The organism is Fluviicoccus sp. (assembly GCF_030646115.1).
Classification (GTDB): Bacteria; Pseudomonadota; Gammaproteobacteria; order Pseudomonadales; family Moraxellaceae; genus Fluviicoccus.
In genome coordinates this window covers 115,344-173,014 of the sequence record NZ_JAUSMX010000014.1, presented here as the reverse complement: position 1 = coordinate 173,014, position 57,671 = coordinate 115,344, and the positions used below count along the sequence as shown (strand labels likewise).

Here is a 57,671-nt window from a genome sequence, read left to right as displayed (position 1 = left end):
GTCAAGATCGACCCGCAATATCACAATGATGGCGTGATCTACGTTGCCGATGCCTCGCGCGCGGTCGGGGTCGCCACCACCCTGCTCTCCCCGGAAATGAAACCGGCCTTTATTGCCGAACGCCGTGCTGAATATGAAGAAGTGCGGGTGCGTCACGCCAACCGCCAGCCAAAGGCGGCCAAGCTGAGCTATGAGCAAGCTATTGCCGAGAAGTTCAAAAAGGACTGGGATGCCTATACTCCGCCGAAGCCGAAGCAACTGGGAGTGACGGTGCTAACCGATTACCCGCTGGAGGAAGTCCGCCAGTACATCGACTGGACACCGTTCTTCATCACCTGGAGTCTGGCGGGCAAGTTCCCGGCCATCCTCAAGGACAAGGTGGTCGGCGAAGAGGCCACTCGGCTGTATGCCGATGCCCAGGCGATGCTGGACAAGCTGATTGGCGGGAAACTGTTGCAGGCCAACGCCGTGATCGGCTTCTGGCCCGCTGCGCAGGTCAATGATGATGACGTGGTGGTCTATACTGACGAATCGCGCCAGACGGTGCTGACCACGCTGCACCATTTGCGCCAGCAGAGCGACAAGGTCAGCGGCAAGCCGAACTACTCACTGGCCGACTTTGTGGCGCCGCAATTGTCCACCGCCAAGGATTACATTGGTGGTTTTGCAGTGACAGCGGGTCTGGGTGCGGAGACGGTGGTCAAGCAGTATCGCGATGCCGGAGATGACTACAACGCGATTCTGGTGCAGGCGCTGGCCGATCGTCTGGCCGAGGCCTTTGCCGAACGCTTGCATGAGCGGGTGCGCAAGGAGTTCTGGGGCTATCAGCCGGATGAGGCGTTGGCCAACGAAGAGCTGATCAAGGAAAAGTATGTCGGCATCCGCCCTGCTCCGGGTTATCCGGCCTGCCCGGAACATACCGAGAAAGGCACGTTGTTCCAGTTGCTGGACGCGGAGAAGAATACCGGTATCGCGCTGACGGAGCATTTTGCGATGTGGCCGGCGGCATCGGTGAGTGGCTTCTATTATTCGCTGCCGGAAAGCACCTACTTCAATGTCGGCAAGATTGACCGGGATCAGGTGGCTTCATATGCCCAACGCAAGGGGTGGGATTTGGTGAAGGCGGAGAAATGGCTGAGTCCGAATCTGGGGTATGATCCCAAGTAGGGCATTGGCCCTCCTTCCCGGTTTGTCCGAGAGGGAGGGCTGTTCAGACTGCTACAAACACACGCTATTCCAATACCCCACCGCCGCCTCAATCCTCTTCATCGACTTCAGCAACCCCTTCACCTCCCCCGCATCCGCCTTCGGACAAGCCGCAAACACCGCCCCCATCTTCTGACTGTAGTTATCTCCATTAATCGCCAGCGTTTCCTTCGTCGCCTCGTTATAGACCAGATATTCCTTGTCCGTGATCTCAATGCTGCCAATCGCGTTGATCACCGACTGCTTCAAATTCGCCACCTCCATGCTCTCGCGCACGCTCTTGCCGGACTTCAACTGCTGCAACAGTGTCTCCGCCGCCGCGCGCTGTTGCAGGTCATCCAGCACCACCGGCGACACAAAGCTCGACAGGGAGTGCGACGTACCCGCTACCGGGTTATAGGACAAACGCAACGGCCCGGAAATCAATCGCTTCAGATACAGGCCGCCATAACTGTCATAGACATCCATCGCCTCCTTGCCTTGCTGACGCAGAATCACCGCATCCCCCGGCCCCACATAAAAAGCATCCGTTTCACCCTCCGGAATCACCAGCGCCGCATGCCGCACAAATTCCCAGTCATTCCCTTTCTGGAACAGCGCAACGCGACCGGACAAACGCCCGCCACCGGCCAGCAATACGTCACCCGGCGCAAACTTCGGCCGCCCGTAAACCCCGAACTCAAAGCCGGGAGTCTCCTCACCCTTGCGGATACAGACAAAAGGCAGATAACAGCGGGTATTGGCAATAAACGGCGTATCTGCCGGAATACCGCGTACATTGACACGTTCGGCCGACCACCCCGGGGCCGACAGCCCCAGGGATAAGACCAATGCCAGCAAAGGGTATTGCAGGGAAATGACAGATTTCATGAAAGCGCTCCGTTGCCTGAAAAAAATGGATGAGTACACAGCACAGGGGAAAAACCTCAGGGAAGATTACGTCCGATCCGCAAGCGCGTCGAGAGACGAATACAGTGCATTTCAGGCCCGGCCGGGCTATCCTCGGTCCAATCCCTGATTCCAATAACCGAACACAACGAGTCCCATCATGATCATCACCCCCCTCTACGCCGGCCTGCTGGCGCTCTGGTTCCTGGCCCTCAGCGCCCGTGTGGTGCAAAAGCGCCACACCATCAGTCTGGGGGACGGCGGTGATCCGGAAATGCTGCGCCGCATAAGGGGACACGGAAACTTTGCGGAATATGTACCGCTGATCTTGCTGATGATCGGTTTTCTGGAAGTGGGTCATTTCCCGGCCTGGCTGCTGCATGTGCTGGGCGCGACCTTGCTGGTCTCCCGCCTGCTGCACGGCTATGCGCTCTCCTTCAGCCCGAAGTTTGGTTTTGGACGCTTCTGGGGAACCGTGCTTACTTTTGGCTTGCTGGCGGTTTGCGGACTGCTGTGCATCTATCAGGCAGCAACCGGCTCACCGGCCTGAAAGCCGTTGGGGCGTCAAACACCGCCCCGTCACAACTTCGGCTCAGACACTGCCGCTACTCCCCCAATACCACACAATTCCGCCCGGACGATTTGGCTTTGTACAGCGCCCGGTCGGCATGCTCAACCGCTTCATTCCAGTCCTGATGCTCCATTGAACGCTCGACCACACCAATGCTGACCGTCAGCCGAATAGGTCCCTGCGGAGCCTCAATCGTCATCTCTTCCAGAGCAGCGCGCAGCCGCTCGGCCACGGCTTTGGCCTGCTCGCCGCCGGTATGCGGCAGCAACGCCACAAACTCTTCTCCCCCATAGCGGCACCAGATGTCCTCCGGGCGCAACGCCTGTTCGGCTGTCCGAGATACAGCTGCCAATGCCAGGTCACCCACCGCATGGCCATAGTCATCGTTAAAGCGTTTGAAATGATCAATGTCCGCCATGAGGAAAGATAACGGGTAGGTATGCCGCGCGGACCGCGACCACTCGCGCTCACAGAACTCATTCATGGCGCGGCGATTGAAGGCCTTGGTCAGGGAGTCGCGGCGCGCCTGGCTGTCCAGTTCCTCCTGCAACTTCTGCGCTGTCAGCAAGACGCACAAACTGGTGGTGATCATGGCATAGGCGGTGACCACCAGATAAAACTGCACATTGGCCGGGGAGGATGAAAGGATGGATTCAATACCTTCTGTCAGGATATGGCTTGTTTTCCAGATGTTGGAGGCAGAAAGAGCCAACAACAGCAAGGCAAGAATGCGGAAGGTGGCGACCCGGCTGCCTTGAGCGTTGCCCAGGCAAACCAGCGCGGTATAAAGGTCAAACAAAACCACGGCGGCTGTAAAGACAACAATGCGGCTGCCGTAATCCGGATCAACCCAGAAAAACCAGGCAATAACCGCCGTCGCCAGACCGGAAATAACCAAACCCGTGCGCCACGGCGGCTTTACTTCCGCCGCCCGGATAATGCCGCAGTCAATCAGCATCATTCCGGGTATAAGGAAGGCATGCGCCATCACCACGGATATCCAGGCAGGAATCAAGCCCCTCAGACCGGCCAGCAGACCGCCAAACGCACAGGCCAAGGTGCCAATGGCCCAGTCTCTGGCCGGCGGGTACTTACGCTGCACCAGCCACACATAGAGCAGCACCAAAGCTCTGCACAGCAGAACCAGGCCGATGACCAGAATCAGTGTCCGGGGGTCCACAAAGCTCAGCATCTGGCTTGGCCGCCGATTTAGAGGATGAATCCGTTAAGTATCTATTGGCATCCGCAGGGGGTCAAATAAGTTTCAGACCTTACTCCCCGCCAGTATGCAACCCGGACAGCAAAACGCCGGATTACTCCGGCGCTTGAAGCTCAGCGGCACTTGACGTAACACCGCTCAGGTATGTTGTCTTTGATCAGCTCGTGATAATACGGCAGCAACGACCAATGAATGTAGGGCTTGATGTGGTGCGCGGTGTGATATCCCAGATTGCAGGTACGGATGTTATACAAGCGCCCCACCCGGTTGCGTGAAGCTTCAAAATGGTTCTTGGTGTAAAGACCGCTGTGGTGTTCGTAGGTCAGGTCATAGACATAGAGCAGCATGCAGAATGACGGCGCCAAAAATACCGCCAGGTAATTCTGCCAGTTCACCCAGGCCAGCGCGAACTGCAATGCCAGATAGGGAATGAACATCAGTACAAATGCCCGCAAGGCCTTGGGGCGCTTGCGAATTCCCACCATGATGCTGTCATAGGACGCCCGGAACAACAGGTTCAGCGTGTACTCAATGCGCCCCATTTTTGAGCCGTCGCGGCGCGCCCACCGCGACTCGTCTTCATCGGCATCGGGCGGCTGGTTCATATAATTGGGATGATGCCCGAAATTATGGTGCAAAACCCAGGCATAGGACGTAATCATGGTTTGCGTACCGAGCACCGTCTCGAACACCCGGTTCAGGAACGGCGACAGGAAAGCATTGTGGTGTTGCTGGTGATGGTTATAAATGGCGCAACTGCCCAGAAACGGCAACAGCAAGATGCCTGCCACGACAGCACCCCACAGCGGCAGCAGCCACCAGGCCAGCAACTGCACGGCAAACACCGCATAAATGAATGACACCGGCCCGCGATCCGCACGGAATTTCAGCAAGGTTCCCTCTACCGTCTTGTTCTTCTGATAAATTTCTTCAAGCGTCACAGCGTTCTACCCGGTTTTTCCGCAGATATTGTTGTTTGGAGTCTGGCCATCACAAGCGATCGGTTTTCACCAGTGACAATTGTCATAGTATGCACGAAATGGAGATCACTTCACAAACAGACGACAGCCAACGCCCGATGAACGGCGTGTCAATAAAACCGGGTGGGTGGTGTTAGCGTGGGAGTAGCGGAATACAAGGGGAGACAGGGGGATGAAGTCCCCCTGATACAGCGGCGTGGCTTACTCTTCCGTATCGGCCAGCGTGACGATGGCCTGCGCCCAGGCCACGTATTTCAGCTTGGCCAGATCCCGAATGGTCTTGACGTTGAACGCGGCCTTCAGTTTCTCGGCATCCGCTTCGCTGACGCCTTGCAGCGCGGAAACCGGCGCATCGGCAATTTCTTTCAGGGTCTTGCTTTCGTATTCCTTGTCCAGGGCATTGTTGATGTTCATGCATTCTTCTCCGGCTGAAGCGTGGGCAATGTCGGCAACGACAGGCTGCCGACGGTTTTTTATAGCAAAGCCGGTTGAGACCGGCAATCATCAACTTCCGTAATAATGTTGCGCTTGTGTGGCCGCCCTACCTGCCTCCCATTTTAACCTCTTGCTCAATCACCCGGTCCCACAAATGCCACTCCTCCTTGAACCAGGCATAAAAGACGGGCGCCGCCACCACGCCAGCCAGCCCGAACAAGCGCTCCATCACCAGCATCCAGAGCAGGATTTCCCAAGCGCGGGCATTGATGCTGGTGCCGACAATCCGGGCATTGATGAAGTATTCCAGCTTGTGGATGAGGATCAGGAACACCAGCGACGCCACGGCCACCTCAAATGACACACTCAGGCTGATAACCGTAATCGCGGTATTGGAAATCAGGTTGCCGATCACCGGCAGCAAGCCAGCCAGAAAAGTGACCGCAATCAGGGTCTTGGTCAATGGCAGCGAGAGATCAAATAGTGGCAGCACCACCACCAGATACGTCGCAGTTAACGCTGTATTCAACGCGGAAATGCGGATTTGGGCCGAGGCCACCCGCCAGAAGGACTCCCGCAGGCCCTGCACCTGTTGCAGCAGACGGCGGCTGACCGGACCCAGCGGGGCATTACGGGTCGCATCGGACACCGCCACCATCGCCCCCAGCAATACCCCGAACAGCACATAGCCCACCCCCTTCAACGCCCCCAGCCCGAAAGTGCCGATTTCGGCGGCATGCGTACGCAGCCATTCCGATATTTTGTTGAGCAGTTCACTCTGCTGGGGAATGGCCTGGCTCATCCGCTCCGGCAACCAGCTTCGCGCCGAGGTCAGGATTTCACTCATCCGCAGCAACAGGTCATGCACATCGGTGGTGGCTTTAAGCAGGACGTGGATCACTGCCCCGGCAATCATCAACACGATGACCACCAGGGTCGCCACCAGGGCGGTGGCCACCCACTTCGAACGGGCGGAACGGATTTTCTCGTCAACAATGGTGCCGGAGGTTTTCAGGACCAGCGCATAGGCCAAGAGGCCGGAATACAGCGGCACCAGCAATCCCATTTTTACCGACAGCAGAAAAATGCCGCCGACAAAGGCAAAGGCCAGGAAACGGGCATTGCGGCTCTGGGAAAAGATATTGGTCACCATCGGGATTCCCTGTCACAGACGTCAATTTGTAACGCATTGTGACAGAGAATCTCGTCGACGGTACAGGCGGTAATTCACCGTAACCGCTAGGAATCGTTGCTTCTTTGTGAAGGCGGAATGTCTCAGGCCGCCAAGGACAACTTGTCGCCCAGGTAGCCCTTCAGCATCCGCAGCCCCTTATCCCTCAAGGCGCGGCTGTCCACCTGGTTGGGATGGAAATCCGGGCGGTAGTAAGCCAGATAGCGTGGCAGCATGCCGCGAAAGAAACCTTTGGGGCCGGCCAGCTTGCCAATGCCTTGGGCGATGGAGCGGAGGTTGCCCAACTCACCCTGATGGCGAAGCAACTGCACCGTATGCAAGCCGGTGAAGAAGCTGAACATGACCGTGGTCATGGCCATTTCACTGGTGCGGGTCCAGTAGCTGCCCACTTGCTGCTGATAGACATCAAAGGCGACGGCTTTGTGTTCGCTTTCTTCCACCGCATGCCACAGCCACAGCGGACGCAAGCGTTCATCAACCGCATCCAGAAACTCCGGATGCTCCAGGATGGTTTCAGCGAACATGGCGGTGAAGTGTTCCAGCGCACAGGTTTTGGCCAGCATGCGCTCCTTGGAGAACATCTTCTCCTCTTGGGCAATGCCGTCATGGACAAAGGCGGTGATCTGGTCGATGGGCAGTCCCTTACGTGCCATCAGGGCATTGAAGGTCTCGTGTTCCTTGCCATGATGGGCTTCCTGACCGATGAACGCCCGGACTTCCTTTTGCAGGTCAGGATCGCTGATCCGGTCCTGATAATGGCGCACGGCGCGCATGAACATGCGCTCCCCTTCCGGGAAGGTGCAGGACAAGCCGGTGAGCAACATGGTCAGAAACGGGTTGTTATCAAACCAGTACAAGGGAATGGCGTCATCGAACTCAAAGTCCATGCGTCGTACGGGAATGTTCGGGGTGCCGGCCGGGGTCACGGTCTTGGAAGTGGACATGGCGAATTCCTCTGGTTATGTGTCGCTGCAATGCATGCAGTATCACCAATGACCCACCCGTCGTTATAGGCTCCAAGGTGCCAATAAACCTGTCATTTAAGGCCATTACCCGCATGCACCGGCGCCCGGCGCTCAAACCAGGGGGCAGCCGACTCCAACTGCCCGGAAAGTCGGAACAACGTGGCCTCATCCCCGAACCGGCCGGTAAACATCATCCCCACCGGCAAATTGCCGGCGGACCAGTGCAGCGGCAGGGAAACAGAGGGATGGCCGCTCATGTTCATGACCGGGGTCGATGTCACCCATTGGAAATTCTGCGCGGCCAGACGCGACAATACCGGGAACAGATGCACCAGCGGTCCGGCCGGGAACCGTTTGGCCAAAGGTGCCAGCAGTTTTTCAGCGCCCTTCAGCCGGAACTCGCCAAAGCCCGGCGGGGTTGCGGACAGCGTCGGCGTCAGGAACACATCATAATCCTGCATGAAACGGTCAAACCTCCGCATCTGGGTATAAATAATGCGATTGGCGTTATCCAGATCCCCGGCGGTGAACGACTGTCCCAGACGCACCAACGACCAGGTCTCCGTTTCAAAATCATCCAGTTTCAAACGCCGTCCCAGCACGCGCTCCGCCTCGCCTACCTCCCCGGCAGTGGCAGCAGCAATGCGCAGCAAATAGCCTTCCGCGAGCGCCTGACGGTCCAGATCCGGCGTCGCTTCCACCAGTTCATGACCCAGCCCCTGCAACAGGCGAACGGTGTTCTGCAGGCCCCGGATACACTCCTCATCCATGTTGCCGTCCCGCAGCAAGGGTTCAAGGCTGAACGCAATACGCAGGCGGCCGGGTGCTACGGAGACTTCATCCAGAAAACGGCCGGTAAAGGGCGGAGCGGCATACAGGGCGCCGACATCAGGGCCGTGCGTGGCATCAAGCATGGCGGCAGTATCACGCACGGAACGGGAGAGAATGCCTTCCTGAACCTGACCGAACCACGGTTCGGTGACCGCCGGACCATGCGGATTTCGTCCCCGGGTGGGCTTGAAGCCAACCAGTCCGCAACACGAGGCCGGAATACGCAGGCTGCCGCCGCCATCTCCACCGCCGGCGATGGGCACAATGCCTGCCGCGACGGCAGCCGCAGAGCCGCCACTGGAGCCGCCGGGTGTGCGCTCCAGATTCCAGGGATTGCGGGTAATGCCGAACAGTTCAGGCTCGGTCACGCCCATCAGGCCGAATTCAGGAGTATTGGTCTTGCCGAAGATTACCGCACCGGAAGCCTTGTAGCGGCGGACCATCTCGCTGTCGTAATCCGGGACATAATGACGATAGGCCCGACTGCCGGATGTCAGGGGCACACCGGCATAGGCCCCCAGCAAATCCTTGATCAGGAAAGGAACACCGGTAAACGGACCATCCGGGAGAACTAGACTCAGAGTGGCCCGCGCTTGCCGGTCCATGTCCAGCACCACGGCATTGATGAACGGATTGATGCGGTTACGGCGCTCAATCGCCTCCTCCAGCAACTCCGCAGCGGAAACCTCCTTGCGCCGGACCAAGTCCGCCAGCCCCAGGGCATCATAGCGATCGTATTCCGCAAAACCGGTCATGGCGGCGTCTCCAAGCACAGTAAAATCAGTAACGGGGTTTCTGCACGATGCGTTCCCACCACCCCAGCAGCACTTTATCCACGCTGGAGGCTGCCACCAGCCCGACCCGTTGCAGCAGGGGCACTTTGTGTACAAAGCGGACGGCATAAATATCGGCTTCGCGGCTGGCCGTCAACAGGTATTCATCACTGGTCATCAGCGTATCCACCAATCCCAGGCTGAGGGCGCGGGAGCCATACCAATGCTCGCCGGTAGCCACTTTGGCAATGTCCAGCGCGGGGCGGTAATCCTTGACGAACTCCTTGAACAGCGCATGGGTGTCATCAAGCTCTTCCACAAATTTTTCGCGTCCGGCATCGGTATTTTCTCCAAACACCGTCAACGTCCGTTTGTATTCCCCGGCAGTCAGTACTTCAAAATCAATGTCCCACTTGTCCAGCAAGCGGTGAAAGTTGGGAATCTGCGCCACGACGCCGATGGAGCCGACAATGGCAAACGGCGCGGCAATAATGCGGTTGCCGAGGCAAGCCATCATGTAACCGCCGCTCGCGGCCACCTTGTCCACGCAAATCGTCAGCGGAATGTTCTTCTGGCGGATACGCGCCAGTTGGGAAGAAGCCAGACCATAGCCATGCACCATGCCGCCGGGGCTTTCCAGGTTCACCACCACCTCGTCGGTGGTCTCGGCCAGAGTCAGCACGGCCGTTATTTCCTGACGCAGGTTTTCCGTGGCCGATGCCCGCATATCGCCATGAAAATTGAGCACAAAAATACGGCGGCGGGCCGGTGCAGCATCCGCCTTGGGCTTGGATTCAGCCTTCTCGCGTTCTTTTTCCGCCTTGAAAAAGGCCTTGAGCTTGTTTTTGTCAAACACGGCCATGCGCAATACATTGGCATAGTGCTCGTAGCGTTCATTAATCCGCATGATTTCGATATCACCGTCGTCATCGCTGTTGCGACGGCGCTCGCTCAGGTTGGCGATAGTGATGATGATGAACATGACCGCCACGACCACGGTAAAGGCCTTGGCGAGGAACAATCCATATTGCAGCAGCAAGTCAACAACCATTAAAGACTCCAAGTTTAAAGGACTCAGCCTGCGGGCCTAGCCGTAGCGCGCTGTCAATTCCTGCACGGCCGCCATGATCACATCATGGGCAATGCTGCCCGGCGGGGGAATCATGGGCAGGTTGCGGTAGTGGAAAAACTGCGCATCCATAATTTCTTCTTCCTGGATCACGATATCGCCGGCATCCCATTCCGCCCGGAACGCCAGCATCAGGTTGCCGGGGAATGGCCAAGACTGACTGCCGAAATAACGCAGGTCGCGCACAGTGACCCCGGACTCCTCCGCCACTTCCCGGTCAACCGCCTCCTCCAGGGTTTCCCCCACTTCCACGAAACCGGCCAGTAAACTGTACATGGGAATCGCATATCGCTGCGCGCGCGCCAGCAGAATGTGATCGTCGCGGGTTATGGCGACAATGACGCAGGGCTGGATACGCGGGTACTGGGCATAGTGGCAGGCAGTGCAGACCTTGGCGCGCTCGCCCTTGGGGTGCGGCTGTGTCGGGGCACCGCAATGGCTGCAGAAACGGTGGTTACGGTCCCACTCCAATATCTGGAGCGCGGTGGCGGCCAGCCGGAAATTCTCCGTCGTGCCGGTCAGCAACAGGTCACGCAGCCCCTGCAAACCATAATCTTCCGTCAGCAACTCCGGGGCGGCAATACGGGCGACATGAACCCGCCGGTGGGCGGTCTGCTCCACGACATGGAAATCGGGCAAGGGGAACGGCAGTAAACCCGGACTCCGGTGCAGCAATGCGCCGGAGGGGGTATGAATGATCAGCTTGTTTTCATGAAACAGGAGCCAGAGCGCCTGCTCCGGCTCCACAGTGTTGACGAACATCAGGCAGCCTGTCGGTTCAGAACGGGAAAGCCCAGTTCTGCCACACTCTCCTCGCCAATGTCAAAAACATTGTCACTGACCGGCTTGTTCACTTCCAGGCTTTCCAGATAATAATCCACACAGGCAATGGCATCCGCAAAGGTCTCAATGACAGACATCGGCGGCATCGACTTGGAGTTGACCAGACGATCCACAAACGCAGCGCAAGAACGAAGCACACCCGAGCCTCGGTCCGCCATCAGGAAGGACAAGCCGCCGCTGGTGGATTGCAGGGTGGCGGGAACATTCGCCAGATGCAGGGAGTCCCCTTGCGACTCCAGATACGACAGGATGGCGCGCTTCACCAGCGACATACCGGCGCGGCTTTCCGCCACCAGCATGGCGCGGGCTTCGTCCAACTGGTGGATGGAGATACGCGAATTGTTGACCACCGTCTGGTTGCCCGGCGACATTTCCTTGTCCAGCGCCGCCACAGAGTTGTCCGCCTGCAGCAGCACATCCACCAGAGTGTTCAAGTCCTGCTCACCGGGGAACTCATGCCAGCCGCGCACGATATCCGCCTGACGGCGCATGGCGCCGGCAACGTCGTTCAGTGACAGCATGACCAGCGTTTGGGAGGCCTTGGTGATTTCATCGGCCACTGTCTGATAACTTTCCTCTTCCTGCTGGGCGCCGCGGGCAATGATATCCAGCACATCCTTGACGTGGGCGATTTCATCTTTCAAGACGGTGGCCACCGTCTTGATGACCGAGCCACCGGGCCCGAACATGGAGTCATGCTGCGCCTGAAGCTGGCTCTGGGAAATGCAGTTGTCGGCCAGGTCGAAGGCCTGCTGGACTTCCAGCACCTTGCCGCCCGACTCACCCAGACCGACAATGGCCAGTGCATTGGCCAATACCGTCATGTCAACCGGCTGTGAGGCACCGCCCGGCAGGCTGAGCAGACGCAGCTGCTGCTCCATCTGGGCCAGTAACCGCTTGCGGCCCTGGGTCAGTTCAACACCGCCGGAGAACGCTTCCAGCACCGCCTCGCCCACCCACCACAGCAGGGACTGGGCCCGGCCGGCGCAGAGTTGTGCAGCGCGCTCCAGAGCGCGGGACATCAAATGGTAATGCAGGGGTTCGGCCTGATCACGCAACAGGTTCAGCAAGCCGATCTGGTACATGTGGCGGATGCGGTGCGCCAGCGCCATTTCCCGGGCCGGTTCCAGATCCAGCGGCAAAACGGCCGGGGTTTCGGGCAGGAACGGCACATCCAGAAAGTAGCCTTCCCCTAACTCGGGAACAGACAGCACGCGACGGCAGTCATTGATGGAGGGCAGCAACAATTGCGGGACGCTGATCGCCTTGATCTGCACGTACTCCAGATAACGGATCATGACCATCATGCCGTTGCCGAGTGCGGAGAAATAGCGTTCGGGCGTATTTTCCTGAAGTTCGTTGATCTGCCGCAGCAAGGCGAACAGCAGTTCGGCCAGTTCGGCGGCGCCCTGGAGATTGATCAGCCGGAGCGCCCCCCAGACCTGTTGCATGGCGTCGACACACTCGCCCAACGGCCCGTTGTTGGTATTGTCCTCGACAAAGGCGCTCAGCGAACCTTCGATCTGGGCCAGGGAAACGTCTATTTCGGACTTGATAAGATTCAGCGCGCTTACATCGATCTTCGGAAGCATGGATTCCTTCCTGTATTATTCGGGTTGGGGAAATGGCTATCGCCTGTCATTATCGATCCTAAAATAATGGTTTTACCGCCGTCACGCCAGCCCTTCTTGACGCCAAATGCAGGTTCCGCCACAGGATTTGTCAAGAATATCGAGGCGCGCGGCGTGTGCGGCGGCTTCTTCCTCTGTGGCGCGGACAATCGGCAGCGGTTTGCGGCCCGCCGGAAGGGGCCGGACGGTTTCCTGGCCGTCGCCCTCATCCCCTTCCTCCTGGAGGCCCAGACCCACCTGCCCCCCGGTCATGGCCAAGTAAACATCGGCCAGAATTTCGGCATCCAGCAGCGCGCCGTGGTAACTGCGCTGGCGGTGATCGACGAAGTAACGCTTCGCCAACGCATCGAGCGTGTTTTTCTGCCCGATATGCTTTTGCCGGGCCATGAGCAAGGTGTCCAGCACAGCGCAAATGGCGCGGAAAGAACCGAATTCCGGATCAAGCCGCTTCATTTCGTGATCCATGAAGCTGAGGTCAAACGCCGCGTTATGGATGACCAGTTCAGCGCCGCGCACAAATTCGACAAAATCGGCGGCAACCTCCTGAAAACGCGGTTTGCCGATCAGGAACTCATCGGTGATGCCATGGACGGCGATCGCCTCGGGGTCAATCAGCCGGTCCGGTTGCAGATAGTGGTGGAAGGTGCGACCGGTCAACCGCCGGTTCTCCAGCTCCAGGCAACCGATTTCAATGATGCGATGGCCTTCCAGCGGATTCATGCCGGTGGTTTCAGTATCCAGTACGATTTGTCTCATGCGCGTGTTTCCTGCATTTCATCAATGGCCAGATTTGCCAGGCGGTCCGCCTCTTCGTTGCCTTCGTGCCCGGCATGCCCCTTGACCCATTGCCAGTCCACCCGGTGACGCGCCGCTTCCTTTTCCAGCGCCACCCACAAGTCGGCATTTTTCACCGGTTCCTTGGCCGCTGTTTTCCAGCCGCGCGCCTTCCAGCCCGGCAACCACTCGGTCATGCCCTTCTTGACATATTGCGAGTCGGTCCAGACCGTCACCTCGCACGGCTCGCTGAGCGCGCGCAGCGCCTCGATCGTGGCCATCAGCTCCATGCGGTTATTGGTGGTCAGGGTCTCAGCGCCATACAGCCGCTTTTCGTGAGCACCGAAACGCAGCAATGCGCCCCATCCGCCAGGACCGGGATTGCCGCGACAGGCGCCGTCACTGTAAATTTCTATCTTCTTCATGCAGGCTCAGTCTTCGCGTTGTTGATGTGAGTCCTGGCTGCTGCGGGTTTCGGTCAGCAGCGCCGGACGCAGCAATTGCAGCAATGGCTGACGCAGTCTCAACGGCGTCAGGCACGACACCCGTTTCCGCGCCAGCAAGGCATAGGACGCCCCGCCCTGGCTCCAGTAACGCATGCCCAGCGGCTCCAGCCAGGAAAGCCGCCGCCGCACCAGCGCGGTATCCACCGGCGGCAGGAAAAAGGCGGACTCTACGCCGACCACATCAAAGTCAAGCAGGGTCAGCCAGTCGGACATCCGGTGCGGGCTGAGCACCTGCCGCAACCACGGCGTCGACGCCCACGGCATGCGAAAGAAGCGCCACAGGCCCCACAGGCTCCAGGGATTGAACCCCAGGATCACCAGATGCCCCTCCGGCAGCAGCACCCTGGATGCCTCGCGCAGCACGGCGTGCGGGTTGGCGGAGACATCAAGCAAGTGATGCAGCACCACGACATCCACACTGGAGTCGGCCAGCGGCAAACTGTCGGGACGGGCCAGTAACGGCGATAACCCCTCCACCGGCTGCAACGCCGTATCAGCGACAATACGATGACGAATACGGCTGCCCAGCAGCAGGTTGGCGCTCACCAACTGCCCCAACTGCAGCGCATGATAGCCGAAGAGATCGGGCAGGATATGCCCGAGCAGTCGGTTTTCCGCCACCAGCAACTCTCGCCCCAGTTCGGAATCAAACCAGGCGGAGAGCGAACCGGCCACGTCCAGCCGCGAGGCCGGCTGCCAAAGATGAGGCAATTCCATGGGAACAATACCCGCTTGAATGGACTATGATGATTATGGACGCTGCCGGAATAACTGTCATGGAGTAAAGCTGTCATGCCCCAACCGCATGTGTTGAAACCGGTTCCAATGTTCGCCGACAACTATCTTTGGTTGCGGATATCCCCTGCCGGGGCGGTGCTGGCGGTAGACCCCGGTGATTACGCCCTGCTTTCACAGGTTTTGCAAGAACACGACTGGCGCTTGGCGACGGTACTTGTCACGCATCATCACGCCGACCACTGTGCCGGCCTGCCCGAACTGCGCCAAATGCACCCCGGGGTTCCTGTCTATGGCCCGGAAAGCGTGGAAGGCGTCACTCACACGCTATATGGTGGCGAAACGCTGGATACCGGCGACACCGGGATCTGGCAAGTCCTGACGCTGCCGGGCCACACCCGGCACCATCTGGCTTATTACCACGAGTCTGATAAAATACTGTTTTGCGGCGACACCCTCTTCAGCGGCGGGTGCGGTCGCATTTTCGATGGCGACGCTCAGTCGCTGTTCCACTCTCTGGAATTAATCGCGGCTTTGCCGGACGACACGCAAATCTGCTGCAGTCACGAATATACCCTCTCCAACCTGCAATTCGCCCAGCATATTGAACCGGCGAATATCGCCCTGCAAAATTACCGGCTTTCATGCCTGTTAAAACGAAACCGGGACGAACCGACCTTGCCGGTATTACTTTCCGTTGAAAAAGCCATCAATCCCTTTCTCCGCACGGCATTGCCTTCCGTTCAGGAGCGGCTGGCGGAGTTACTGCCCGACAGTGCAAAAAACCCTGCTGCTTCAGAGGTTTTTGCCGCCTTGCGCCGTTACAAGGACGACTGGAAACCCCCAGTCCGCTAAAATACGAGCGTTTTGCCGCACTTCGTTACAGTTCAACCGGAATAATGCCGGTTTCCGGCTTGCCAGTATTCCACCCGGCTCCCTAGAATCGGCCGACTTTTGGTATCATCGGAGTACTGTGGCATGCAATTCCGGCTTCACCTCAGCAAATTCGCCCGACTGGTGCTGGCGTTTGCCTTCGCAAGCCTGATTCTGTCCGCCTGTTCCTCGCAGCCCCGCAAATCCGCCGACTCCCGTTTTTCCACACCGGATTCTCCATCGGTGGCTGTTGCCAACCGCCCGGGTGACGGCCTCAGTAACGCTCCGGCCGGCTATTACGACACCGACGGCAGTGACTTTACCCAAGACGATATTGACGAAATGCTCGGCGTGACCGAGATGGAAGCCGTGGCCCTCAGCCCTGAAGATTTGGCCAAATTCGGCAATCTCTGGGAGCGCATGCGCGCAGGTTTCCGGCTGGACCTGTCCCAGGAGAATCCCCGTATTGCCCAGCAGCGAAACTGGTTTGCCAAGCGGCAAGACTATATTGACCGGATGTCGGCCCGCGCCAGCCATTATCTGTACCACACCATCACCGAAGCCGAAAAACGCGGCATCCCGACTGAACTGGCGTTGTTGCCGGTGGTGGAAAGCTCCTACGACCCCTTTGCCTACTCCCCAGCCCAGGCGGCAGGCATGTGGCAGTTCATTCCCGGCACCGGCAAGATTTACGGCCTGAAGCAGAACTACTGGTACGACGGCCGACGTGATGTGATGCAGTCCACCCGCGCCGCCTATGAATTCCTGAGCATGCTTTACAAAAAGTTCGGCACCTGGGAACTGGCGCTGGCGGCCTACAACTCCGGCCCCGGCACCGTCGATCGCGCCATCAACAAGAATGCCGCCGCCGGCCTGCCCACCGATTACTGGTCGCTGGACCTGCCCGCCGAAACCGAAGCCTACGTCCCGCGCTTCCTGGCTGTCGCCCAGATTATCAAGAACCCCGGCGCTTTCAACATCGCCCTCAAGCCGATTGTCAACCAGCCCCACTTCCGGACCGTCAAGGCCCGCAGCCAGGTAGAGCTGGAAGCCGTGGCGCGTATTGCCGGGCTGACACTGAAGCAGTTGTACCAACTGAACCCGGGCTTCCTGCGCTGGGCCACCGACCCTCAGGAGTCCTACCACATCCTGGTGCCGGTCAATACCGCTGCTGATTTTGACAACCGTCTGGCCTCCCTGCCTCCCGCCGAACGTCTGGTCGTGCAACGCTACAAGACCAAGAAAGGCGATTCCCTGGCCAAAATCGCCGATCGCTTTGACACCTCGTCAAAAAGCCTGCGTAACCTGAACAAGCGCATTGCCATCAAGAAGAAGAAACTGGTGGCGGGGCAATGGCTGGTGGTTGGGCAAACCAAAGTCAGGGGCCACTACTACGACGGCTCCAAATCACCGGCCGCAACCCGCGTGGCGCAGTTGATGCAGGAAGCCGATTACGAAGCCGAAACCGTTCTGGAACAGGAAGCTGCGGCAACGGTTGATGAACCCGAAGCCCTAACAACCCGGATTGCCGCCAAGGACAAGGATGAAGCGGCCGAGAGCAAGTCCGACCGGGTGGAAAAAACCAAAGCGGACAAGGCGGATAAAGCCGACAAGTCTGAAAAGTCCGGGAAGAAGGTTGCCGCCAAGGGCAATGACCGCGACCATGACCGCAACGTTGAAATCCACAAAGTACGCCCCGGCGAAACCCTGTTTGCCATTTCCCGCAAATATGACGTCAGCCCCAAGGAACTGGCCCGCTGGAACGACATGAAGCTGAGCGACAATCTTCGTCCCGGCAAGCGCCTGACCATCCGCCTGGAAGATGAGGAAGAGGACAGCAAGCCGAAAGCCCGCAGCAAGAAGGATGACAACCGTGATGAGCGGGTTGCCGACAGCAGCAAGGGTAAAAAGGACAAGAAGTCATCGCGCCTCGCCAAGCGTGACAAGGGTGGCAAGAACGATGTGAAACAGGTGCGTTACGAAGTTCGTCGCGGCGATACCCTGTACTCCATCAGCAAACGCTACAAGGTTTCCGTCAGCCAGCTGCAAAGCTGGAATAAAGGATCACGCAACCTGAAACCGGGTCAGGATCTGGTGCTGTATCTGGCCAAGGGCTGATTTGCCTGAAGCACACAAAACCGCCGCATTCGCGGCGGTTTTTTTTGCTAAGCTCCTCCCGTAAAATCCCGGCCACAATTCCCTGTTTTCATTATCAAAAAGGCTGTCTGCGGTTTTCAGGAGAGATCATTCCCATGAACAAGCTGTTGTGCACCACCCTGTTGTCCCTGACGGTGTCGATGAGCCATGCGGCTGTTGTCGTCAGCAACTCGATTGCCCTGCACGGCAAACCCGCCATGCCCGATAACTTCAGGTCTTTCAGCTACGCCCGGCCGGATGCACCCAAAGGCGGGGAACTGCGGTTAAGGGCGCTGGGGACCTTCGACAGCACCAATGCCTTCATCAATAAGGGCAACGCTGTTGAAGGCACTGACTATATCTACGACTCCCTGACCGTGGCGGCGCTTGACGAACCGTTTTCCCGCTATGGCCTGCTGGCGGAAAAGATTGAGCGTGATCCTGAAGACCCGAGCTGGATTACCTATCACCTGAATCCCGCCGCCCGTTTCAGCGACGGGTCACCGGTGACGGCGGAAGATGTGGCTTTTACTTTCGACCTGATCCGCAAGGAAGGCGCTCCCAACTTGCGCAACTATTACAGCGAGATCAGCAAGGTGGAGGCGCTGGATAAGCAACGGGTCAAGTTCACGTTCAAAAACAAGAACAACCGTGAGCTGTCGCTGATTGTGGGTGAGCAATCGATTCTGCCGAAAAACTACTGGAGCAAGCACACCTTCAACAGCACCAATCTGGATATTCCGGTGGGGAGCGGCCCCTACCTGTTGACGCGGCTGGACCCGGGCAAGTCGGCGACATACACCCGCAATCCCAAATACTGGGCAGCCAACCTGCCGGTCAATCGCGGCAAGTTCAATGTCGATACCATCAGGTTTGTGTATTACCAGGACATCACCGTTTCCTTCGAAGGCTTCAAAGCCGGCCAATATGATTTTCTGGTCGAGTCCAAAGCCAAGACCTGGGCCACCGAATACAAGTTCCCGGCCGTACAGCAGGGTTTGGTGAAGAAGTTTGAACAACCGAACCTCAATCCGGCCGGAATGCAGGGCTTTGTCTATAACCTCCGCAGGCCGTTATTCCAGGATCGCCGGGTGCGGCAGGCGCTGGCCTATGCGTTCGATTTTGAATGGAGCAACCGCAATCTGTTCTTCAATGCCTACAGCCGTTCCCAGAGCTATTTTGACAACTCCGAACTGGCGGCCAAGGGACTGCCCTCGCCCGCCGAACTGGCCTTGCTGAATCCTTTCAAGGCGCAATTGCCGCCGGAGGTCTTCACCACCCCCTATCAGGCTCCGAAATCCGACGGCAGCGGCAACGTCCGCGCCAACCTGATGGCGGCGCAGAAACTGTTGCAAAGCGCCGGCTGGAACATTCGGGACGGCAAGCTGGTCAACGCCAAGAATGAGCCCTTCAAATTCGAGATCCTGCTGGTGCAGCCTGAGTTCGTGCGCATCGTCGAACCCTTTGTCAAAAACCTGTCGCGACTGGGGATCGAAGTCAGCATCCGTCCGGTGGATTCTTCGCAATATATCAATCGTGAGCGCGAGTTCGATTTCGACATGGTGGTGGAAGGCTTCGCCCAGTCGCTGTCGCCCGGCAACGAACAGCGCGGCTATTGGGGTTCCCAGTCCGCCGGTATTCCGGGAAGCCATAACCTGAGCGGCATCAAGAGTGCGGCGGTGGACGCGCTGGTTGACCGCATCGTCGGCGCCCGCACCCGTGAAGAACTGGTGACGGCGACCCGGGCGCTTGACCGGGTTTTATTGTGGAATCATCTGGTCATCCCGCAATATCACAACCGCAGCTACCGCATTGCTTACTGGGACTACCTGGAACAACCGGCTGTCAAACCGAAGTACTCCCCCGGTCTGGATTTTTGGTGGGCGAATGCCGCCAAACAAGCGCGTATCCGCGCCGCCCAAGGCAAGCAGTAACGGAGAAGCCTGATGCTGTCGTACATCCTGCGGCGTTTGCTGCTGGTCATCCCCACCCTGCTGGGCATCCTGCTGATCAACTTCGTGATTGTGCAGGCGGCGCCGGGCGGCCCGGTGGAACAGGCGATTGCCAAGGCCAAGGGGTTGGATACCCGGGGCAATCCGGTCAGCGGCAGCGCGTCGGGCGACATGACCTCCGGCGGCAACAGCCAGGGCAAGGACAGCCCCTATCGCGGCGCGCAGGGCCTGGACCCGGAACTGATCAAGGATCTGGAAAAGCAGTACGGCTTCGACAAACCGCCTGCTGAACGCTTCTGGCTGATGCTGACCAGCTACCTGCGCTTTGACTTCGGACAGAGCTTCTTCCGCGACAAAAGTGTAACCGGCCTGATTCTTGAGAAAATGCCGGTATCGATCTCCCTGGGGTTATGGAGCACCTTGCTGGTTTACCTGATCTCCATCCCGCTGGGCATCCGCAAGGCCATCAGCCACGGCAGCCGCTTCGATATCACCACCAGCAGCCTGATCATTGTCGGGTATGCCATTCCTGGCTTCCTGTTCGCCATCCTGCTGATTGTGTTGTTTGCCGGCGGCAGTTACTGGCAGGTCTTCCCCATGCAGGGGCTGGTCTCCGACAATTTTGACTCACTGAGCCCGCTCGGCAAGGCGCTGGATTACGCTCACCATCTGGTGCTGCCCACCATTTGCCTGACCATCGGCAGTTTCGCCACCCTGACCATGCTGACCAAGAACTCCTTCCTGGACGAAATTCACAAACAGTATGTCGTCACGGCCCGCGCCAAGGGTCTTAACGACAACCAGGTGCTCTACGGCCATGTGTTCCGCAACGCGATGCTGATCATCATTGCCGGTTTCCCGTCGGCGCTGCTGTCCATCTTTTTCACCGGCTCGTTCCTGATTGAAATCATCTTCAACCTGGACGGTCTGGGCTTGCTGAGTTTCCAGTCCGCCATCAACCGCGATTACCCCGTCATCTTCGGCACGCTGTTCATCTTCACCCTGCTGGGACTTATCCTGCGCATCATCAGCGACCTGGTCTACACCTGGATCGACCCGCGCATTGACTTCGAGGGCCGGGGCTGATCATGACCTTGACTCCCGTCAACCAGCGCCGCTGGCAGAACTTCAAGGCCAACCGTCGCGGTTATGCCTCACTGTGGATATTCATCCTCCTGTTTGGGCTCAGCCTCTTTGCCGAACTGATCGCCAACGACAAACCGTTGCTGGTGTCCTTCAATAACAGCCTCTACATCCCGGTGGCGAAGGACTATCCCGAAACCGTCTTCGGCGGCACACTGGCCAGTAACGCGGATTACCGCGATCCCTTCGTGGCCGGTCTCATCGAAGAGAAAGGCTGGATTCTGTGGGCGCCGGTCCGCTACAGCTACCGCACCATCAACTACAACCTCAGCGTGCCTGCCCCCGCCCCTCCCTCGGCTGAAAACCTGCTCGGCACCGACGACCAGGGGCGCGACGTGCTGGCGCGCATCATCTATGGTTTCCGCATCTCGGTGCTGTTTGCGCTGACACTGACGCTGGGCAGTTCAGTCATCGGCATTGCCGCCGGGGCGCTGCAAGGCTACTACGGCGGCTGGGTCGATCTGGCCGGCCAGCGCATCATCGAGATCTGGTCCGGCCTGCCGATGCTGTTCATGCTGATCATCCTCGCCAGTCTGGTGCAACCCAGCTTCTGGTGGCTGCTTGGGCTGATGCTGCTGTTCTCCTGGCATGAACTGACCGGTCTGGTGCGCGCCGAGTTCCTGCGCGGCCGCAACCTGGAATACGTTCGGGCGGCGCGGGCGCTGGGGCTCAGCGACAGCAAGATCATGTTCCGGCACATCCTTCCCAACGCCATGGTTTCCACGCTGTCCTACCTGCCGTTCATCTTTACCGGCGCCATCAGCCTGCTGACCTCGCTGGACTTCCTCGGCTTCGGCCTGCCGGTCGGCTCACCGTCGCTGGGTGAACTGGTCGCCCAGGGCAAGAACAACCTGAGCGCTTCCTGGCTGGGACTGTCCGCTTTCCTGACGCTGGGCACGCTGCTGACCCTGCTCGTTTTCATTGGAGAGGCCACCCGCGATGCCTTCGACCCCCGCAAGCAATAAGTCCGGCCCGCTGCTGGCCATCGATCGGCTGAGCGTCCGCTTTTCCGGCAACGGCCGCGAAACCGAACCAGTGCGTCAGGTGAGCTTTGCTGTCGAACGCGGCGAGATGCTGGCGATTGTCGGTGAAAGCGGCTCAGGCAAATCGCTGACCGCGTTGTCCATCCTCAAGCTGATGCCGGGCAATGCCGGGTTCAGCGGCTCCATCCGGCTGGAAGATGAAGAACTGCTGACGGCATCGGCCAAGCGGTTGCAGGAAATACGCGGCGACCGCATCAGCATGATTTTCCAGGAGCCGATGACCTCGCTGAACCCCCTGCATATCATCGGCCGCCAGATTGATGAAATCATGATGCAGCATCATCCGGACACGGCCGCCAAGATTCGCGGGCGCACCGTGGAACTGCTGCGGGAAGTCGGCATCCCCGACCCGGGAAAACGCGTCAACAGTTATCCCCACGAGCTTTCCGGCGGCCAGCGGCAACGGGTGATGATCGCCATGGCGCTGGCCAACCGCCCGGCGTTGCTGATAGCCGACGAACCCACGACGGCATTGGATGTGACGCTTCAGGAACAAATCCTGGAACTGCTGAAATCCCTGCAACAGAAGCACGGCTTGTCGGTGCTGCTGATATCGCACGATCTTGGCTTGGTTAGGCGATTTGCCGACCGGGTCGGCGTGATGCAGCAGGGACAGTTGGTCGAGATCAATACGACCCTCAGCCTGTTTGCCAATCCGCAACATGACTATACCCGCACATTGCTGGCCGCTGAGCCCGAAGGGCATCCCGCCCCGGTTCCCGAAGGCGCAACTCAAATTCTGGCGATTGATAACCTGCGGATCTGGTTCCCCATCCGCAAGGGTTTTCTGCGACGCGTATCCGGTCATATCAAGGCGGTCAGCAACCTGTCGCTGTCACTGCGGCAGGGAGAAACCCTGGGCGTGGTCGGCGAAAGCGGTTCCGGCAAATCGACGCTGGCTTTCGCTGTCACCCGTTTGACGGACATCACCGACGGCCGCATCGTATTCATGGGGCAGGAAGTGCAGGCCTTATCACAGAATGCTTTCCGGTCCATGCGCAAGGACTTGCAGATCGTGTTCCAGGACCCCTACGGCAGCCTCAGTCCCCGGCTCAGTGTCAGCCAGATCGTCGCGGAAGGTCTGGAACTGCTGGGCCTTTCCCCGGAGGTGCAGGAGCAGCGCGTGATTGAAGCCTTGCAAGCCGTGGAACTGGACGCTGAAACCCGCCACCGCTATCCGCATGAGTTTTCCGGCGGACAACGCCAGCGCATTGCCATTGCCCGCGCCCTGGTGCTGAAACCGAAACTGCTGATTCTGGATGAGCCCACTTCCGCGCTGGACCGTACCGTGCAGAAGCAGATTGTACTGCTGCTGCGGCGCTTGCAGGCAGAACTGGGATTCTCCTGCCTGTTCATCAGCCATGACCTGAAAGTTGTACGTGCGGTCAGCCACCGGGTGCTGGTGATGCGTCATGGCGAACTGGTGGAAACCGGGTTGGCGGACGATATTTTCCACCGCCCTTACTCGGACTACACCCGTCAGTTGATGAAAGCTGCTTTCGCCGGAGATCTGCCGGCTGCCGGATAAAGTCCCGGATGGACGTGGTGCAACTACTTTCGTTTGTGGCACACTCCGGGTCGGCTTTCGGAGCCGCCGGACTATATCCGGCGACTGGACAGGTTATTTGTCCCCGATCGCCAACCAATCGTGAACAACAGGAGCATCCAACATGGGTTTCATGTCCGGCAAACGGGTTTTGATCGTCGGTGTCGCCAGCAAGCTTTCCATTGCCTACGGCATCGCCGCCGCCATGCACCGCGAAGGCGCAGAGCTGGCCTTCACTTACCAGAATGACAAGCTCAAGTCGCGGGTCGAGGACTTCGCGGCCGGTTTCGGCTCCAGCCTGGTTTTTCCGTGTGATGTCGGCAATGATGCTGAAATCGACGCCGTCTTCAGCGCACTCGGCAGTCATTGGGAAGGGCTGGACGGGCTGGTCCATTCCGTGGCCTTTGCCCCCGGCGACCAACTGGAAGGGGACTTTGTCGATGTCACCACCCGCGAAGGCTTCCGTATTGCCCACGATGTCAGCAGCTACAGCCTGCTGGCGCTGGCCAAGGCCGGCAAGCCCATGCTGGTGAAGAACCAGGGTTGCGTCATCACCCTGACCTACCAAGGCTCGGAGCGCGTCCTGCCCAATTATAACGTCATGGGTCTGGCCAAGGCCTCGCTGGAAGCGAATGTCCGCTATCTGGCCTCCAGCCTCGGCCCCTTGGGTGTCCGCGTCAACGGCATCTCCGCCGGTCCTATCCGTACGCTGGCGGCCAGCGGCATCAAGAACTTCCGCAAGATGCTGGCCTACAACGAAGCAGCCACCCCGCTGCGCCGCAATGTCACCATTGAAGAAGTCGGCAATGCCGCCGCCTTCCTGTGCTCGAATCTGGCATCCGGTATCAGTGCGGAAATTCTCTATGTGGACGGCGGCTTCAACACCACCGCCATGCCGCCGCTGGAAAGCTGAGGCTGTTGCACTACAATAAAAAAACCCGCCGATTGATTGGCGGGTTTTTTATTACAGCGTAAGACTTTACTGTTCAGCAGACTTCATCAGCTCGATCTTCGCCTCGCCGCGCAGGTACTGCACATAGTCCATCAATTCCTGCTGCCCGTTCACACCTGCCTGGTTCTGCATGATCTGCTTGCGAAGTTCGGCCGTCAGCGGTGCTGTGTTTTCCTGGACCCGGCTCAACGCCACTACGGCATAATCCTTGCCCATCTGGCGCAGACCCGCCGACCAGGCGCCCGCCTTGGGAGCCTGCAGGCGGAAGGCCAGTTTCAGGATATCCTGGCCGGGGGCCGTCGCCTGACGGTTGATACCCGGGAAGTCCATCCACTGCAACTGCAAGGCAGCCGCCACATCCGCAGGTGACTTGCCCGCCGCCAGTTCCTTGACTGCCAATTCAGCCTGGGTCTTGGCCATGGCAGACGCCTTGTCATACTGCAACGCCAAACGGATACGGGGTGCGACTTCCGCCAGCGGCAGCAAGTGCGCGGCTTCATGGTTCTTGACCCGCAACCACACCATGCGGCGGTCATCCAGGCGAATGCCCGCCGAGTTCTTGCCATCTTTCAGCAAGTCATCACTAAAAGCCGACTGCTGGAATTTACGATCCGCCGCTACGCCTTCGCCACCCTTGCGACTGAACGGAGCCGTAACTTCCACCGGCAGTTGATAAGCGGCTGCCAGATCCTTCAAGTCAGAGGACTCGTAGGCCAGAGCATCCAGTTTGTCCACTGCTTCGGCAAACAGGTCTTCGGACTTGCCCTGACGGGCCTCGGTTTCCAGCTCCGCACGGATATCGGCCATGGCCGGAACCGGCGCTTTCTGGATAGCCGTCAACTTGATCAGGTGATAACCGAACTGGCTCTTGACGGGGGCTGAAACCTCCCCCACTTTCAGGGCATACAGCGCCTTCTCGAACTCAGGCACGAACATGCCGCGACTGGAAAGACCCAGATCGCCATTGTTGGCCGCTGAACCGGTATCCTGGGAAAATTCTTTTGCCAGAGCACCGAAATCCTCACCTGCCTTAACACGCTTTTCAAGGGCCAGGATTTTGGCCAGAGCATCGGCATCCTTGACCTTGTCATCCACCTTCAGCAGGATATGGCTGGACTGGCGTTGTTCACTGCTTTCCAAAGACTTCAGTCGCTCGGCATAACGCTGTTCAATATCCGCTTCGGAGACGGTCGCCGCCGCCTGAAAGTGTTCCGGAGTCAACGCCACATACTCAGCCGTTACCTTGTCTTCAGAAGTATAAAGATCGGGGTGCTTGCGGTATTCCTGATCAATATCGGCATCGGTAACCTGCACCGTACCCAGAAAACGGGAGGCGGTCATGGTGGCGACATGGATGTCGCGCTGCTGGGTATTCAGCAGGTTCAGGCGTTCCACTTCCTTACCCGATGCAATGCCTGTCAGCACAATGCCGGTCATCAACTGGCGCTGGGCAATACGCTCTTTCGCCCGCTGGGGGAAAGTTGCTGGATCTTCGCCGACGCCGCGCAGCACTTGCTCATATCGGCTCTGGGAGAAAACACCGTTTTCCTGAAAGGATGTCTCTTCGGCAATGATCTTGCCGATATCCGCATCTGAAACAATGAATCCGGCCTTGCGCGCACGTTGTTTGAGCAACACATCTTCCGTCAGCTTTTTCAGCAATTCTTCACGCAACACCTTGTTATCAATCCTGGAGGCATCGGCGCCCGGGCCCAGACTAGCCAGAATATCCTGCTTCTGTTTCTCCACCGCATTGTCCAGGGTGGCCAGGGGGATATCCTCACCGTTGACCGTAGCTGCCGGGCTGGCGCCGCCGCCGCCAAAATAGGACTCTATGCCCGCCAGGGCAAACGGGAGCATCAGCAGGGCCAGCATGAATTTGCCCAGCCGGCCCTTGATCATTTCGCGAAAGGCTTCCATCTAACTCCACCTTGGTAGTGTAAACAACAAAAACGCGCCCAAGTGGGCGCGCTTTTCAGGCTGGACAACCGGGCCGTCAGGCAATGGCGTCTTTCAAACCCTTGCCGGCCTTGAAATCGGGAACCTTGCGGGCAGCGATTTCAATTTTTTCATTGGTCTTGGGATTGCGGCCGGTGCGGGCAGCGCGCTCCTTGACACCGAAAGTGCCAAAACCCACCAAAGTCACCGAATCACCGGCCTTGAGGGCATCGGTAATGGCGGCAGTGACGGAGTCCAGTGCCCGGCCGGCATCTGCCTTGGTCAGATTGGCAGAGGTGGCGATGGCGTCAATCAATTCGGACTTGTTCATTTCTTCCCCTTGTTTTTGCTTTGATGGCGTGGCAGAGATTCGGGCGGCAACAGAAGCGCCGCAACAGGTTGCCATTTATAGCAACCGGCTTGCATCAGGGTCAAGTTAAAGACCGTAGCCATTCGTCAATCCGTGAAGAAAATTCCGCTTTGCTAACCCCTTAACACTTTCCCCGCGTTGTTGTTAGGATTGTGACAGACCTGAGGAGGGATTGCCATGCTGTATGAAACCCTGGAAAAGCGTTTGCTGCCACGGGAACTGAAAGATGCGTTCAACCGCGCCCGCAAACCGCTGGGCAGCCTGGGCTACGACCGCTGGGGCTACCACTCCCCCACCAGCCACATGGCCGCCGCCCTGGCGCGACCGTTCTACGAGAAATATTTCCGGGTGGAGGCCTTCGGCCGGGAAAACATCCCGGCTCAGGGCCGGGTGCTGATTGTCCCCAACCATTCGGGTTATCTGCCGATGGACGGTGCGCTGCTTGGCTACAGCATGCTGACCAATCCCTTCGGTCCGCGTGTGCCGCGCGCCATGATCGAGCGTTTCTTCCCCGACCTGCCGTATCTCGGCAACTTTGTGAATGCCATCGGCGCGGTGGTGGGAGAGCCGGTCAACTGCCTGGATATGCTGAAGCAGGAAGAGGCCGTCATCATTTTCCCGGAAGGTGTGCGCGGCACCGGCAAGGGCTTCGGCAAGCGTTACCAGTTGCAGCGGTTCGGCTGCGGCTTCATGCAGATTGCCATTGACACCAATACGCCGATCATCCCGGTCGGAGTGGTCGGCTGTGAAGAGGCCCTGCCGATGCTCGGCAACCTCAAGGGGCTGGCGCAACGGCTGGGACTGCCCTATGTGGCCGTAGCGCCGCCCTTGCCGCTGCCTGTCAAAATCACCCTGCACTTTGGCGAGCCTCTGTATTTCAGCGGCCCTATCCAGTGCGAAGACGACCTGGAACATAAAGTCGAGGTGGTTCGCCACAAGATCCGTCAATTGATACAACAAGGCCTCGACCAACGGGGACAGGGAAAGACACCATGACCGACAGCAGTCTCAAGACCGTTCTCATTACCGGCGCCGCCGGTGCACTCGCCCAGCAGGTCATTTCCCGGCTGCACGGCCGGTACAATCTAATCGTCTGCGACTCGCGGCGCGAGGTCAGCATGCCGGAGGACATCCCCAGCCATCGTGTTGACTTCAACAAACGCCAGTTTGAAGATCTTTTCCGCGAGTACGCCTTTGACAGCATCATTCATCTGGGGCGCATCGGCAGCCATGAGAACAACCGGGAAGGCCGCTACGCCGCCAATGTCCTCGGCAGCCAGCGCCTGCTGGACCTGGCACGCAAGTACAACGTTGGCCAGACATTGGTGATGTCGACGTTTTTTGTCTACGGAGCCCACCCGCTCAACCCCGCCTACCTGACCGAAAGTTCGCCGTTGAAAGCGGCGGGCATCACCATGGATCTGGTGGACTCAGTGGAACTGGAGAACCTGGCGACGATCTACTTGTGGAAGTATCCCGAACTCAACATCACCCTGTTGCGCCCCTGCAATATTGTCGGCCCCGGCGTCAACAACACGCTCAGCCAGCTACTGATGCAGGACCGGGTGCCGGTGTTGATGGGGTTTTCCCCGATGATGCAATTCATTCATCTGGAGGACATGGCTGACGCCATTGTCGCCGCTTTTGAAGGCAATCATCCCGGTATCTACAACGTGGCGCCGGATGACTGCGTGCCCTACAAGACGGCGGTGGAGCTTTGCGGCTGCAAGACCCTGCCGGTGCCCTCCCTGCCCGCTGCCGCCCCGCGCGTGTTGTCGCGCCTTCTGGGGAAACCTTTGTTCCCCCCGCACCTGATCAACTACTTCAAATATGCGGCCACCATTGACGGCAGCCTGTTCGCCTCCACCTTCAACTTCAAACCCCGCTACACCCTGCGCGATATATTCAGCCATTACCGCAACCTGAAGCAGTAGAAACGACAAAGCCCCGGCAAACACTGGCTTGCAGGGGCTTTGGTCAACCAACAGGGCTTACTTGCCCTGCTGGTTCTTTTTCATTTGTTCGGTCAATTCCACCAGCACCTGGGTCAGGGTATCCAGACGCTGGTTGACGGAGTCCAACTCACGATGTGTGGGGATACCCAGGCGATTGAGCGCCGCCGACAGTTTGTCATCGAAAGCTTTTTCCACCTTTTCACGGGTATCGCTGGCTTTTTCCAGCACCTTGTCGCGCGCGTCTGCCACCGTACCCACGGTTGTGTCGGCGATGTCACGGGTTTTGGCCTCCAGCTCTTCGCCAACCTTGACCAGGTTGTCGAACATCTTGCCGCCTTCTTCCTCGGCGCGCGAAAACGCACCCAGACCGGCCAGCCAGATTTGCTGGGTATACTTGCGGAGATCGGTGACTGGCGTCATCTTGGCGGACTTTTCAGTCCCTTTTTTTTCGCTAGACATGGAGTTCCCCCGGAATGCTTATTCTGTAAACGGATTATGCTAGCATGAGCAAGAACGGCATCAGCAAAAATTGTCAGACAAAATTATCACCACAAGCTTTTGCATTCCGGGACGAGTGACGTTATAAGAGATGTTCGCCGCCCTTCGGGCAAAATAAAAACCATCGCATTCATGACGACAAGATGACTGTACGAGAAGAATACGCCCCGCACGCCGGCACGCTCTCCTACTTCTGGTTGAACAGCCTGGAAAGCATGCTCAATTCCTTCATGGAGCTTGATCCGGAACGGCGACAGCATATTGCGCCGCTGGAAGGCTTGGTAGTGCGCGTCAAGACCTTTTCACCCTACATGGTTTTTTACCTGCAATTTTCCAGCGACCGCATTGAAATCTCTCCACAAGCCCCTGGCGAAGTTCAGGTGCGTCTCAGTGGCCGCGTCCGTGATCTGGTCTGGAGTTTTCTGGGGCTGGAAAGCGAGATGAACCTTGAGGCCAAGGGCCAGCTGAACATCTGGGGCGATGAGGCGGTGACGGACAACCTGCGCCTGCTGATGCAGGGTCTGAACGTGCGCTCTGCCGCCGGCATGTGGCTGAAGAATCACTGGCCGCTGAACATGCTGTGGCAGAAGCTGAGTGAACAGGACTTGAGTTGGCTGGCTGACCTGCAGCCGATTCCCGACCTGATCCGCCAGACCCGTGAGGAAGTCGCGGAATTGCGGGTGGATCTGGTTCATCAGCAAAACCAGCTCAAGAGCCTTGAGGCGCAATTGCAGACGCAGTTGAACTACATCCGTTTCATGCTGGTTCTGTTGCTGCTGACACTGGGGGGCGGCATCGGCGTGTGGATTGCCTACGCCCTCGGTTGAGTTCGCCCTCTCCCCTTACGCGTCGTCAGTCTGTCGACGCCATTTCCCGATCAGGTTGCTGAGGCTGTCGCTGAGCAGATCGGAGCCTGACTTGGCCGCCTTCCAGGTGGTTTCACGCAACATGTCCGAAGGACGGGGGTCGCTGAGGCTTTCGGTCACGGCGCGGCGCACCCGGGTTTCCACGGTGCGTCCGATATCATCATGCAATTGCCGGAAGCGCACTTCCATCTCCCGCTCCCAGAACCGGCGCACCAGCCAGCCTCCGACAATCAGGGTCAGGGCGCTCGACAGCACGGCGGTAGCGATTATGATCATCAAGGCGGGCATGGCTGGCTCCGTAATTCGCGGGACATTGTAGCAAAGGGCCAACGCAGGCCATCGGCCAATTGTAAGGAAATTCCGCCGACGGATCATGGCGGTTTATGGCGCGCAGCCCTCCATGCTAACATGCACACTTGTCCCCACGAGCGACCAACTGCCATGATTACGATTGAAATCACCAACCTGGATGAGCTGGTCAAGGAACATCGCGGGCCACTGACCGCCCTGCTGGGCAAGATTGTGGCCGATGTGGAAGGCGAAGTGGAAAAAATCGTGATCGAGGAATTGCGCAATGAGTTCGAGCGGCGGGGAATCCGGGCCAACCTGTGCAGCATTGCCGGCATCAAGTTGCGCCGCATCATGACTTCCTGAGAGGCGGACCGCTTCACGGCCGCCGAAGTTCCGCTCTAAGTGCTGTGTTCAGTGCGGGACAAAACCGGCAATGGCCTTACCCTGTCCGGCAGCCGGGGACGGCAACTCAATCACCCGGACTTCCGCCAGGGAAAAACGCCCGCCCCCGTCCACACCGTCACATAACCAGCCTGCCAGTCGCCCAACAAGGGGCATATGGCAGACCAGGGCAATCACCGCCTCGTCCGGCAACTCCAGCGAATCCAGCCACGCCGCCACCTCCCGGGGATCACGGTCGGGTGTGATGCGATCCGTTTGCGTTACCGGCACTTCCAGGATGTTGGACAGTTCATTGGCCGTCTGGCGCGCCCGGAAATACGGGCTGGAAAAAAGGCCGTCCAGAACATACTGATGATTCAGCAGCCATGCTCCGGACTGCTGTGCCTGATGCAGGCCGTCCAGGGTCAGGTTACGCTCCGCGTCGGTCCGTTTCAGGGGTTCGGCCTCCCCGTGTCTTACCAGAATGATTTGCATGGAAACTCACCGATTGGGTAATACAAATTCGACATCGCTGCGCTGACCGCTGTTCATCATGGCCGCCGCCACTTCAAACAACGGTTTTTCGTTGAAAATGATTTCATAGAGGCCGGTCACAATGGGCATATACACCCCCAGCCTGTCAGCCTGCCGGCGCACCTGCAAAATCGTATTGATGCCTTCGGCGGTTTGTTCCAGGTCGGCGACAATATCAGCCAGTTTTTTGCCGGATCCCAGGGCAAAACCCACCTGGTAATTGCGGCTGAGCGGCGAATTGCAGGTGGCGAACAAATCCCCTACCCCCGCCAGTCCCAAAAAAGTCAGCGGGTTACCGCCCATCTGCACCGCAAAACGGCTCATTTCCGCCAGGGCACGGGTCAGCAGCATGCTGCGGCTGTTCTCACCCACTTTCTGCGCGGTCGCCATGCCGGTGGCGATGGCATAAATATTCTTGAGGGCTCCGCCCAGCTCGACACCAAAGATGTCGGTATTGGCAAACACCCGGAAATACGGGCAGGCCAACGCCGTATGCACGGTGGTGCGCAACTCGGGATCGATGCTGGCGATAACGGTGCCGGCGGGCATACGGGCCGCGATTTCCTTGGCCAGATTGGGGCCGCTCAACACACCGACGCGGGCATCCGGAACTTCTTCGCGCAGAATCTGGCTCATCAGCGCAAAGGTTTCCGCCTCGATGCCCTTGGTCATGCTGATCAGCATCTGCCGGGGCGCCAGATGCGGCCGCACCGCCTGCACCACCTTGCGGAATGCCTTGCTGGGAATGGCCACGAACACCAGGTCCGCCTCACTGACGGCCTCGGCCAAGTCATTGCTGAACCGGAGGCGCTCATCGAGCTTGAAGCCGGGGAGATAGCGGGTATTTTCATGCGACGCCGTCATTTCTTCGACCAGATCGGCGTCACGCAACCAGAGCGTGGATTCACAGCCGTTACCGGCAGCCAGATTGGCGATCACCGTGCCGAAACTGCCGCCGCCCAATACGGCGACTCTGGGTTTGCTAAGCTCTGTCATCTTGCACCTGTCAGTTGTCCCTGATTCCGCACCCGGCCAGGCCGTTTTCCCTGAGCCGGAGCATCAAGCGGAACATGATAACGCAGCTTTTCCGGCGATGGATGTATTCATTTTGCCGGAATCACATGCTAGCGTTAGCTCCCGTCTGTCCAGCGCCCTGCCCGGAACCCCCGTTATGAGCCCGCGTCACGTCTTTCCCCGTTCCTTTTTCCGCAGTCCGTTCCGTCCGGCGGCCGGACTTGAAAACGCGCACGTCCAGACCGTTTTCGCCACCCTCCACCGCCGGAACCTGCCCAAAGTGGAACGACACCGGCAGGAAATCACCCTGCCGGACGGCGACCATGTCTTTCTTGACCGCCATCAGCCGCACAAAGTGGCGGCGGATGCGCCCATGGTGCTGATTGTGCATGGTCTGGGCGGCAGCAGTGAGTCCCATTACGTACTGGGCCTGCAAAAGGCGCTGGGCGCCATGGGCTGGCCCAGCGCCGCCCTCAACTGTCGGGGTGCGCGGATTCCCAACCGCGCCACCCGCGCCTACCATGCCGGCGCCAGTGACGATGTCATCAGCGTGTTCAAAACGCTGGCGGACAGCGAACAGCGCCGGGTGGCGCTGGTGGGATATTCACTGGGGGGCAGCATGGTGCTGAAGAGCCTGGCGGAGCTGGGCAACGATGCCCGCCTGCTGGGCGGCGTAGCAGTTTCAACGCCGCTGGATCTGGCCGGATGCGCCGACCGGATGAATCAGGGCTTGTCCCGTTTCTATCGCAAGCACTTGCTGACCGGACTGGAAAACCTCTGGAAAGCCAAGATTGCGCACTTCCGCGAGATTGGCGCCACTGCCGAGGCAGAATTCATCAGCCAACGGCTGGGCACGCAGCCCTATACTTCATTCTGGGACTTTGACCATCAGGTGATGGCGCCGCTGCACGGCTTCACCGATGTGCATGATTACTACCGGCGCTGCGCGCCGAACCAGTTCCTGCTGCATATCCAGCGACCGACGCTGATCATCCACTCCACCGACGATCCGTTCATGACTCCGGGGGTGGTGCCGGCAACGGACCGGCTGTCGCCGGCGATCCATTTTGAGCTGGCGTCCCGAGGGGGCCATGTCGGCTTCATCGGCGGCTCAATGGCGCGCCCGGTCTACTATCTGGAACAGCGGATTCCGGCTTTCCTGCAACAGGTTTGGGAAGCGGCGAACTGAAAAACAAAAAAGCCCTCCATCTGCATGGCGGGCTTTTTTGTGGAATATGGCGGTGAGAGAGGGATTCGAACCCTCGGTACGCTATTAACGTACACACGCTTTCCAGGCGTGCTCCTTAAACCACTCGGACACCTCACCGGAGAACCGGATAAACCGTCGCCTGACCATGTGCGCCAAGCGAGGTGGGCAAGATTAGCGTAATGTTTGTGGAAACGCAAAACTTTTTTCACACTGAATAGTGCCTGAAATCATGGGGAAATTTCCGGCAGAGTGATAAAATCACCAACTTGGTCAACAAACAGCCGCGAACCCTCCCTGACATCCAATTCCTTAATAAAACAGCGAACTTCACGGCCCTTTCCGGCCTCCGGAGAACATTATTCATGCAAGCGCCAGATTCAGACTCACCGACTACCGTTGCGCCTCACGGTCATGACACCGGCAAAACACCGCTGAGCGTGTTGACCCTGGGCGCACTGGGCATCGTCTTCGGTGATATTGGCACCAGCCCTTTGTACGCGCTGAAGGAGTGCTTTCATGCCAGCCATGGCATCGCCATTACCCATGACAATGTATTGGGAATCCTGTCACTGATATTCTGGTCCATCACCATTGTGGTTTCGCTGAAATACATTGCCTTCATCATGCGCGCCGACAACAACGGTGAAGGCGGTATCATGGCGCTGCTGGCGCTGAGTCTCCGCAACAAGGGTCTGGAAAACTGGCAGCGCCGCTTGCTGGTCGCCATCGGCCTGTTCGGGGCGGCACTGTTTTTCGGTGACGGCATCATCACCCCGGCAATTTCCGTGCTGTCCGCCGTTGAAGGCCTGAATGTCGCCGCTCCGGGCCTGGACCGTTTCGTCCTGCCTATCACCATTTCGGTCCTGATCAGCCTGTTCCTGATCCAGCGTCACGGCACTGCCTCGGTCGGCAAGATGTTCGGGCCGGTGATGATGGTCTGGTTCAGTACCCTGGCCGTGCTGGGAATCATGAACATTACCAAGCACCCGGATGTGCTGCATCTGGTGAATCCCTTGTGGGCGGTCGCCTTTGTCGGCGAGCATCCCTGGATTGCCTTCATTACCATGGGCGCGGTGGTGCTGACCGTTACCGGCGGCGAGGCGCTGTATGCCGACATGGGCCACTTTGGACGCAAACCCATCCGCTATGCCTGGTTCGGGCTGGTCTTTCCGGCGCTGATCCTCAATTATTGCGGCCAGGGCGCTTTGCTGCTGGCGCATCCGGAATCGATTGACAACCCGTTTTACCAACTGGCGCCGGACGCTTTCATCATTCCTCTGATATTCCTGTCCACAGCCGCCACCGTCATCGCGTCCCAGGCCGTAATCTCCGGGGTGTTCTCCATTGCCCGCCAAGCGGTGCAACTGGGTTACCTGCCGCGCTTTGAAATCCAGCACACCTCCGCCCGGGAAATCGGTCAGATTTATATCCCGTTCCTGAACTGGCTGTTGCTGGGAGCCATCATCATTCTGGTGCTGACCTTCAAGTCCTCCAGCAACCTGGCCTCCGCTTACGGCATTGCCGTGACCATGACCATGATCTGCGATACTCTGCTGGCCGCCTTTGTTGCAGTCACCCTCTGGGGTTGGTCGCGCTGGCTGGCGGTCGCCGTAGCTGCGCCCTTCCTGGCCATCGACTTCGCTTTCTTTGGCGCCACCTCAATGAAAATCCTGCAAGGTGGCTGGTTCCCATTACTGATTGGCATGACTGCTTTTACCGTCATGATCACCTGGAAACGCGGTCGTGAAATCCTGTTTGAGAAATTGAACAATGAAACCATGCCGCTCAACCTGTTCGTCAACAGTATTGCCTCAGGTCCGGTTCAGGAAATTGACGGCACTGCTGTCTTTATGACCGGCAGTCACCAATACGTCCCGCACGCCCTGTTACACAATATGAAACACAATAAAATCCTCCACAGCCGGAACATCCTCTTGACTTTGCGCACCAAAGATATTCCCTTTGTAGATGCCCGGCACCGTCTGAAGGTCGAGCAGATTTCCCATAATTTCTGGCTGATTACCGGCGATTACGGCTTCAAGGAGCAGCCGGATGTCCCTGCGCTGCTTTCCGACTGTCAGGAGTTCGGGCTGGAATTTGACATGATGGACACCAGCTTTTTCCTGTCCCGCGAGCGGCTGATTCCTCGCGTGGAAGGCGGCATGGCTCCCTGGAGGGAAATGCTGTTTGTGGCGATGTCGCGAAATGCCGCTTCGGCCACGGATTTCTTCCAGATTCCCACCAATCGCGTGGTGGAACTGGGAACCCAGATTGAACTGTAATATGCAAAAAACCGGAGCGGACACCCGCTCCGGAACCTTAGCCGAATGATTCAGCTAATTGAGACAACGAACACGGAAATGCGGTTTAAACAGATAGGTAAATGAATAAAAAGGAGCCATCATGGCCAGCAGCCATAAAAACTTCACCAAGATTGGTATCTTCTACGACGGCAATTTTTTCCTGCATGTCAGTAATTATTACCAGTACTACCACAACCGTAAATCCCGCATCAGCATCTCGGGCCTGCATGACTTTATCCGGCACCGTGTCGCCACCGAAGAAAACACGGATGTACGTTATTGCCACATAGTTGATGCCCATTATTTCCGGGGACGCTTGCGCGCCCAGGACGCCGAACAGCGGGACCTACTGCTCAAAGAGCGGCTGTTTGATGAAGTGCTGATGCGCGAAGGCGTGACCACGCACTACCTGCCCCTGGGCCCGGATGGCGAAAAGGGCATTGATGTCTGGCTGGCGTTGGAAGCCTATGAGTTGTCCATCTACAAGCAGTTTGACGTACTGGTGTTGGTCGCCTGTGACGGGGATTTCCGCCCACTGTTGCGCAAGCTGAACACCATAAACACCCGCGTAATGCTGCTGGCCTGGGACTTTGAATATCTCGACCGTAACAACATGCAGAAACTGACGCGCACCGCCCAAGTGCTGCTGGATGAGGCCACCTACCCGGTATTGATGCACCAGTTGATTGACGACCGCTCCTTGCGCAGCGATGCCCAGATCAACAACCTGTTCCTGTATCCCAAGGAAGACCAGAGCGCCTTCAATAACGGCTTTGGTTTCGGCGGCTCCGGCAATGGCCATCATCATGCATCGCCGGCAACGCATTTTCCGCCGCTGATCGGCACTCCGGCAGTCCAAACGCTGCAAGTGCCCCACAGCGATATCCGCAATGAAGGCTCCATTCAGAGTTTGAAAGAAGGCGGATTTGGCTTCATTACGCCGGACGACAACATGGAGAATGTGTTTTTCCATTTCAGCGAGGTCAAGAACCGCAGCTTTGCCTCTCTGCATGTCGGCGACCGGGTGAGCTTCCTGCTGGGCCGCAATGACAAGGGCTTTTGCGCCACACAGATCCAGGTGATCACCCCGGAGCAGATTCTCCCATCACAACCGTTCGTCCCCTATGAGGATATTATCGAGGAGTGAAACACAGCTGTCCGGTGCAGGCCTTCCCCTTCGTCCGGACAGTTTCCCTTTAGCGTCAAGCCCCTATAAAATAGAGGGAATTCCTACCCGGATTCCCCCCATGAACAACGCCTTGGTTTTCGATCCCGAACTGCTGCAACGCTACGACCTCTCGGGGCCGCGATATACCTCCTACCCGACCGCCGTCCAGTTCCATGAAGGCTTTGGCGAAGACGCCTATCGCGAAGCCATTGCCGTGTCCAATGCCGCAGCGCGCCCGTTGTCGCTGTATGTACACCTCCCCTTCTGCGGCACTGTTTGCTATTACTGCGCCTGCAACAAGATCATCACCGCCAACCGCAAGCGTGCCTCGCCCTATCTGGAAGACCTGCACCGCGAAATCGAGTTGCAGGCAGAACTGTTTACACCCGGCCGGGAAGTCCGGCAACTGCATTGGGGCGGTGGAACACCGACCTTCATCAGCGATGAGGAAATGACGGCGCTGATGAACCAGTTACGCGGCCAGTTCACCTTCCTCGACAACGACGAAGGCGATTACTCGATCGAGATTGATCCCCGCGAAGTCACCCCGGCCAAGATCGCCCATCTGCGCAAGCTCGGCTTCAACCGCATGAGCTTCGGGGTACAGGACTTCGACCCCAAGGTGCAGGAAGCCGTCAACCGCATCCAGTCTGTCCGGGAAACCTTTGAAGCGGTGGATGCCGCACGCACGAACGGCTTCAAGTCGATCAACATTGACCTGATCTATGGCCTGCCCTTCCAGACCGTGGACAGCTTTGCAGTTACTCTGGAAAAAATACTGGAACTGTCACCCGACCGGTTGTCAGTGTTCAACTACGCGCACATGCCGCATCTGTTCAAGGTGCAGAAACAGATGGATGAAGCCACGCTGCCCACCCCGGCGGTGAAGCTGGCGATCCTGCAATACGTCATTGAAAAGCTGACCTCGGAAGGTTATGTCTATATCGGCATGGACCACTTCGCCAAACCCGATGACGAGTTGGCACTGGCTCAGGAACACGGCACGCTGTACCGCAATTTCCAGGGCTACAGCACCCATGCCGGTTGCGACTTGGTGGCCATGGGGATTACGTCCATCGGCATGGTGGATGACACCTACAGCCAGAACGTAAAGACCCTTGAGGAATACCATGAACGGGTCAGCGCCGGACAGCTGCCGGTGTACCGGGGTGTAAAGCTGACGGAAGATGACAAGCTGCGTCGAGCCATCATTACCGAACTGATCTGCCACTTCAGGGTGGACATGGCGGCGATGGGTCATGCCTGGAGCATCAGCTTCGAGGATTACTTCTGCAAGGAGCAGGAACAGTTGCAAGGCATGGCGGCCGACGGGCTCCTCAGCCTGAATGACGGGCATATCCAGGTGCTGCCGCGCGGGCGGTTGCTGATCCGCAACATCTGCATGGTTTTTGATGCCTACCTGCAAGGCGCGGAAGCTAAAAAACGGTTTTCTCGCGTTATCTGAGAACCAATCCATCGGGTTTGGGCTTGATGCTGTCTGGCCCCAACTCCGGGATTTCCTGCTAGAACTGCACGCCCAAGCCGCCATGCAGGCCGCCTTCAAACCCCACGCCCAGCGCCAGATAGCCATAAAGTGGTCCTGATTCCTTACGCAAGCCCAGCAGATCCAGCTGGAAGCCGGTTGCATGGTCCGTCGCATCTCCATTTTGATGCTTGATCGCCACCCGGCTCAAGGACAATCCCGAGTAGGCGGTGTAGCCTGGATTCGGCACATAATCATGCTGAAAATCCAATTGCCAGGATCTCAGGGTGCTGCCATTGATCTTTTCACGCACATAGGAGGTTCCCAACCGGGTATTTGAATTGAGGCGATAACTGTAACCGCCGCTACGTGTTCCCGTGCTGGAAACATGATCATCAATCTGGCCATTGCTGAGTCCGGATACCAGAGCGTTGCCCATCCACACCGCGACATAGGGGGCAGACAGCGCTCCGGCCCCCAAATGGAATTGATGCCGTGGCTGCTCGGCGGCACTTGTCACTGAAGCCACAACGAACAAGCATCCGGGAATCAGGTTGAGGGTTTTCATACATTCTTCTCTTTGTGGAAGTTTGGTGGCGCGAGAGGAGTTTACCCTTCCATGCACCCAATAAAAAACCCCGTCGCCTTGTGGGCAACGGGGTCGCTAGCCTTCGGTAAAAGGCGAGTTTTCTTTACACGCGCTGGATAATGGTGGCGATACCCTGACCCAGGCCGATACACATCGTGGCCAGGCCGAACTCGGCATCCTTCCATTCCATCACGTTCAGCAGCGTGGTGGTGATACGCGAACCGGAGCAGCCCAGCGGGTGGCCCAGTGCAATGGCGCCGCCGTTCAGGTTGACGAAGTCATCAGCCTTGTCGAAAATCTTCAGACCCTTCAACACCGACAAACCTTGAGCCGCAAAGGCTTCGTTCAGTTCGGCGATCTGGATGTCTTCAATCTTCAAACCGGCACGTTTCAGGGCCTTTTCTGTTGCCGGAACCGGACCCCAGCCCATGATGGCGGCGTCGCAACCAGCAACGGCCATGCTCACGATCTTGGCGCGGGGCTTCAGGCCCAGCTCGGCAGCCTTGGCGGCAGACATCACCAACATGGCGGAAGCACCGTCAGACAGCGCGGAGGACGAACCGGCCGTAACCGTGCCGCCCTTCGGGTTGAAGGCGGGCTTCAGCGAGGCCAGCTGTTCCAGCGAGGCGTCCTGACGGATCACTTCGTCGATTTCGCAAAGAACCTTGAAGCCATTGGCGTCATGGCCTTCCACACCGATCACTTCATTCTTGAAACGGCCTTCCAGCGTGGCTTCCCATGCCTTCTTGTGCGAACGCAGGGCAAACGCATCCTGCATTTCGCGGCTGATGCCGTTCATGGTGCCCAGCATTTCGGCCGTGAGGCCCATCATGTTGGAGGCCTTGGCGTAGTGCTTGGAGGCGGCCGGGTTCAGGTCGATACCATGCATCATGCCGACGTGGCCCATGTGTTCCACACCGCCGATGATGAAGATGTCGCCTTGACCGGTCATGATCTGGGCAGCGGCCGTGTGCAGCGCCTGCATCGAGGAGCCGCACAGACGGTTCACGGTCTGGCCAGCAACAGTGCGCGGCAGTTCGGCCAGCATGGCGATGTTACGGGCGATATTCATGCCCTGTTCCATGGTCTGGTTGACGCAGCCCCAGATCACGTCTTCAACTTCGTTGGGGTCGATGGCGTTGCGCTGCAGCAGCGCCTTCACCAGCTCGGCGGACAGGGAGTCGGCACGCACATTGCGGAACATGCCGTTGCGGGAGCGGCCCATGGCGCTACGCACGCCATCAACAATCACGACATCACGAGGATTCAGTGCCATTTTCATGCGCTCCTTAATTAACCGAAGAACTTCTTGTTGGCGGCAGCCATGTCACGCAGCAATTGCGGCGCTTCGTAGGCCTTGCCCAGGTGGGCGTACTTTTCGCACTGGGCGACGTAGTTGGCGACACCGATCTGGTCCACATAACGGCAGGCGCCGCCACGGAACGGGGGGAAACCGATGCCCATGATCAGGGCCATGTCAGCTTCGGCAGCGGAAGCGACAATGCCTTCTTCCAGGCAGCGGGCCACTTCGTTCACCATCGGGATCATGCAACGGTCGATGACTTCCTGGGCTTCAAATTCCTTACGCTCGGCAGACGTAGCCGCCAGCAACTCGTAGGTGGTCTGGTCGACGACTTTCTTGGGTTTGCCCTTCTTGTCCTGTTCGTAAACGTAGTAACCCTTGCCGTTCTTCTGGCCGAAGCGGTTGTTTTCGAACATGATTTCGGTGCCGGACTTGTAGTCGGGCGCCATGCGGTCAGGGAAGCCTTCGGCCATGATCTTGGCGGCATGCACACCGGTGTCGATACCGACCACGTCGAGCAGGTAAGCCGGGCCCATGGGCCAGCCGAAACGTTCCATGACCTTGTCGACGGCCTGGAAGTCAGCGCCGTCACGCACCAGCATGTCGAAACCGCCGAAGTAAGGGAACAGCACGCGGTTGACGAGGAAGCCCGGGCAGTCGTTGACTACGATCGGGGTCTTGCCCATCTTCTGCGCCAGCTTCACGGTGGCAGCGACCGCAGCATCGGAGGTCTTCTCGCCACGGATCACTTCGACCAGGGGCATCATGTGCACCGGGTTGAAGAAGTGCATGCCGATGAAGTTTTCCGGACGCTGCAGCGACTTGGCCAGATGCGTGATGGAAATTGTGGAGGTGTTGGAAGCGAGGATGGTGTCTTCCGCCACCAGGCCTTCGACTTCGCTCAGCACGGCAGCCTTGACCTTGGGGTTTTCGACCACGGCTTCGATGACGATGTCGACGGTCTTGAAATCACCGTAATTCAGCGTCGGACGGATGCGCGACAGCACCTTGCCCATTTCCGCCGGAGTCATGCGGCCGCGTTCAACGGTCTTGCCCAGCAGCTTGGTGGCTTCGCCCATGCCCAGATCGAGGGCCTCGGTGCGAATGTCCTTCATGATGATCGGGGTGCCCTTGCTGGCGGCCTGGTAGGCGATACCGCCGCCCATGATGCCGGCGCCAAGCACGGCAGCCTGGTTGATTTCCTTGTTGGAGCCCTTTTCGTGCTTCTTGGAAATCTTCTTCACGGCCTGGTCGGCGGTGAACAGACCGATCAGCGCATTGGCTTGCGGGGTCACGGCGACCTTGGCGAAGTTCTTGGCTTCAACCTTGAGTGCGCTGTCGCGATCCAGGCTGACATGCTGCTGCATGGCTTGCAGCGCCAGCTTCGGAGCCGGGTAGTTCGGGCCGGCCTTGCCGACCACCATGGCGGTCGCGGTCTGGAAAGCCATCATCTGTTCCAGCATGTTCAACTTGACCGGATTCAGCTTTTCGGCACGCTTGGCTTTCCAGTCGAGCTTGCCGTTGATGCACTGGTTGACCAGGTCAATGGCGGCTTCACGCAGCTTCTCGGGAGCAACCACGGCATCGACCGCGCCGTCTTTCAGGGCTGCGTCAGGACGCTTTTCACCGGCAGCGGCAATCCATTCGACGGCATTGTCGATACCGATCACGCGCGGCAGGCGCACGGTGCCGCCGAAGCCCGGGAAGATCCCCAGCTTGACTTCAGGCAGACCGACCTTGGCGGCGGTGGACATGACGCGGTAGTCACAGACCAGGCACATTTCGAAACCGCCGCCGAGGGCGATGCCGTTGATGGCGGCCACGGTCGGAACCGGCAGGTCTTCGAAACTGTTGAAAATGGCGTTGGACTGGGCCAGCCATTCGAGAATGGTGGCTTCACCACCCGCAAAGCTGGCTCCGAATTCACTGATGTCGGCGCCGACGATGAAGACGGGCTTGCCGGAGGTGACGATCAGGCCCTTGATGCTGCTGTCGGCCTTGACGGCGGCAACAGCGGCAGCCAGGTCTTCGACCGTGGCGCGGTTGAACTTGTTGACCGATTCATTGGCGAGGTCGAACTTGAACTCAGCAATACCGCCGTCGAGGGCTTGCACGCTGATGGCAGTTCCGGAATAAATCATGCCGAAGTCTCCATAATTTTGTGTTGGATGGCACACTGAAAAGCTGGTCTGCGAACGATGCCCAAGAAGGACATGCGGCAAACCGGGCGCGCGATTCTGGCTGGCGACGGCACTTAGTGGACGCTCGTCGCTTGGGCGCGGCTAAGTGTATGACACTCGGTGGTGGTTTTGGCAGTCTTTTGTGGACTGCCGGTCATTATTCTTACGATGGTAAGATAAAGACGGATGTGCTGCAATGGCAAGGGTTTGCGGGGAAATTCACCTTCATTTACCGGATGATCGTATGGGAAATTACCGTATCAGAATACCCCCGCTTCCAGCCCGGCCGCCATATACAACCCCGCCTCCTCCGCCTCGGCAATGAACCCATCGCGCCATTCGCCCCGCAACACAAGCGGCTCCTGCACCTGTTTCCAGCGCAGCCCGGTCAGAATGGTGTCCAGCGCCCGGCGGGTGCCGGTACCGTCATGGCCGGCGCGAATGACGATGGCGCAGGGCAACCCCTGCTTTTCTTCCAGCACCGGGTAATAACAGCGGTCGAAAAAATCCTTGAGCGCGCCGCTCATGTAACCGAGGTTTTCTGTGGTAAAGAGCAGGATGGCGTCGCAGGCCCTGATGTCATCGGGAACTGCCTGTAAGGCCGGCTTATGAACAACGAAAACATCGTTGATGTCCGGATGATGTGCGCCGCGAAGCATGGCTTGCAGCAGTTGTTGCGTATTGGGGGACGGGGTGTGGGCGACGATCAACAACCGCTTGCTCATGCCATTCCCCACCCAAACAAGGGGAGCTGCAACTCCCCGTTCCTTTGCATGGCGGCTGCCTCAATGCAACATGAACTGCACCTGCAATTCACCGACCATGAAACCCAGCGCCGCGCCCACGGCAATCAGTGACCACTCGTCTTCCTTGAAGGCCGGACGCAGCATGCCCTCAAACTCGGTCGGAGTCAGGCGCTGCATGCGCTCCACCAGCGTGTTGCGGATATCCATGGCATCCTCGGCATAGGACTCCATGTGCTTCATGGTTTCCGGCAGTTGCGCCATGATCTTCTGGGCCACATTCGACTTCATGGCGATGTACTGCTGGGTGCCGACCGCATACACCACCAGCGGTTTGACCATGCCGGACTGGTTGTCGATCATCAACCGGACATGGCGGTGCAGCAAGTCCATGATGCGGTCGGACAACGGACCGCGACACAGCTCTTCGATCATGTTGGCCGGGGTCAGCAACTCCTTGGAAATCAGGGCGGCATAGTCACGGGCCACTTCCTGCTGACGGCGCAGGAATAGCCCCTGCACCGTGACTCCCAGGTACTTGCGGGGCTCCAGCGGCCGGAACATCATTTGCAGGGCCGCCCAGTCGCTGAAAAAGCCGACGAAACCGCCAAAGGCCGGCAGCATCCAGCCCTGGTGCCAGATCAGCCAGCAGACCATCTGGATCAGGCCGATGCCAAAGCCGAAGTAAAAGCCCGCATTGCTGAAGAACTTGAATTCCTGACGCCCCACCTTCTTGAAGATGTCGTTCAGCATCCGTTTGTCTTTCAACAGGTTGCTGATGACCATGTGCTTGATGTCGAAATACTTGCCGACATCTTTCTGCACCTCGGCCATCACCGCCTCAACCACGGCAGGCGCTTCCGCCTGGACTTTCTTCACGATCTTCGACCGCGCAAAATCCGGCATGGCCTCCCACAAGCCCGGCTTGTAGGTCTGGGCCACGTCATAGACGATCTCCTCAACCGCCGCCGTCATCGGCGCTTCAATTTCCTTGGCGATCCGTTTGGGGTCCAGGCGCGCAAAAATTTCCTCGGCGGTAATCAGCCGCGTGGTCATCAACTCTACGGAGATGGTCGCCATTTTCACCGCCTTGCGCGGCACAATGCCCTGCCAGCCGAAAAACGGCTTGATCCCGATAAACTCCAGCGGCGAAAACATCATCTCGATGGCCACCACCTTGGTGATGTAGCCAATCAAACCGCTGATGAAGGGAATGGAAATGTACAACCACATGTTAGCCTGGAATTCTTGCCACATAAGAGGGTCCTTGCCGGGTCTCAGCCCTGTTAAGCCATCATGAAAATCACTGCCCGATAATGTGATTCATTCGCAGAAGCGGGTCAATGTTCTAAAACGACAGAAATGTCCGTCGCCAACGCCACTCCGCTTACTGGGCATTCCGCAAATCAATGAAAGGCGTGGCGCCGCCGGTGACTTGCGGCAACTTGCCGTCCCACTTTTCAATGGCGCGCTGCTGCATTTCAATCTGGCGCAGCTTGATCAGGTTTTCGGTGACATTTTCCTTTTGCACGCGCAGCGCCTCGGCTTCGGCGCGGGCCTGCGTCATTTTCTGTTCGGATTCGATGCGGATACGCTCCAGATCGCGCTCGGCTTTCAGCTTCAGTTGCTCAGCCGTGGTCTTGGACTCAATGGCGTTGCTGAACTCCTTGGAGAAGGCGAAATTAACAATGGAGAAATCGTCGACAATGACGCCGTAATTAGCCAGTCGGTTCAGCAGCAGGTTGCGGATTTTCTCGCGAACCTCCTGACGCTTTGAAATCAGCTCCTCCGCCGTATACTGGGCGGTGGCGGCCTTGACGGACTCGGAAACCGCCGGGAGGATCATGCGGTCGCCCACGGCCGCGAAGTTACCGATGGTCTGGTAAACATGCGCCACTTTTAACGGGTCCAGATGGTAATTGATGGCGACATTGGTCGTGACCTGCTGCAAGTCCTTGGAAGCGGCATCGCCCTGCCCTTCACCTTTTTGAACCTGGACATTCATGATCACGACTTTCTGCATGATCGGCACCCGCAGATGCAGGCCTTCCCCCAGGATTTCCTTCTGCACCGCACCGAAATTCATCACCACCCCGCGCTCACCCGCGCCAATCACGACAAACGGATTGAGGATTAACACAAGCAGTAATGCGCCAAACCCCATTACGGCGTATTTTATAAAATTGGCATTCATGGTCGGTTCCCGGAGTTTTCCTTGAGACAACATGTGTTGCAGCTAATCATACTTGTCCTGTCATGGCTAGTGCTTTACCCGGTGGCCGGCGCGGCCGAGCTGAAACGATTTGACGGGGGCGCATTGCCTTCGTTCACAGGCATCAAAAGCAATGAGCGGGACTTCCTGCCTGCTGAACAAGCTTTCCGGCTGCTGGCGGAACCGCAGGGCGATGCGTTGTCCTTGCAGTTTGTCGTGGCGCCCGGTTACTACCTGTACAAGGACCGTTTCCGGTTTCAGGTCAAGAGCGGCAATGTCATTGTCGGTGAGGCCGGATTCAATCATCCACCGGAATGGAAGGATGATGCCGAGTTCGGCCGGGTGCAGGTCTATCACAGCGATGTGCTGGTAAACCTGCACCTGAACGGTCAGGGCGAGGTGCAGGTAGGCTGGCAGGGATGCGCCGAGGCCGGGCTGTGTTATCCGCCGCAATCCCAGGTGATTTCCGTCAGCGCTTCCGCACGCACACCGGACATCCGCATTACCCCAAAGGATGTCAGTATTCCCATCCCCACCATCGTGCCCACCATTACTTATGACGTGGAAGAGGATACCGGCATCAGCCAGACGGACGCTGCTCCGGCCGAAAACCAGGATCCAGGCATCATACCTACACCGGCGCCGGCGGTACCCGATCAGTTCAATCTGGCAGACCGGCCGCTGCTGGCCTTGCTGACGCTGTGGGTGCTGGGTTTGGGGCTGGCTTTTACGCCGTGTGTGCTGCCCATGCTGCCCATTGTCGCCGGGCTGGTGGCGCGCCAGCATGCGGGTAACGCCCGGCAGGGCTTTCTGCTGGCGTTGGCTTACGGTATCGGTGTCGCTTGCAGTTACGGCACGTTGGGGGCATTGATTTCGTTATTCGGCGGGCAGGCCAACCTGGCGCTGTGGCTGCAGCATCCTGCGGTGCTTGTGGTGTTTAGCCTGTTGTTCGCGGTGCTGGCACTGGCCAGCTTCGATGTGTTCCACCTGCAATTGCCATCCGCCGCGCAGCATCATCTGGATGCACTCAGCCGCAAGGGCAAAGCCGGCAGCTATGCCGGAACCATGGTCATCGGTTTCTTTTCAGCGCTGGTGGTTTCGCCCTGCGTCTCCGCCCCGCTGGCCGGAGTGCTGCTGACGGTGTCCGCCCAGGGCAATGTCGTGATGGGTTTTTCCGCCCTGTTTGCGCTGGGGCTGGGGCTCAGCACGCCGCTGATGATTCTGGGCGCCAGTGAAGGCCGCTTCATGCCCAAGTCCGGCTTGTGGATGAACCGTGTCAAGCAGGCTTTCGGCGTGATGCTGCTGGGGGTGTCGATCAGCCTGCTGAACCGCATGCTGCCCGGCCCGGCAAGCCTGTTCCTGTGGGCAGTGCTCTGCGCTGGTACGGCCTTCTGGCTGAATCTTTGGGGCGGAAAATGGCGGGTGGTGTGGCGCACCCTCTCCTATACCGGCCTGATCTGGGCGGCTGCCCTGCTGGCGGGTGCAGCCAGCGGCGGCTCCAACCCGCTGCAACCGCTGCAGCATCTGGGGCAAGGAGCGGCAACTCCGTCTTCTGCCACCGCATTCCGCACCATCCGCAACAGCATGGAACTGGATGCCTTGCTGGAAACATCCCGCAGTGCCCGGCAACCGCTGCTGCTGGATTTCTATGCCGACTGGTGTGTCAGCTGCAAAGTCATGGACCGGGAAATTTTCTCCCGCCCGGAAACCCTGGCGCGACTGCAGAACTGGCAACTGGTGCGGGCTGACATTACCGACAACACTCCTGCCTCGCGGGATTTACTGAAGCGCTTCCAGTTGTTCGGGCCGCCCGCCGTGCTGTTTTTCCAGGATGGTCAGGAACGGACTGAAGCCCGTGTCGTGGGTGAAATGACGCTGGAGGGCTTCGAGCAGCACCTGCAGCAATACCCGATGGAAACACCGGCGCAATAACCCTGAATTAAGTGTGCAAATTCCGCCGGACTCGCCTAAGGTTTCTGAAATAGGCAGGGTTTCCGGAGAATGATGATGGAGCAAGAGTGGCTGACCGCAGCAGCGGATTACGAGGACGGCTCAAAAAAGATCTACAGTGTGCGGCAACATGCGCCTGAGGGCGCCGATCCGGAGGAGTTTTCGACGGTTGTCGTCATTGAATGGATTTTTGATGACGAATTGCCTGATGCGCATCTGCTGAAGGAAATGCAGGCTTTCGAGGAGTTGCTGGAGCCGCTGGATGATGGTGTGGAACACTTCATGGTGCATATCATTACCGGCGACGGACAGCGGGAATGGTGCTATTACACCAGGAGCTATCCCAGCTTCATCAAGCAGATGAACCAGTTGCTGGCCGGCCGCCAACATTACCCGCTGGATATTGAATATCAGGAACACACCGACTGGGAGTACTGGCAGGAAATACTGGAATATGTTTCTGAAGGGGCGAAGGCGGATTAAGCCAAGCACTGCTTAATCCCGGAAACACACGAACCGGTTGCGTCCTTGGTTTTTGGCTTGATACAAGGCCATATCGGCTTCACGAACCAGACTGCCGGCGACTCCTGATGGCTGCGGAACGCGGGTTGAAATGCCAATAGACAGAGTCACTGAAGTCGCTACCGTTGATTGCGGATGCGGTATGGCCGTACTGCGGATGCTTTCCATGATCCGACGGGATATTTCCTCAGCCCCAGCCGCATCTGTCCCAGGAAGCAGTATAACAAACTCCTCTCCGCCATAACGCGCCACTATATCAATCGAACGATGCAGTGCTTTGCTCAGGGCCTGCGCGATTTTCTGAAGGCATAAATCGCCGGCAGAATGCCCGAGAGCATCGTTATAGAGCTTGAAAAAATCCACATCCAGAAACAATACAGATAAGGTCTTGCGGTCACGCAGTGCGTGATCCCATTCCCTTTCCAGGAATGTGTCGAAGGCCCGTCGATTATAAAGGCCGGTAAGCCCGTCATGCTGAGCCAGCTTCGCCAACTGCTCATTCAGCGTTTGCAGGCGATCTGTCTGGATATCCAGCATCAGACCCTGCAAGAATGCCTTGCGCTCACGACGCTCCGTGATGGCCGCCAGCGCCAGCATCACGAACGAAAAGAGGACATAATAATGCAGGAACAGCATGGGGCTCAGCGGCCAATGATTCAACAAGGCGGTTAGTACGGCCAAACCACCAGTCAACAGCATCAATGGGGCATAGTGATAAATGACAATGCGAAGCCCGAATGTGACCAGTGAAATGGTGACAGCCACATAGATGGCAACCATCCCTGCAAAGAGCGGTTGATGAATGAGAAAGGCGGAAATAGTAATGGCATAAACTGCCAGCGCACCAAAAATGATCATGAAGGCATACAAATGCCGATTAATGAACGGGATGCGATGACCAACAATGATTCCACAAACAGCCAGTCCCAAAGGCACATAAGCGGTTTTAATCAACTGATAATGATTGGCTGACAATAAATCCTGGTGCATCAGGATATTTTTCAGAAATAACAAGCCCACGATCACCAAAAGATAAAGCCTGCCGACACGGATGATCATCTGGCTGTCTTCCACGCGCCTGCGGATGAAGGCCTGCTCAACCGGCTCAGGAAACCGGAAAAACCAGAGACTGACCGCGGACTTCATCACTTCCGAGATTCGGCCAAGCTCTTCGTATCGCTGACCGGCCTGGGTGGACATCATGGACAGATGTGTGTCTTGCATGCGGCTCTCCTGAAACCATGCGCCAGAAACCCAAACCTGTAACAATCGATAGCCATCCAGCTATTGGACAAGGTCTGAAGAGTTTTGGCAGGACAGGAAAATAACAAACAGCCGGAGTTAATTCAAGAAAAAACCATTAATGATTAACCATAGCATCAACAGAATAATTACGGTCAGCATATAATATAAAACCACACCGAATTACAAAAAATACAAATCATTCACTAGCAAATAATATGAATATCAGCATGAATCCCCCCGCGAATAGCAGCCAGGGGGATTCATACGAATCAGGCAGCGGCCTCTTTATCCGAACCTTTCTTGCCGCCCTTCTTCTTGCCCTTATTCTTCTTGCCGACGCCCTCGCCGTGGTCGTCACGCTCGGCTTTCTGCCAGCGCTTCAACTGTTTCAGCACCCGGCCGGTGATACTGTCATCCGGATAACGCCCCTTGCTGTCCGGCTGCCCCATGGGCATGCCCAGCATCAATTCCAGAGCTTCCTCGGCCTTGCTGATGGCATAGATGACGAACTGCCCTTGATCGACAGCCGCCAATACGTCCGGCCGCAGCATCAGGTTGCGCACGTTCTGCACCGGCATTACCACGCCCTGCTTGCCGCTGATGCCCTTGAGCTGGCAGGCGGCAAAAAAGCCTTCAATCTTGGCGTTGATGCCACCGATCGGCTGCACCTCTCCCACCTGGTTCATGGAACCGGTAATGCCCATGCCCTGCAGCACCGGGATGCCACTAATGGCCGACACCAAGGCCACCAGTTCCGCCAGCGTGGCGCTGTCGCCATCCACACCGCCGTAGTTCTGCTCGAAAGCAATACTGGCGGAGAAATGCAGCGGTCGTTCGCGGCCGAAACGGGACTTGAGGTAGCTGGAGAAAATCAGCACGCCCTTGGCATGCAGCGGGCCGCCCATGTCCACGGTGCGCTCGATATCCAGCACTTCACCGCCGCCATGATGCACGGTGACGGTGATGCGTGACGGCATGCCGAACTCACTGTCGGCGTAATGGATGACGGTGAGGCCGTTGATCTGGCCCACTGCGCCGCCGTCCACGGTCAGCAACTGGGTACCGTGGGCAATATCTTCCAGATAGTATTCACGCAACTGGCCGCGACGACGCTCCTGACCGTCCAGCGCCAAGCGCACATGACGGGCGGTCACCTGCTTGGCCTCCTCTGACTTGGCCCAAAAATGCGCCTCGCGCAGCAAGTCGCCGACACTGGCGGCATGCAGCGACAACTTGTGCTGATCATCGGCGGAGCGCGCGCTTTCCTCAATCAGGCTCATCAGCGCACTGCGGTCAAAAGGCAGCAGTTTTTCCTTGGCGACGCAATCCGCCAGGAAATGACCGTAGCGCTGTTCGTTCTCCAGGCTGCGCGGCATGACACCGGCAAAGTCGGCGCGGATCTTGAACAGTTGCTGGATTTCCGGGTCATATTCCTGCAACAGGTAGAAGGTTTCCGGATCGCCCAGCAGAACCACTTTCAGGTGCAGCGGAATGGGGTCTGGCTCCAGCGAGATGGTGCCGGTCAGGGTCAGCATCTGTTCCAGCGACGACTGCTTGATGGCGCGCGACTTCAAAGCCCGTTTCAGCCCTTGCCAGGCATAAGGCTGTTCCAACACCTGCTCGGCTTCCAGCATCAGGAAACCGCCGTTGGCGCGGTGCAGTGAACCAGCACGGATCAGGGTAAAGTCGGTGGCGACCGTCCCCATGTACGTTACCTGTTCCACGTGTCCCATGAGGTTATAGTGCGTGGGCAAGTCCTCGAACACCACCGGCGCGCCCTTCTTCGGGTTGTGCGTCACCACCACGTTGACCTGGTAGCGCGAGGGAATGGCGTTGTCGGAGGTGACGCTGGCTACCGCGTCCTGCTCGGAATCATGGGCGTTGAGGATCAGGTCGATGTTGTCGACCACGTCCTGCTGGTAGGCGTCGAGGTAGTCAGTGAACGGCTTGAGGTCATTGAACTGGTCATAGACCCGCTGGAACAAGGGCTTGATCGTGGCCAGCGCCACCTCCTCGTTCAGCTTTTGCACCTGGTCGCGATTGATTTCTTCCAGTTTTCCCAGCTTGTCGGCAAGTTTCTGCATGCGCTCTTCCATGTCGACCATGGCTTTCTTGCGCTTGTCCTGTTCGTCCTGGGGCAGGGTGTTAAACTCCTCGACGTTCATCACCTCGCCCTTGTCATTCACCGGCGAGAAGCCATGGCCGCCGGGCGTGCGCAGCACCAGCTTCAGTCCGCGCTTTTCCCCTTCCAGCGCCAGATCCTGCAAGGCTTCCTGCTGGGCCGAAGACAATTCCCCCTTCAGCCCCTCCACACGGCCCTGATAGGCCTCATGCTGGAAGGTGGTGAGAATGGCGCGGCTGAGTTGGCGCCACAGCTTCACCAGCGCCTTTTGCAGCAACGCGCCCTTGCCCGGCGGCAATTGCAGGGCCATGGGCTTGCGCGGATCGACAAAGTTATTGAGGTAACACCAGTCGCTGGCGGGCGGCATGTCTTCCGCCATTTCCTGCAGTAAGCGCTTGATCATGGTGCGCTTGCCCAGACCGTTGGAGCCGACAGCAAAGATATTGTAGCCATCGTGCGGCATGGCCAGCGCCATGTGCACCGCCTCGCGGGCGCGGTCCTGACCCAGGAAATCATTGAAGGCCTTGGCGCGGCGGGTGGACGCCGGCAGGGATTCGGCGTGGGCGGGTTTGTACAACTGGTCAACGGTCAGGGGTTTTACAGGCATGAAGGCTTCCGGGGGACAGCGACATTTCAGGGAAAGACGGCCATATTAGCAGTTTTCTCCGGGGGGCTGTACGCCGTACAATCGCGCCATCCGTATCACCTGCTCATTTTTTCTATTGGAACCCGAATATGCGCGCCAGCCGATTCCTGCTTGCCACCCTGCGTGAAACCCCCAGCGACGCCGTCGTGATTTCCCACCAGCTGATGCTGCGCGCGGGCATGATCCGCAAAGTCGGCACCGGCCTGTATAACTGGCTGCCGCTGGGCCACCGCGTGTTGAAGAAGGTGGAAGCCATTATCCGCGAGGAAATGAACCGCGCTGACGCCCTGGAAGTGCTGATGCCCGTGACCCAGCCCGTGGAACTGTGGGAAGAGTCCGGCCGTTATGTGCAGTATGGTCCGGAACTACTGCGCTTCAAGGATCGTCATGGCGCGCCCTTTGTACTGGGCCCCACCCATGAAGAAGTGATTACCGACCTGGCGCGCAACGAATTGCGCTCGTACAAACAGCTGCCGGTGAACTTCTACCAAATTCAGACCAAGTTCCGCGACGAAATCCGCCCACGTTTCGGCGTCATGCGCTCGCGTGAGTTCATCATGAAGGACGCCTATTCCTTCCACGCCAACCAAGCCTCCCTGCAAGAAACCTATGACGTGATGTACGACACCTATTGCCGTATCTTCACCCGCCTGGGGCTGAATTTCCGTCCGGTGCAGGCTGACACCGGCAGCATCGGCGGCACCGGCTCCCACGAGTTCCATGTGCTCGCGTCCAGCGGCGAAGACGATATCGCCTTCAGCAATTGCAGTGAATACGCCGCCAACATAGAGATGGCCGAAGCCCTGGCTCCGGCTCACGCCCGTGCAGCCGCCTCCGAAGATTTCCGTGAAGTGTCCACCCCGACCCAGACCGCCTGTGCCGATGTTGCCGCACTGCTGGGCCTGGACGTCAGCCGCACTGTCAAGGCTGTGGCCGTGGTGACGGAAACCCAGGCCGATGAAAAAGCCCCGGTGGTCAAGCACTTCACGCTGCTGCTGGTGCGCGGTGATCATGAAGTCAATGAAATCAAGGCCGGCAAGCTGGCCGGGCTGAAAGATCACCGTCTGGCGACCGAAGCCGAGATTGTTGAGTTCCTGAACTGCAAACCCGGCTTCATTGGTCCGGTGGGCGTCAGCAAGGCGGTGCGCGTCATTGCAGACCGCACCGTAGCCGTGATGAGTGATTTCGTCTGCGGCGCCAACAAGGAAGGCTTCCACCTGGCCGGCGTCAACTTTGCCCGCGACCTGCCGGAGCCGGAAGTGGCCGACATCCGCAACGTGGTGGAAGGTGACCCCTCCCCCGACGGCAACGGCACGCTGGAGATCAAGCGCGGCATCGAAGTCGGCCATATTTTCCAGCTCGGCACCAAGTATTCCGAAGCGCTGAATTGCAGCGTGCTGGGCGAAGACGGCAAGCCGTTCGTGGTGACGATGGGCTGCTACGGCATTGGCGTCACCCGCGTGGTGGCTTCCGCCATTGAGCAGAACCACGACGACAGCGGCATCATCTGGCCGGACGCGATTGCCCCCTTCCACATTGCACTGGTGCCGATGAACTGGGCCAAATCGATGCGCATTCAGGAAGAAGGCGAGAAGCTGTACCGGCAATTGGCCGCCGCCGGTTATGACGTGTTCTTTGATGACCGTAACGAGCGCCCCGGCGTGAAGTTTGCCGACAGCGAGCTGATGGGCATTCCGCATCGCCTGGTGCTGGGCGAGAAGGGTCTGGATCAGGGCTTTATTGAGTACAAAGGCCGTCGCGACAGTGAAACCAGCCACATTCCGCTGGATACGCTGTTCGATTTCCTGGCGCAAACGATAAAAAAATGATCAGTCGGGGCGTGTAAACGCACGTCCCCCTTGATCAAGGGGTGCAATCTGGTATTATGCACCCCTCGTTGAAAGACGGGCGATTAGCTCAGCGGGAGAGCACTACCTTCACACGGTAGGGGTCACTGGTTCGATCCCAGTATCGCCCACCATTTTTCTTGAAAAAGGCGCTTACCCAAGCGCCTTTTTCATGCCCGGATTTCTCCTCCTGCACCGTCCTTTTCCATTACGTCCAACCGATCACACTTCGCAGGAAAATCCCAAACATCTGTGCCATAATCAGCGCATGAATGGATTTGGCAGCAACATCCGTTGCTGACAAAATCGTGCAGCACAAAACACAACAACACGCGCTTACAACATCACAGGCCCCGACAGGGCCCGGCACAGGATGAAAAAAATGTATTCACGGCTCAAGAAAAATCTGCTGACCGCTTGCCAATTGGGCATGCTCCTCGCTGGCTCCCAGGCATTTGCGGCTGACCTGCTGCCTTTGGCCAAGGACATCAAACCCGGCGCACAAGGCCTGCCCACCGCTTTCACCAAACCCCTGAAAATGTCGATCTGCTTCTTCGACATGCAAGGCCGCAACGGTGAATATTATGGCCGTGCTCAGGATCTGGCGCTGATTGCGAAACGCTGGAACATTGAAGCCACGCTGAAGGTTTTCACGGAAGAAGAGGACGCGGTCAAGGCCTTCAAGGCCGGTCAGTGCGAAGGCGCGGTGATGTCCACCCTGCGCTCCCGCGAGTTCAACCGCTTCATGGGCAGTCTGGACGCGCCCGGCGCGATTCCCACTTACCAGCACATGCGGGTTGTACTGAAAACCCTGCTGGACAAGAAGATTGAACCCTACACCATTACCGGTTCGTACCAGACCATTGGCGCTTATCCGCTGGGTGCACAGTACCTGTTTGTGCGTGATGGCAGCATGAAGACCCTGGACGGCATGAACGGCAAGAAAGTGGCGATCCTGAACTGGGACAAGTCGCTGAATACGCTGGTGGGCAAGATGGGCGCCACCGCTGTTCCTGAGTCGCTGAGCGGTTTCGCCAAACCCTTTAACAAAGGGGAAGCCGACGCCATCCTCTCTCCCGCTGTTGCCTACCATCCCTTCCAGTTGGGTCAGGGCATGGGCGAGAAAGGCGGCATCTTCAAGTCCCCCATGGGCCAGTTGAGCGCCGTGCTGGTGATTAACCGCGATTTGATCAGCAAGAAGACCGATGATGTGGATGCCCGCGTGGCCGCTTTCCGCTCCATGTCGGCGCAATTCCTGGAGGACCTACTGAACCAGTTCTTCATCAGTATTGACCACCAGGACAAGGATATTCCGGGCAAGTACTGGATTGAGCAGGATGCCGCGCAGTTGAAGGCGGTTGAGGACTTCCTGAACAGCACCCGCATCCAGATGACAAAGGACGGCTTCTATGATGCGCGGATGATGAAGATCCTGAAAAAAGTCCGTTGCACGCTGGACACCAAGCTGAGTGAGTGTGCTCAGACCGATGAGTGAGCATGGGCTACTACGGAAGTAAATCCTTAAGGGCGGCGTGAGCCGCCCTTTTGCATGCCTTATATTCTATAAACCCGATGCTTGGCTGTTCTGGATTTCCGCCTGCAAGATGCCGCGAATCTCCTCCAGTCCCTTTACCCGTTTCACCCGGTCAAACAATGGCACAGCCTCGGCATATCCCAGCGTCAACATGCCCAGCCATTGCTTGTAACGCCCCACCGCCCCGCCTTCGGTCCACTTGCTGACGCCATCCGGCAACACCGGATGCTCGGACGCCAAACGCATTTGCCCCAAAAACTCCAGTTGCAGTTCCAGCAGCCGTGGCCAATCCAGCATCAATTCGATGCCCTTCAACCGGCACACCAGATCCGGCCGGGTCACCGCGCCCCGGCCCAGCATCAGGTCCGCACATCCTGACTGCTGACGACAAGCCTCCGCCTCTGCTTCCCCAATAATGTCGCCATTGGCGATCACATTCAGCCGCACGGCCTGGCGGATTTCGCCAATGGCATCCCAATAGGCCGGCGGACGGTAGCCATCCATTTTGGTTCGGCCATGTACGGTCAACCAACTGGCCCCGGCATCCTCGATGCCCTGGGCATTCTCCAGCATGCGCGAACGGTCATTCACGCCCAAGCGCATCTTGGCGCTGACCGGAATCTCAGCCGGAACCGCTCGACGGACTGCTGCGACAATGGCATGCACGGTTTCCGGCTCTTCCAGCAAAATGGCCCCGCCCCGATGGAAGTTCACGGTTTTGGCCGGGCAGCCGAAATTAAGATCAATACCGGCGGCGCCCAGTTCGGCCACCCGCGCCGCGTTCTCGGCCAATACTGACGGCTCGCTGCCCAGCAGTTGCACATGCACCGGGGTTCCGGCAGCGGTGCGGCTGCCGGTCAGCAATTCCGGGCAAAGGTGGTAAATGGTGCGGGCGGGCAGCAGGCGATCGGTGACGCGCATGAACTCGCTGACACACCAGTCATAGCCGTCAGGACCGGCAATCCGGGTCAGCAGATCGCGCATGTACACGTCGGTGAGGCCCTGCATGGGGGCCAGGATCAGTTTCATGAAAACGGTATTTCGGGGAAAAGGAGCGGCATCATAGCCGATTGATCGGGTCGAGGTAACGGGATTGCGCCCATTACCCCTCCCACACCACCGGACGTGCGGTTTTCCGCATCCGGCGGTTGAACCCGGCAGCTTACGCCACCGCGAAGTCTGATGGCGTCCACAGTCCCTGCCGACGCAGTGTCTCGTTGCTCAACGCCGTGTGCATCGCCGGGTGGCGGGCCGCTCGCCATGCCCCTGCGCTGAAGTCCACCCGGCCGCATAACCTCCGGGAAACCCCCAAGCGCGTCAGGTGACGCAGTCGCCCTTTCCGGTTGTGCCAGCGCAGCCAGAAGAATTTCCGCATATGCCGGCGCGTCCATCCCGACAGTCCGGTCATCCGCGTCTCCGCTATCCCGAAGTAGTTGCTCCAACCCCGGATGTAGCGTTGCCACCTCAGCACCAACTCCTTCCCGGTCAGACCCTGACAGGCACGCCAGCACGTCCTGACCTGATCCTTGTACCGTTCGAGACTGGATTCCGCTATGTGGAGCGACCCATCCTCCTGAATGCTGAAGCCGAGGAACTTCCGGTTTCCCGGGGGGCCACTCCCGCTCTTGTCCGGGTTGACCTTCAGCTTCAAGTGCTTGTTGATCCACGCACTGATGCTTTCCAGCACCCGCTCTGCACTCCGTTCGCTGCTCACATAAATGTTCACATCGTCCGCGTAGCGACAGAAGCTCAGTTCACGGCTTTCCAGTTCCTTGTCCAGCGCATCCAGATAGATGTTCGCCAGCAGCGGGCTGAGCGGGCCGCCTTGCGGTGTGCCGGACTGGCGTTTCATCACCTGCCCGTCAACCCGCATCCCTGCGCGCAGGTAGCGGCCAATCAGCTTCAACACGCGCTTGTCCCGTACTGTCCGCGCCAGCCGCTCCATCAGGATGTCGTGGTTGACGTGGTCAAAGAAGGCGCTGATGTCGATGTCCACGACCCAGCTCTTCCCTTCCCGCACGTAGGCTTGCGCGGCCCTCACTGCGTCGAGGGCGCTCCGCCCCGGTCTGAATCCGTAGCTGTGCTCACTGAATTGCGGCTCAAAGATCAGACTCAATCTCTGCTGAACCGCTTGCTGGATGATCCGATCCTGAACCGTCGGTATCCCCAGCAGCCGTTCGCCGCCAGTCGGCTTCGGTATCCGTACCCCTTTGACGAGCGCCGGTTGGTACTCGCCTGCATACAGCTTGGCTTCAATGCCGGGCCAGTGCACCTTCAGGTGCGGCCCGACGGCTTCCACCGTCTGTCCGTCCACCCCCGGGGCACCCTTGTTGCGGATCACCGCCCGGTAGGCGCTCCGGAGGTTCTCCCGCGACAGGACTTCCTCCATCAGTCTTTCGTTCAACACGTCTCCTCTCCTTGCCCGCCCGGGGAGCCCGCTCGCC

49 protein-coding genes, 2 tRNA genes and 1 pseudogene (1 of these 52 only partly in view) are annotated in these 57,671 nt (G+C 58.3%); 22 read left to right on the top strand and 30 right to left on the bottom strand.

Annotated elements, in window-relative coordinates:
• Positions 1-1,167 carry the 3' portion of a methionine synthase gene (metH, locus tag Q7T36_RS10245; protein WP_304847594.1) on the top strand. The gene continues 2,526 nt to the left of window position 1, outside the view, so 1,167 of the gene's 3,693 nt are visible here — the last part of the coding sequence; the start codon falls outside the window, past its left edge; it ends in the stop codon at positions 1,165-1,167.
• Positions 1,168-1,218: 51 nt separating this feature from the next.
• On the opposite strand, the gene Q7T36_RS10240 is transcribed toward metH, so the two are convergent.
• The gene (locus Q7T36_RS10240; RefSeq protein ID WP_304847591.1) at positions 1,219-2,076 is read right to left on the bottom strand and encodes a hypothetical protein; all 858 of its coding nucleotides are present in this window, start codon (positions 2,074-2,076) and stop codon (positions 1,219-1,221) included.
• 178 nt (positions 2,077-2,254) lie between these two features.
• Here Q7T36_RS10240 and Q7T36_RS10235 point away from each other — a divergent pair, with 178 nt between their 5' ends.
• The gene (locus tag Q7T36_RS10235; protein WP_304847588.1) at positions 2,255-2,644 is read left to right on the top strand and encodes an MAPEG family protein; all 390 of its coding nucleotides are present in this window, start codon (positions 2,255-2,257) and stop codon (positions 2,642-2,644) included.
• Between the two features lie 55 nt (positions 2,645-2,699).
• On the opposite strand, the gene Q7T36_RS10230 is transcribed toward Q7T36_RS10235, so the two are convergent.
• The 12 genes from Q7T36_RS10230 to Q7T36_RS10175 all read right to left on the bottom strand — a co-directional run bounded on the left by Q7T36_RS10230 (position 2,700) and on the right by Q7T36_RS10175 (position 14,660).
• Positions 2,700-3,857: a diguanylate cyclase gene (locus Q7T36_RS10230; RefSeq protein WP_304847585.1), complete on the bottom strand. Its 1,158-nt coding sequence runs from the start codon at positions 3,855-3,857 to the stop codon at positions 2,700-2,702.
• A 140-nt stretch (positions 3,858-3,997) separates the two neighbouring features.
• A complete protein-coding gene (locus Q7T36_RS10225) occupies positions 3,998-4,825 on the bottom strand; it encodes a fatty acid desaturase (RefSeq protein ID WP_304847583.1) in 828 nt (275 codons plus the stop codon).
• Positions 4,826-5,065: 240 nt separating this feature from the next.
• A complete protein-coding gene (locus tag Q7T36_RS10220) occupies positions 5,066-5,278 on the bottom strand; it encodes a hypothetical protein (protein ID WP_304847580.1) in 213 nt (70 codons plus the stop codon).
• Positions 5,279-5,405: 127 nt separating this feature from the next.
• Positions 5,406-6,452, bottom strand: coding sequence for an AI-2E family transporter (locus Q7T36_RS10215; RefSeq protein ID WP_304847577.1), 1,047 nt, complete (start codon positions 6,450-6,452; stop codon positions 5,406-5,408).
• A gap of 122 nt (positions 6,453-6,574) precedes the next feature.
• A complete protein-coding gene (locus Q7T36_RS10210; RefSeq protein WP_304847574.1) occupies positions 6,575-7,435 on the bottom strand; it encodes a metal-dependent hydrolase in 861 nt (286 codons plus the stop codon).
• A gap of 92 nt (positions 7,436-7,527) precedes the next feature.
• A complete protein-coding gene (locus Q7T36_RS10205; RefSeq protein WP_304847571.1) occupies positions 7,528-9,042 on the bottom strand; it encodes an amidase in 1,515 nt (504 codons plus the stop codon).
• Positions 9,043-9,067: 25 nt separating this feature from the next.
• Entirely contained in the window at positions 9,068-10,111 is a 1,044-nt protein-coding gene (sohB, locus tag Q7T36_RS10200; protein ID WP_304847568.1) for a protease SohB, read from the bottom strand.
• Positions 10,112-10,147: 36 nt separating this feature from the next.
• Positions 10,148-10,951, bottom strand: a complete 804-nt coding sequence (gene nudC, locus Q7T36_RS10195; protein ID WP_304847565.1) for an NAD(+) diphosphatase — start codon at positions 10,949-10,951, stop codon at positions 10,148-10,150.
• Entirely contained in the window at positions 10,951-12,624 is a 1,674-nt protein-coding gene (locus Q7T36_RS10190) for a hypothetical protein (RefSeq protein ID WP_304847563.1), read from the bottom strand. Before Q7T36_RS10190 ends, nudC begins: the two co-directional genes overlap by 1 nt.
• 81 nt (positions 12,625-12,705) lie before the next feature.
• Positions 12,706-13,419: a DNA polymerase III subunit epsilon gene (gene dnaQ, locus Q7T36_RS10185; RefSeq protein ID WP_304847560.1), complete on the bottom strand. Its 714-nt coding sequence runs from the start codon at positions 13,417-13,419 to the stop codon at positions 12,706-12,708.
• Positions 13,416-13,862: a ribonuclease HI gene (gene rnhA, locus Q7T36_RS10180; RefSeq protein WP_304847557.1), complete on the bottom strand. Its 447-nt coding sequence runs from the start codon at positions 13,860-13,862 to the stop codon at positions 13,416-13,418. The genes dnaQ and rnhA overlap by 4 nt, the downstream gene beginning before the upstream one ends.
• A 6-nt stretch (positions 13,863-13,868) precedes the next feature.
• On the bottom strand, positions 13,869-14,660 hold the full coding sequence (locus Q7T36_RS10175) for a methyltransferase domain-containing protein (RefSeq protein ID WP_304847554.1): 792 nt from the start codon (positions 14,658-14,660) through the stop codon (positions 13,869-13,871).
• 75 nt (positions 14,661-14,735) lie between these two features.
• Here Q7T36_RS10175 and gloB point away from each other — a divergent pair, with 75 nt between their 5' ends.
• The 7 genes from gloB to Q7T36_RS10140 all read left to right on the top strand — a co-directional run bounded on the left by gloB (position 14,736) and on the right by Q7T36_RS10140 (position 24,284).
• Positions 14,736-15,533, top strand: coding sequence for a hydroxyacylglutathione hydrolase (gloB, locus tag Q7T36_RS10170; RefSeq protein ID WP_304847551.1), 798 nt, complete (start codon positions 14,736-14,738; stop codon positions 15,531-15,533).
• A 123-nt stretch (positions 15,534-15,656) separates the two neighbouring features.
• On the top strand, positions 15,657-17,669 hold the full coding sequence (locus Q7T36_RS10165; protein WP_304847548.1) for a LysM peptidoglycan-binding domain-containing protein: 2,013 nt from the start codon (positions 15,657-15,659) through the stop codon (positions 17,667-17,669).
• A gap of 134 nt (positions 17,670-17,803) precedes the next feature.
• Positions 17,804-19,621, top strand: a complete 1,818-nt coding sequence (locus Q7T36_RS10160) for an extracellular solute-binding protein (protein ID WP_304847546.1) — start codon at positions 17,804-17,806, stop codon at positions 19,619-19,621.
• Positions 19,622-19,633: 12 nt separating this feature from the next.
• Positions 19,634-20,725 carry a microcin C ABC transporter permease YejB gene (locus tag Q7T36_RS10155; protein WP_304847543.1) on the top strand — a complete coding sequence of 364 codons (1,092 nt, stop codon included), beginning with the start codon at positions 19,634-19,636 and terminating at the stop codon, positions 20,723-20,725.
• A gap of 2 nt (positions 20,726-20,727) precedes the next feature.
• The gene (locus tag Q7T36_RS10150) at positions 20,728-21,747 is read left to right on the top strand and encodes an ABC transporter permease (RefSeq protein ID WP_304847541.1); all 1,020 of its coding nucleotides are present in this window, start codon (positions 20,728-20,730) and stop codon (positions 21,745-21,747) included.
• On the top strand, positions 21,722-23,353 hold the full coding sequence (locus Q7T36_RS10145) for an ABC transporter ATP-binding protein (RefSeq protein WP_304847537.1): 1,632 nt from the start codon (positions 21,722-21,724) through the stop codon (positions 23,351-23,353). Before Q7T36_RS10150 ends, Q7T36_RS10145 begins: the two co-directional genes overlap by 26 nt.
• 142 nt (positions 23,354-23,495) lie before the next feature.
• A complete protein-coding gene (locus Q7T36_RS10140) occupies positions 23,496-24,284 on the top strand; it encodes an enoyl-ACP reductase (RefSeq protein WP_304847534.1) in 789 nt (262 codons plus the stop codon).
• A 66-nt stretch (positions 24,285-24,350) separates the two neighbouring features.
• On the opposite strand, the gene Q7T36_RS10135 is transcribed toward Q7T36_RS10140, so the two are convergent.
• Positions 24,351-26,243, bottom strand: coding sequence for a SurA N-terminal domain-containing protein (locus tag Q7T36_RS10135; protein WP_304847531.1), 1,893 nt, complete (start codon positions 26,241-26,243; stop codon positions 24,351-24,353).
• A gap of 76 nt (positions 26,244-26,319) precedes the next feature.
• Positions 26,320-26,592 carry an HU family DNA-binding protein gene (locus tag Q7T36_RS10130; RefSeq protein ID WP_304847528.1) on the bottom strand — a complete coding sequence of 91 codons (273 nt, stop codon included), beginning with the start codon at positions 26,590-26,592 and terminating at the stop codon, positions 26,320-26,322.
• A 216-nt stretch (positions 26,593-26,808) separates the two neighbouring features.
• On the opposite strand from Q7T36_RS10130, the gene Q7T36_RS10125 reads away from it, so the two are divergent.
• Both Q7T36_RS10125 and Q7T36_RS10120 read left to right on the top strand, forming a co-directional pair.
• Complete coding sequence (locus Q7T36_RS10125; protein ID WP_304847525.1) at positions 26,809-27,627, top strand: lysophospholipid acyltransferase family protein; 819 nt, start codon at positions 26,809-26,811, stop codon at positions 27,625-27,627.
• Positions 27,624-28,565 carry an SDR family oxidoreductase gene (locus tag Q7T36_RS10120; protein ID WP_304847522.1) on the top strand — a complete coding sequence of 314 codons (942 nt, stop codon included), beginning with the start codon at positions 27,624-27,626 and terminating at the stop codon, positions 28,563-28,565. The genes Q7T36_RS10125 and Q7T36_RS10120 overlap by 4 nt, the downstream gene beginning before the upstream one ends.
• A 57-nt stretch (positions 28,566-28,622) precedes the next feature.
• On the opposite strand, the gene Q7T36_RS10115 is transcribed toward Q7T36_RS10120, so the two are convergent.
• Positions 28,623-29,045: a phasin family protein gene (locus Q7T36_RS10115; RefSeq protein WP_370690096.1), complete on the bottom strand. Its 423-nt coding sequence runs from the start codon at positions 29,043-29,045 to the stop codon at positions 28,623-28,625.
• Between the two features lie 182 nt (positions 29,046-29,227).
• Here Q7T36_RS10115 and Q7T36_RS10110 point away from each other — a divergent pair, with 182 nt between their 5' ends.
• On the top strand, positions 29,228-29,911 hold the full coding sequence (locus Q7T36_RS10110; protein WP_304847519.1) for an SCP2 sterol-binding domain-containing protein: 684 nt from the start codon (positions 29,228-29,230) through the stop codon (positions 29,909-29,911).
• A 15-nt stretch (positions 29,912-29,926) separates the two neighbouring features.
• Here Q7T36_RS10110 and Q7T36_RS10105 read toward each other — a convergent pair whose 3' ends face one another.
• Complete coding sequence (locus Q7T36_RS10105) at positions 29,927-30,238, bottom strand: hypothetical protein (RefSeq protein WP_304847516.1); 312 nt, start codon at positions 30,236-30,238, stop codon at positions 29,927-29,929.
• 153 nt (positions 30,239-30,391) lie between these two features.
• Between Q7T36_RS10105 and Q7T36_RS10100 the strand changes: the two genes are divergently transcribed.
• On the top strand, positions 30,392-30,604 hold the full coding sequence (locus Q7T36_RS10100) for a hypothetical protein (RefSeq protein WP_304847513.1): 213 nt from the start codon (positions 30,392-30,394) through the stop codon (positions 30,602-30,604).
• Positions 30,605-30,652: 48 nt separating this feature from the next.
• On the opposite strand, the gene sixA is transcribed toward Q7T36_RS10100, so the two are convergent.
• Positions 30,653-31,117 carry a phosphohistidine phosphatase SixA gene (sixA, locus tag Q7T36_RS10095; protein ID WP_304847510.1) on the bottom strand — a complete coding sequence of 155 codons (465 nt, stop codon included), beginning with the start codon at positions 31,115-31,117 and terminating at the stop codon, positions 30,653-30,655.
• Positions 31,118-31,123: 6 nt separating this feature from the next.
• A pseudogene (locus tag Q7T36_RS10090) lies at positions 31,124-32,131 on the bottom strand (NAD(P)H-dependent glycerol-3-phosphate dehydrogenase); the annotation flags it as partial.
• Positions 32,132-32,327: 196 nt separating this feature from the next.
• Between Q7T36_RS10090 and Q7T36_RS10085 the strand changes: the two are divergent.
• Complete coding sequence (locus tag Q7T36_RS10085) at positions 32,328-33,359, top strand: hydrolase (protein ID WP_304847507.1); 1,032 nt, start codon at positions 32,328-32,330, stop codon at positions 33,357-33,359.
• Positions 33,360-33,406: 47 nt separating this feature from the next.
• Here Q7T36_RS10085 and Q7T36_RS10080 read toward each other — a convergent pair.
• Positions 33,407-33,497 (bottom strand) — tRNA-Ser (locus Q7T36_RS10080).
• A gap of 245 nt (positions 33,498-33,742) precedes the next feature.
• On the opposite strand from Q7T36_RS10080, the gene Q7T36_RS10075 reads away from it, so the two are divergent.
• The 3 genes from Q7T36_RS10075 to hemN all read left to right on the top strand — a co-directional run bounded on the left by Q7T36_RS10075 (position 33,743) and on the right by hemN (position 38,316).
• The gene (locus Q7T36_RS10075; protein ID WP_304847504.1) at positions 33,743-35,662 is read left to right on the top strand and encodes a potassium transporter Kup; all 1,920 of its coding nucleotides are present in this window, start codon (positions 33,743-33,745) and stop codon (positions 35,660-35,662) included.
• 121 nt (positions 35,663-35,783) lie between these two features.
• Positions 35,784-36,830: a cold shock domain-containing protein gene (locus Q7T36_RS10070; protein ID WP_304847501.1), complete on the top strand. Its 1,047-nt coding sequence runs from the start codon at positions 35,784-35,786 to the stop codon at positions 36,828-36,830.
• A gap of 100 nt (positions 36,831-36,930) precedes the next feature.
• Positions 36,931-38,316 carry an oxygen-independent coproporphyrinogen III oxidase gene (hemN, locus tag Q7T36_RS10065; protein WP_304847498.1) on the top strand — a complete coding sequence of 462 codons (1,386 nt, stop codon included), beginning with the start codon at positions 36,931-36,933 and terminating at the stop codon, positions 38,314-38,316.
• Between the two features lie 58 nt (positions 38,317-38,374).
• Here the strand turns inward: hemN and Q7T36_RS10060 are convergent, their stop codons facing one another.
• From Q7T36_RS10060 to Q7T36_RS10035, 6 genes are all read right to left on the bottom strand, one after another.
• Positions 38,375-38,902: a hypothetical protein gene (locus tag Q7T36_RS10060; RefSeq protein WP_304847495.1), complete on the bottom strand. Its 528-nt coding sequence runs from the start codon at positions 38,900-38,902 to the stop codon at positions 38,375-38,377.
• Between the two features lie 124 nt (positions 38,903-39,026).
• Positions 39,027-40,199 carry an acetyl-CoA C-acyltransferase FadA gene (gene fadA, locus Q7T36_RS10055; RefSeq protein ID WP_304847492.1) on the bottom strand — a complete coding sequence of 391 codons (1,173 nt, stop codon included), beginning with the start codon at positions 40,197-40,199 and terminating at the stop codon, positions 39,027-39,029.
• A gap of 17 nt (positions 40,200-40,216) precedes the next feature.
• The gene (gene fadB, locus Q7T36_RS10050) at positions 40,217-42,367 is read right to left on the bottom strand and encodes a fatty acid oxidation complex subunit alpha FadB (protein ID WP_304847489.1); all 2,151 of its coding nucleotides are present in this window, start codon (positions 42,365-42,367) and stop codon (positions 40,217-40,219) included.
• A 299-nt stretch (positions 42,368-42,666) separates the two neighbouring features.
• On the bottom strand, positions 42,667-43,131 hold the full coding sequence (locus tag Q7T36_RS10045; RefSeq protein ID WP_304847486.1) for a flavodoxin family protein: 465 nt from the start codon (positions 43,129-43,131) through the stop codon (positions 42,667-42,669).
• A 60-nt stretch (positions 43,132-43,191) separates the two neighbouring features.
• Positions 43,192-44,406 (bottom strand): DUF445 domain-containing protein, encoded by a 1,215-nt coding sequence (locus tag Q7T36_RS10040; protein WP_304847482.1) that lies wholly within the window; start codon positions 44,404-44,406, stop codon positions 43,192-43,194.
• 130 nt (positions 44,407-44,536) lie between these two features.
• A complete protein-coding gene (locus tag Q7T36_RS10035; RefSeq protein WP_304847479.1) occupies positions 44,537-45,343 on the bottom strand; it encodes a prohibitin family protein in 807 nt (268 codons plus the stop codon).
• A gap of 21 nt (positions 45,344-45,364) precedes the next feature.
• On the opposite strand from Q7T36_RS10035, the gene dsbD reads away from it, so the two are divergent.
• Positions 45,365-47,293 carry a protein-disulfide reductase DsbD gene (gene dsbD, locus Q7T36_RS10030; RefSeq protein ID WP_304847476.1) on the top strand — a complete coding sequence of 643 codons (1,929 nt, stop codon included), beginning with the start codon at positions 45,365-45,367 and terminating at the stop codon, positions 47,291-47,293.
• A gap of 69 nt (positions 47,294-47,362) precedes the next feature.
• Positions 47,363-47,794, top strand: a complete 432-nt coding sequence (locus tag Q7T36_RS10025) for a DUF695 domain-containing protein (protein WP_304847473.1) — start codon at positions 47,363-47,365, stop codon at positions 47,792-47,794.
• A 12-nt stretch (positions 47,795-47,806) separates the two neighbouring features.
• On the opposite strand, the gene Q7T36_RS10020 is transcribed toward Q7T36_RS10025, so the two are convergent.
• Positions 47,807-49,057: a diguanylate cyclase gene (locus Q7T36_RS10020; protein WP_304847470.1), complete on the bottom strand. Its 1,251-nt coding sequence runs from the start codon at positions 49,055-49,057 to the stop codon at positions 47,807-47,809.
• 290 nt (positions 49,058-49,347) lie between these two features.
• On the bottom strand, positions 49,348-51,807 hold the full coding sequence (locus Q7T36_RS10015) for a Lon protease family protein (protein ID WP_304847467.1): 2,460 nt from the start codon (positions 51,805-51,807) through the stop codon (positions 49,348-49,350).
• A gap of 128 nt (positions 51,808-51,935) precedes the next feature.
• Between Q7T36_RS10015 and Q7T36_RS10010 the strand changes: the two genes are divergently transcribed.
• The 3 genes from Q7T36_RS10010 to Q7T36_RS10000 all read left to right on the top strand — a co-directional run bounded on the left by Q7T36_RS10010 (position 51,936) and on the right by Q7T36_RS10000 (position 55,188).
• Positions 51,936-53,675 carry a proline--tRNA ligase gene (locus tag Q7T36_RS10010; protein ID WP_304847464.1) on the top strand — a complete coding sequence of 580 codons (1,740 nt, stop codon included), beginning with the start codon at positions 51,936-51,938 and terminating at the stop codon, positions 53,673-53,675.
• Between the two features lie 77 nt (positions 53,676-53,752).
• Positions 53,753-53,827, top strand: a tRNA-Val gene (locus Q7T36_RS10005).
• A gap of 248 nt (positions 53,828-54,075) precedes the next feature.
• Positions 54,076-55,188, top strand: coding sequence for a putative solute-binding protein (locus tag Q7T36_RS10000; RefSeq protein WP_304847460.1), 1,113 nt, complete (start codon positions 54,076-54,078; stop codon positions 55,186-55,188).
• Between the two features lie 66 nt (positions 55,189-55,254).
• Here Q7T36_RS10000 and Q7T36_RS09995 read toward each other — a convergent pair whose 3' ends face one another.
• Together Q7T36_RS09995 and ltrA are read right to left on the bottom strand one after the other, a co-directional pair.
• Positions 55,255-56,256: a tRNA-dihydrouridine synthase gene (locus tag Q7T36_RS09995; RefSeq protein WP_304847457.1), complete on the bottom strand. Its 1,002-nt coding sequence runs from the start codon at positions 56,254-56,256 to the stop codon at positions 55,255-55,257.
• Positions 56,257-56,389: 133 nt separating this feature from the next.
• On the bottom strand, positions 56,390-57,634 hold the full coding sequence (gene ltrA / locus Q7T36_RS09990; RefSeq protein ID WP_304847455.1) for a group II intron reverse transcriptase/maturase: 1,245 nt from the start codon (positions 57,632-57,634) through the stop codon (positions 56,390-56,392).
• Positions 57,635-57,671: the final 37 nt, after the last annotated feature.

What these genes read in the sequence shown, in the direction of transcription:
- Q7T36_RS10240 (WP_304847591.1), bottom strand. Translation starts at nt 2,076, where the DNA reads ATGAAATCTGTCATTTCCCTGCAATACCCTTTGCTGGCATTGGTCTTA.
- Q7T36_RS10235 (WP_304847588.1), top strand. Translation starts at nt 2,255, where the DNA reads ATGATCATCACCCCCCTCTACGCCGGCCTGCTGGCGCTCTGGTTCCTG.
- Q7T36_RS10230 (WP_304847585.1), bottom strand. Translation starts at nt 3,857, where the DNA reads ATGCTGAGCTTTGTGGACCCCCGGACACTGATTCTGGTCATCGGCCTG.
- Q7T36_RS10220 (WP_304847580.1), bottom strand. Translation starts at nt 5,278, where the DNA reads ATGAACATCAACAATGCCCTGGACAAGGAATACGAAAGCAAGACCCTG.
- Q7T36_RS10215 (WP_304847577.1), bottom strand. Translation starts at nt 6,452, where the DNA reads ATGGTGACCAATATCTTTTCCCAGAGCCGCAATGCCCGTTTCCTGGCC.
- Q7T36_RS10210 (WP_304847574.1), bottom strand. Translation starts at nt 7,435, where the DNA reads ATGTCCACTTCCAAGACCGTGACCCCGGCCGGCACCCCGAACATTCCC.
- Q7T36_RS10205 (WP_304847571.1), bottom strand. Translation starts at nt 9,042, where the DNA reads ATGACCGGTTTTGCGGAATACGATCGCTATGATGCCCTGGGGCTGGCG.
- sohB (WP_304847568.1), bottom strand. Translation starts at nt 10,111, where the DNA reads ATGGTTGTTGACTTGCTGCTGCAATATGGATTGTTCCTCGCCAAGGCC.
- nudC (WP_304847565.1), bottom strand. Translation starts at nt 10,951, where the DNA reads ATGTTCGTCAACACTGTGGAGCCGGAGCAGGCGCTCTGGCTCCTGTTT.
- Q7T36_RS10190 (WP_304847563.1), bottom strand. Translation starts at nt 12,624, where the DNA reads ATGCTTCCGAAGATCGATGTAAGCGCGCTGAATCTTATCAAGTCCGAA.
- dnaQ (WP_304847560.1), bottom strand. Translation starts at nt 13,419, where the DNA reads ATGAGACAAATCGTACTGGATACTGAAACCACCGGCATGAATCCGCTG.
- rnhA (WP_304847557.1), bottom strand. Translation starts at nt 13,862, where the DNA reads ATGAAGAAGATAGAAATTTACAGTGACGGCGCCTGTCGCGGCAATCCC.
- Q7T36_RS10175 (WP_304847554.1), bottom strand. Translation starts at nt 14,660, where the DNA reads ATGGAATTGCCTCATCTTTGGCAGCCGGCCTCGCGGCTGGACGTGGCC.
- gloB (WP_304847551.1), top strand. Translation starts at nt 14,736, where the DNA reads ATGCCCCAACCGCATGTGTTGAAACCGGTTCCAATGTTCGCCGACAAC.
- Q7T36_RS10165 (WP_304847548.1), top strand. Translation starts at nt 15,657, where the DNA reads ATGCAATTCCGGCTTCACCTCAGCAAATTCGCCCGACTGGTGCTGGCG.
- Q7T36_RS10160 (WP_304847546.1), top strand. Translation starts at nt 17,804, where the DNA reads ATGAACAAGCTGTTGTGCACCACCCTGTTGTCCCTGACGGTGTCGATG.
- Q7T36_RS10155 (WP_304847543.1), top strand. Translation starts at nt 19,634, where the DNA reads ATGCTGTCGTACATCCTGCGGCGTTTGCTGCTGGTCATCCCCACCCTG.
- Q7T36_RS10150 (WP_304847541.1), top strand. Translation starts at nt 20,728, where the DNA reads ATGACCTTGACTCCCGTCAACCAGCGCCGCTGGCAGAACTTCAAGGCC.
- Q7T36_RS10145 (WP_304847537.1), top strand. Translation starts at nt 21,722, where the DNA reads ATGCCTTCGACCCCCGCAAGCAATAAGTCCGGCCCGCTGCTGGCCATC.
- Q7T36_RS10140 (WP_304847534.1), top strand. Translation starts at nt 23,496, where the DNA reads ATGGGTTTCATGTCCGGCAAACGGGTTTTGATCGTCGGTGTCGCCAGC.
- Q7T36_RS10135 (WP_304847531.1), bottom strand. Translation starts at nt 26,243, where the DNA reads ATGGAAGCCTTTCGCGAAATGATCAAGGGCCGGCTGGGCAAATTCATG.
- Q7T36_RS10130 (WP_304847528.1), bottom strand. Translation starts at nt 26,592, where the DNA reads ATGAACAAGTCCGAATTGATTGACGCCATCGCCACCTCTGCCAATCTG.
- Q7T36_RS10125 (WP_304847525.1), top strand. Translation starts at nt 26,809, where the DNA reads ATGCTGTATGAAACCCTGGAAAAGCGTTTGCTGCCACGGGAACTGAAA.
- Q7T36_RS10120 (WP_304847522.1), top strand. Translation starts at nt 27,624, where the DNA reads ATGACCGACAGCAGTCTCAAGACCGTTCTCATTACCGGCGCCGCCGGT.
- Q7T36_RS10115 (WP_370690096.1), bottom strand. Translation starts at nt 29,045, where the DNA reads ATGTCTAGCGAAAAAAAAGGGACTGAAAAGTCCGCCAAGATGACGCCA.
- Q7T36_RS10110 (WP_304847519.1), top strand. Translation starts at nt 29,228, where the DNA reads ATGACTGTACGAGAAGAATACGCCCCGCACGCCGGCACGCTCTCCTAC.
- Q7T36_RS10105 (WP_304847516.1), bottom strand. Translation starts at nt 30,238, where the DNA reads ATGCCCGCCTTGATGATCATAATCGCTACCGCCGTGCTGTCGAGCGCC.
- Q7T36_RS10100 (WP_304847513.1), top strand. Translation starts at nt 30,392, where the DNA reads ATGATTACGATTGAAATCACCAACCTGGATGAGCTGGTCAAGGAACAT.
- sixA (WP_304847510.1), bottom strand. Translation starts at nt 31,117, where the DNA reads ATGCAAATCATTCTGGTAAGACACGGGGAGGCCGAACCCCTGAAACGG.
- Q7T36_RS10085 (WP_304847507.1), top strand. Translation starts at nt 32,328, where the DNA reads ATGAGCCCGCGTCACGTCTTTCCCCGTTCCTTTTTCCGCAGTCCGTTC.
- Q7T36_RS10075 (WP_304847504.1), top strand. Translation starts at nt 33,743, where the DNA reads ATGCAAGCGCCAGATTCAGACTCACCGACTACCGTTGCGCCTCACGGT.
- Q7T36_RS10070 (WP_304847501.1), top strand. Translation starts at nt 35,784, where the DNA reads ATGGCCAGCAGCCATAAAAACTTCACCAAGATTGGTATCTTCTACGAC.
- hemN (WP_304847498.1), top strand. Translation starts at nt 36,931, where the DNA reads ATGAACAACGCCTTGGTTTTCGATCCCGAACTGCTGCAACGCTACGAC.
- Q7T36_RS10060 (WP_304847495.1), bottom strand. Translation starts at nt 38,902, where the DNA reads ATGAAAACCCTCAACCTGATTCCCGGATGCTTGTTCGTTGTGGCTTCA.
- fadA (WP_304847492.1), bottom strand. Translation starts at nt 40,199, where the DNA reads ATGGCACTGAATCCTCGTGATGTCGTGATTGTTGATGGCGTGCGTAGC.
- fadB (WP_304847489.1), bottom strand. Translation starts at nt 42,367, where the DNA reads ATGATTTATTCCGGAACTGCCATCAGCGTGCAAGCCCTCGACGGCGGT.
- Q7T36_RS10045 (WP_304847486.1), bottom strand. Translation starts at nt 43,131, where the DNA reads ATGAGCAAGCGGTTGTTGATCGTCGCCCACACCCCGTCCCCCAATACG.
- Q7T36_RS10040 (WP_304847482.1), bottom strand. Translation starts at nt 44,406, where the DNA reads ATGTGGCAAGAATTCCAGGCTAACATGTGGTTGTACATTTCCATTCCC.
- Q7T36_RS10035 (WP_304847479.1), bottom strand. Translation starts at nt 45,343, where the DNA reads ATGAATGCCAATTTTATAAAATACGCCGTAATGGGGTTTGGCGCATTA.
- Q7T36_RS10025 (WP_304847473.1), top strand. Translation starts at nt 47,363, where the DNA reads ATGATGATGGAGCAAGAGTGGCTGACCGCAGCAGCGGATTACGAGGAC.
- Q7T36_RS10020 (WP_304847470.1), bottom strand. Translation starts at nt 49,057, where the DNA reads ATGCAAGACACACATCTGTCCATGATGTCCACCCAGGCCGGTCAGCGA.
- Q7T36_RS10015 (WP_304847467.1), bottom strand. Translation starts at nt 51,807, where the DNA reads ATGCCTGTAAAACCCCTGACCGTTGACCAGTTGTACAAACCCGCCCAC.
- Q7T36_RS10010 (WP_304847464.1), top strand. Translation starts at nt 51,936, where the DNA reads ATGCGCGCCAGCCGATTCCTGCTTGCCACCCTGCGTGAAACCCCCAGC.
- Q7T36_RS10000 (WP_304847460.1), top strand. Translation starts at nt 54,076, where the DNA reads ATGTATTCACGGCTCAAGAAAAATCTGCTGACCGCTTGCCAATTGGGC.
- Q7T36_RS09995 (WP_304847457.1), bottom strand. Translation starts at nt 56,256, where the DNA reads ATGAAACTGATCCTGGCCCCCATGCAGGGCCTCACCGACGTGTACATG.